This is a genomic window from Halorubrum sp. SD612 (assembly GCF_002135005.1).
Window position 1 is genome coordinate 1 of sequence record NZ_NEWI01000007.1, and the last position, 43,091, is coordinate 43,091.

General features: G+C 67.5%; 41 protein-coding genes and 5 pseudogenes. 22 read left to right on the forward strand and 24 right to left on the reverse strand.

The features are described from left to right. Together B9G38_RS01575 and B9G38_RS01580 are read right to left on the reverse strand one after the other, a co-directional pair. On the reverse strand, positions 1-849 hold an 849-nt coding region (locus B9G38_RS01575; protein ID WP_086219258.1), incomplete at its 3' end, for a prenyltransferase. Positions 850-852: 3 nt separating this feature from the next. Further along, a complete protein-coding gene (locus B9G38_RS01580) occupies positions 853-1,371 on the reverse strand; it encodes a peroxiredoxin (RefSeq protein ID WP_086216463.1) in 519 nt (172 codons plus the stop codon). A gap of 101 nt (positions 1,372-1,472) precedes the next feature. Between B9G38_RS01580 and B9G38_RS01585 the strand changes: the two genes are divergently transcribed. From B9G38_RS01585 to B9G38_RS01595, 3 genes are all read left to right on the forward strand, one after another. Next, entirely contained in the window at positions 1,473-2,222 is a 750-nt protein-coding gene (locus B9G38_RS01585; protein WP_086216462.1) for a DUF547 domain-containing protein, read from the forward strand. Between the two features lie 70 nt (positions 2,223-2,292). Continuing rightward, positions 2,293-2,742, forward strand: a complete 450-nt coding sequence (locus tag B9G38_RS01590; protein WP_049930984.1) for a universal stress protein — start codon at positions 2,293-2,295, stop codon at positions 2,740-2,742. Continuing rightward, the gene (locus B9G38_RS01595) at positions 2,742-3,551 is read left to right on the forward strand and encodes a DUF63 family protein (RefSeq protein WP_049930986.1); all 810 of its coding nucleotides are present in this window, start codon (positions 2,742-2,744) and stop codon (positions 3,549-3,551) included. The genes B9G38_RS01590 and B9G38_RS01595 overlap by 1 nt, the downstream gene beginning before the upstream one ends. 24 nt (positions 3,552-3,575) lie before the next feature. On the opposite strand, the gene B9G38_RS01600 is transcribed toward B9G38_RS01595, so the two are convergent. The 6 genes from B9G38_RS01600 to B9G38_RS01625 form a co-directional block, all read right to left on the reverse strand. Continuing rightward, the gene (locus B9G38_RS01600) at positions 3,576-4,058 is read right to left on the reverse strand and encodes a DUF456 domain-containing protein (protein ID WP_049930989.1); all 483 of its coding nucleotides are present in this window, start codon (positions 4,056-4,058) and stop codon (positions 3,576-3,578) included. Positions 4,059-4,118: 60 nt separating this feature from the next. Continuing rightward, the gene (locus B9G38_RS01605) at positions 4,119-4,829 is read right to left on the reverse strand and encodes a trans-aconitate 2-methyltransferase (RefSeq protein WP_086219259.1); all 711 of its coding nucleotides are present in this window, start codon (positions 4,827-4,829) and stop codon (positions 4,119-4,121) included. Between the two features lie 366 nt (positions 4,830-5,195). Further along, a complete protein-coding gene (locus B9G38_RS01610; protein ID WP_049930992.1) occupies positions 5,196-5,777 on the reverse strand; it encodes a DUF2150 family protein in 582 nt (193 codons plus the stop codon). 85 nt (positions 5,778-5,862) lie between these two features. After that, entirely contained in the window at positions 5,863-6,720 is an 858-nt protein-coding gene (locus B9G38_RS01615; RefSeq protein ID WP_049930995.1) for a TatD family hydrolase, read from the reverse strand. 92 nt (positions 6,721-6,812) lie between these two features. Beyond that, the gene (locus B9G38_RS01620) at positions 6,813-7,841 is read right to left on the reverse strand and encodes a VOC family protein (RefSeq protein WP_086216459.1); all 1,029 of its coding nucleotides are present in this window, start codon (positions 7,839-7,841) and stop codon (positions 6,813-6,815) included. An 88-nt stretch (positions 7,842-7,929) separates the two neighbouring features. Then, positions 7,930-8,790, reverse strand: coding sequence for a hypothetical protein (locus B9G38_RS01625; RefSeq protein WP_086216458.1), 861 nt, complete (start codon positions 8,788-8,790; stop codon positions 7,930-7,932). A 131-nt stretch (positions 8,791-8,921) separates the two neighbouring features. Here B9G38_RS01625 and B9G38_RS01630 point away from each other — a divergent pair, with 131 nt between their 5' ends. Further along, positions 8,922-9,287 (forward strand): cupin domain-containing protein, encoded by a 366-nt coding sequence (locus B9G38_RS01630; RefSeq protein ID WP_049930998.1) that lies wholly within the window; start codon positions 8,922-8,924, stop codon positions 9,285-9,287. 1 nt (position 9,288) lies between these two features. Here B9G38_RS01630 and B9G38_RS01635 read toward each other — a convergent pair whose 3' ends face one another. From B9G38_RS01635 to B9G38_RS01650, 4 genes are all read right to left on the reverse strand, one after another. Then, positions 9,289-9,663 carry a hypothetical protein gene (locus B9G38_RS01635; protein ID WP_394334820.1) on the reverse strand — a complete coding sequence of 125 codons (375 nt, stop codon included), beginning with the start codon at positions 9,661-9,663 and terminating at the stop codon, positions 9,289-9,291. After that, positions 9,660-12,113: a penicillin acylase family protein gene (locus B9G38_RS01640; RefSeq protein WP_086219260.1), complete on the reverse strand. Its 2,454-nt coding sequence runs from the start codon at positions 12,111-12,113 to the stop codon at positions 9,660-9,662. The genes B9G38_RS01635 and B9G38_RS01640 overlap by 4 nt, the downstream gene beginning before the upstream one ends. A gap of 155 nt (positions 12,114-12,268) precedes the next feature. Continuing rightward, positions 12,269-13,294: a cell division protein FtsA gene (locus B9G38_RS01645; RefSeq protein ID WP_049931005.1), complete on the reverse strand. Its 1,026-nt coding sequence runs from the start codon at positions 13,292-13,294 to the stop codon at positions 12,269-12,271. Positions 13,295-13,345: 51 nt separating this feature from the next. After that, a complete protein-coding gene (locus tag B9G38_RS01650; RefSeq protein ID WP_049931007.1) occupies positions 13,346-14,236 on the reverse strand; it encodes a hypothetical protein in 891 nt (296 codons plus the stop codon). 87 nt (positions 14,237-14,323) lie between these two features. Between B9G38_RS01650 and B9G38_RS01655 the strand changes: the two genes are divergently transcribed. From B9G38_RS01655 to B9G38_RS01670, 4 genes are all read left to right on the forward strand, one after another. Further along, positions 14,324-14,500, forward strand: a complete 177-nt coding sequence (locus B9G38_RS01655; RefSeq protein ID WP_080508566.1) for a zf-TFIIB domain-containing protein — start codon at positions 14,324-14,326, stop codon at positions 14,498-14,500. 3 nt (positions 14,501-14,503) lie between these two features. Beyond that, positions 14,504-15,265, forward strand: coding sequence for a Rho termination factor N-terminal domain-containing protein (locus B9G38_RS01660; protein ID WP_086219261.1), 762 nt, complete (start codon positions 14,504-14,506; stop codon positions 15,263-15,265). A gap of 2 nt (positions 15,266-15,267) precedes the next feature. Next, on the forward strand, positions 15,268-15,636 hold the full coding sequence (locus B9G38_RS01665; RefSeq protein WP_086219262.1) for a hypothetical protein: 369 nt from the start codon (positions 15,268-15,270) through the stop codon (positions 15,634-15,636). Between the two features lie 121 nt (positions 15,637-15,757). Beyond that, positions 15,758-16,930 (forward strand): tubulin/FtsZ family protein, encoded by a 1,173-nt coding sequence (locus tag B9G38_RS01670; RefSeq protein WP_080508569.1) that lies wholly within the window; start codon positions 15,758-15,760, stop codon positions 16,928-16,930. Between the two features lie 210 nt (positions 16,931-17,140). On the opposite strand, the gene B9G38_RS01675 is transcribed toward B9G38_RS01670, so the two are convergent. Then, positions 17,141-18,124, reverse strand: coding sequence for a hypothetical protein (locus B9G38_RS01675; protein WP_086219263.1), 984 nt, complete (start codon positions 18,122-18,124; stop codon positions 17,141-17,143). A gap of 115 nt (positions 18,125-18,239) precedes the next feature. On the opposite strand from B9G38_RS01675, the gene B9G38_RS01680 reads away from it, so the two are divergent. Next, positions 18,240-18,980: a molybdopterin-binding protein gene (locus B9G38_RS01680; RefSeq protein WP_086216452.1), complete on the forward strand. Its 741-nt coding sequence runs from the start codon at positions 18,240-18,242 to the stop codon at positions 18,978-18,980. Between the two features lie 82 nt (positions 18,981-19,062). Here the strand turns inward: B9G38_RS01680 and B9G38_RS18475 are convergent. After that, positions 19,063-19,182, reverse strand: a pseudogene (locus tag B9G38_RS18475) (short chain dehydrogenase); the annotation flags it as partial. 173 nt (positions 19,183-19,355) lie between these two features. Next, on the reverse strand, positions 19,356-19,679 hold the full coding sequence (locus tag B9G38_RS01685) for a HalOD1 output domain-containing protein (RefSeq protein ID WP_086219264.1): 324 nt from the start codon (positions 19,677-19,679) through the stop codon (positions 19,356-19,358). Between the two features lie 240 nt (positions 19,680-19,919). On the opposite strand from B9G38_RS01685, the gene B9G38_RS01690 reads away from it, so the two are divergent. The 3 genes from B9G38_RS01690 to B9G38_RS01700 all read left to right on the forward strand — a co-directional run bounded on the left by B9G38_RS01690 (position 19,920) and on the right by B9G38_RS01700 (position 21,780). Continuing rightward, complete coding sequence (locus tag B9G38_RS01690) at positions 19,920-20,372, forward strand: zinc ribbon domain-containing protein (RefSeq protein ID WP_086219265.1); 453 nt, start codon at positions 19,920-19,922, stop codon at positions 20,370-20,372. Positions 20,373-20,374: 2 nt separating this feature from the next. Continuing rightward, positions 20,375-20,983: a TetR/AcrR family transcriptional regulator gene (locus B9G38_RS01695; protein ID WP_086219266.1), complete on the forward strand. Its 609-nt coding sequence runs from the start codon at positions 20,375-20,377 to the stop codon at positions 20,981-20,983. A gap of 62 nt (positions 20,984-21,045) precedes the next feature. After that, complete coding sequence (locus B9G38_RS01700; RefSeq protein WP_086219267.1) at positions 21,046-21,780, forward strand: CBS domain-containing protein; 735 nt, start codon at positions 21,046-21,048, stop codon at positions 21,778-21,780. A gap of 40 nt (positions 21,781-21,820) precedes the next feature. On the opposite strand, the pseudogene B9G38_RS01705 reads toward B9G38_RS01700, so the two are convergent. Continuing rightward, positions 21,821-23,701: pseudogene (locus tag B9G38_RS01705) on the reverse strand (cation:proton antiporter). Positions 23,702-23,887: 186 nt separating this feature from the next. Next, positions 23,888-24,796 (reverse strand): ADP-ribosylglycohydrolase family protein, encoded by a 909-nt coding sequence (locus B9G38_RS01710; RefSeq protein WP_086219268.1) that lies wholly within the window; start codon positions 24,794-24,796, stop codon positions 23,888-23,890. A gap of 203 nt (positions 24,797-24,999) precedes the next feature. Here B9G38_RS01710 and B9G38_RS01715 point away from each other — a divergent pair, with 203 nt between their 5' ends. Both B9G38_RS01715 and B9G38_RS01720 read left to right on the forward strand, forming a co-directional pair. Next, positions 25,000-25,212: a hypothetical protein gene (locus B9G38_RS01715; RefSeq protein WP_049931028.1), complete on the forward strand. Its 213-nt coding sequence runs from the start codon at positions 25,000-25,002 to the stop codon at positions 25,210-25,212. 233 nt (positions 25,213-25,445) lie between these two features. Next, positions 25,446-26,687: a chemotaxis protein CheC gene (locus B9G38_RS01720; protein ID WP_049931030.1), complete on the forward strand. Its 1,242-nt coding sequence runs from the start codon at positions 25,446-25,448 to the stop codon at positions 26,685-26,687. Between the two features lie 827 nt (positions 26,688-27,514). Here the strand turns inward: B9G38_RS01720 and B9G38_RS01725 are convergent. After that, positions 27,515-28,153: pseudogene (locus B9G38_RS01725) on the reverse strand (IS6 family transposase). A gap of 666 nt (positions 28,154-28,819) precedes the next feature. On the opposite strand from B9G38_RS01725, the gene B9G38_RS01730 reads away from it, so the two are divergent. After that, complete coding sequence (locus tag B9G38_RS01730; RefSeq protein ID WP_086219269.1) at positions 28,820-29,410, forward strand: TetR/AcrR family transcriptional regulator; 591 nt, start codon at positions 28,820-28,822, stop codon at positions 29,408-29,410. Beyond that, positions 29,407-30,885, forward strand: coding sequence for an MATE family efflux transporter (locus tag B9G38_RS01735; protein WP_086219270.1), 1,479 nt, complete (start codon positions 29,407-29,409; stop codon positions 30,883-30,885). The genes B9G38_RS01730 and B9G38_RS01735 overlap by 4 nt, the downstream gene beginning before the upstream one ends. Before the next feature lie 188 nt (positions 30,886-31,073). Here B9G38_RS01735 and B9G38_RS01740 read toward each other — a convergent pair whose 3' ends face one another. After that, positions 31,074-31,931 carry a metallophosphoesterase gene (locus tag B9G38_RS01740; RefSeq protein ID WP_086219271.1) on the reverse strand — a complete coding sequence of 286 codons (858 nt, stop codon included), beginning with the start codon at positions 31,929-31,931 and terminating at the stop codon, positions 31,074-31,076. A 141-nt stretch (positions 31,932-32,072) separates the two neighbouring features. Between B9G38_RS01740 and B9G38_RS01745 the strand changes: the two genes are divergently transcribed. The 5 genes from B9G38_RS01745 (at position 32,073) to B9G38_RS01765 (ending at position 37,116) form a co-directional block, all read left to right on the forward strand. Next, positions 32,073-33,389, forward strand: a complete 1,317-nt coding sequence (locus tag B9G38_RS01745) for a hypothetical protein (protein WP_086219272.1) — start codon at positions 32,073-32,075, stop codon at positions 33,387-33,389. A gap of 6 nt (positions 33,390-33,395) precedes the next feature. Beyond that, positions 33,396-34,214, forward strand: a complete 819-nt coding sequence (locus B9G38_RS01750) for a hypothetical protein (protein WP_143415344.1) — start codon at positions 33,396-33,398, stop codon at positions 34,212-34,214. Positions 34,215-34,330: 116 nt separating this feature from the next. Then, entirely contained in the window at positions 34,331-36,007 is a 1,677-nt protein-coding gene (locus tag B9G38_RS01755) for a hypothetical protein (protein ID WP_086219273.1), read from the forward strand. Between the two features lie 143 nt (positions 36,008-36,150). Next, positions 36,151-36,597, forward strand: a complete 447-nt coding sequence (locus B9G38_RS01760; RefSeq protein ID WP_049931060.1) for a peptidylprolyl isomerase — start codon at positions 36,151-36,153, stop codon at positions 36,595-36,597. A gap of 93 nt (positions 36,598-36,690) precedes the next feature. After that, entirely contained in the window at positions 36,691-37,116 is a 426-nt protein-coding gene (locus B9G38_RS01765) for a universal stress protein (protein ID WP_086219274.1), read from the forward strand. A 57-nt stretch (positions 37,117-37,173) separates the two neighbouring features. Here the strand turns inward: B9G38_RS01765 and B9G38_RS01770 are convergent, their stop codons facing one another. The 4 genes and pseudogenes from B9G38_RS01770 to B9G38_RS01785 all read right to left on the reverse strand — a co-directional run. Beyond that, positions 37,174-37,581, reverse strand: coding sequence for a HAMP domain-containing sensor histidine kinase (locus tag B9G38_RS01770; protein ID WP_321166650.1), 408 nt, complete (start codon positions 37,579-37,581; stop codon positions 37,174-37,176). Between the two features lie 39 nt (positions 37,582-37,620). After that, positions 37,621-40,092, reverse strand: a complete 2,472-nt coding sequence (locus B9G38_RS01775; protein ID WP_086219276.1) for a PAS domain S-box protein — start codon at positions 40,090-40,092, stop codon at positions 37,621-37,623. Between the two features lie 185 nt (positions 40,093-40,277). Further along, complete coding sequence (locus B9G38_RS01780; protein ID WP_086219277.1) at positions 40,278-41,327, reverse strand: ABC transporter permease; 1,050 nt, start codon at positions 41,325-41,327, stop codon at positions 40,278-40,280. After that, positions 41,324-41,953: pseudogene (locus B9G38_RS01785) on the reverse strand (ABC transporter permease); the annotation flags it as partial. The pseudogene B9G38_RS01785 and the gene B9G38_RS01780, both read right to left, overlap by 4 nt. A gap of 60 nt (positions 41,954-42,013) precedes the next feature. Between B9G38_RS01785 and B9G38_RS01790 the strand changes: the two are divergent. Beyond that, positions 42,014-42,925 carry an SDR family NAD(P)-dependent oxidoreductase gene (locus B9G38_RS01790; protein WP_086219278.1) on the forward strand — a complete coding sequence of 304 codons (912 nt, stop codon included), beginning with the start codon at positions 42,014-42,016 and terminating at the stop codon, positions 42,923-42,925. A gap of 62 nt (positions 42,926-42,987) precedes the next feature. Here B9G38_RS01790 and B9G38_RS17730 read toward each other — a convergent pair. Next, positions 42,988-43,091, reverse strand: a pseudogene (locus tag B9G38_RS17730) (IS1595 family transposase); the annotation flags it as partial.

The following is a 43,091-nucleotide window of genomic DNA, read 5'->3' on the forward strand; positions in this document are numbered from 1 at the left end:
CAGCGGCTCCTCGCGCCGCGTGAACCGTCGGTAGCCGGGGACAAGCCCGACGAGCGGGAGCAGCGTCGCCGCGGCCACGACCGGCGGGAGCGCTCGCCCGACGAGGGCGACGGTCGCGACGGCCGCCGTCGCGCCCCCGAGCGCGTACGCGGCCCGGAGCCGCCGGGGCGACCAGCGCGTCGCGAGCGTCCGCTTCCCGACCGCGGCGTCCGCCCGGCGGTCGGGCCACGTCGTCTCCAGGAGGTTCACGAACACCGTGGCGCCGAACGGAAGCGTCGCGAGCGCGGCGGCGGCGGTGACCTCGCCGGCGACGACCGCGAACCCGTACAGCGGGAGCGCGACGCCGCCGAGGAGCGCGTTCGCCGGCGCGCCCAGCCCGTTCCACGCGAGCCGGAGCGGACCGACGGAGTACTGCCAGCCGACGACGAGGATTCCCGCGAGGAGGGCGGCCGCTGTCGGCGGCAGGAGCGCCGCCTCAGTGAGCCCGGTCGCCTCGCTCGCGACCCCGAGGCCGGTCAGGGTCACGCCGAGCCCGCCGGCGGCGACCGCACCGCGCAGCGCGATCCTCCGCGGGAGGTCGGTCTCGACCAGCGCGCCGCTCCCGCCCGAGAACGGGGTGCGGTCGGTGAGCGCGTCCGTTTCGACGTCGGCGTATTCGTTAGCGTAGTGGACGCTCGCGGCGACCGGTATCAGCGCCGCGAGCCCGAGTCCGAGCCGCGCTGCGCCCCCCGTCTCGCCGTACCCCCGGCCGTACGCCATCGCGACGCCGAGCGCGTACACTAAGCCGATCAGCGCGACCTGCGACGGCCGCGAGAGCCGCCAGAGGGCGGCCGGGACGCGCCGGTCCATCGGTCAGTCGTCGCCCAGCCCGCGGACCTCGGCCAGCAGGTCGTCGATCTCGGGGCGGTCGGCGGGCATCCGACCCTCGTACGCGTACGCGACGACCGGTTCGCCGCCGCGAGCGTCGAGAATCATCGCCACCGGCATCCGCCCGACGAGGTCGTGGAGCGAGCCGAGGACCCCGAACCGCACGGGCTGGTCGTACGCGTCGCTCACGTCGGTCTCGGGGTCGGCGAGCAGCGGGAACGGGAGGTCGTACGAGTCCTGCCACGACCGCGCTCGGCCCACCGGCTCGGGGAGCACGGAGACGACCGTCGCGTTCAGTGCCTCGAACTCGTCGTACCGGTCGGCGATCGCTCGGACCTGCTTCCGGCAGTTCCCGCAGTGGTAGTCGCGCTGGAACAGGAGGACGATCGCGTCGGTGTCGGGGTCCGCGGCCGCGGCCGACAGTGAAAATCGGTCGGGACCCGCTCCCGCGTTCGGCAACTCGAAGTCGGGGACCGCCTCGGCGGACGTCCGAGTGTCGCTCATGGCGCTCGCTACGCGCTCCCGCCGCATAAACGGGGAGTCGGTGTGGCGCGCCGCGCGCGGAACCGGGACAAATATAGGTCAATGACACTCGTTCACGTAGTATGACCGAACGGAGCGGGACCGCCGGCTCGCCCGTCGAAGCTGCGAGCGGCGCGGCCGCGGAGCCCGCTCCGGTCGACGCCGCGCGGGAGTTCCTCCGGGCCGTCCGAACGGACGGCGACGTCGACGCGGCCCGACGACGGCTCGACGCACTGCCGCCGGCCGCGCTGGACGCCCTCGACGCCGCGGAGCAGCTGGCGTTCTGGATCAACGTCTACAACGCCGCCACCGGGGACGCCCTCCTCGACGACCCGACGCGGCTGTCGAACCGGCGCCGCTTCTTCGCCGCGTCCGTCGTCTCCGTCGCCGGCGCCGACCTGAGCCTCGACGAGATCGAACACGGAATCTTACGCCGCTCGAAGTGGAAGTACGGGCTGGGATACCTGCCGGACCCGTTCCCCTCGGCGTTCGTCCGCCGGCACCGCGTCGCCGATCCCGACCCGCGGATCCACTTCGCGGTCAACTGCGGCGCCACCGCCTGTCCGGCCGTCTTCGCCTACGACCCGGCGACCGTCGACGAGGCGCTCGACCACGCCGCCGAGACGTACCTGCGAGGCGAGACGGTCGTCGCGGACGGCACCGCCCGCGTCCCGCGGCTCATGCTGTGGTACCGCGGCGACTTCGGCGGGAGGAGCGGGATCCGAGAGCGGCTCCGGCGGTACGGGGTGATCGACGCGGACGCGACGCCCGAGATCCGCTACCGCGAGTACGACTGGACGCCGTCACTGGAGCCGTTCCGCGGCGGGGAGTGACTCTCGCTCGCTCGCGGCCGCCGAGGCCGTTGGGGCGGGCTTTTTGACCTCCCCCGCCGACGACCCGGGTATGACCGATCTCGACATCGACCTCGTCCTCGTGCCCGTCGACGGCAGCGAGGAGTCTCACGAGGCAGTCGATTACGCCATCGCACTCGCGGCGGAGTACGACGCGAGCGTCCACGCGCTGTACGTCCTCGACGAGGAGGTCGTCCGCGCCATCGACCACGGCGTGGTCGACGAGAGCGAGGTGGCCGACGACTCCGAGGCGTTCACCGACTCCGTCGCCCGCCGCGCGGAGACGGCCGGGGTCCCCCACAGCAACTCGATCGCCTACGGCTTCTCCACGTCGGTGAAGACCGTCCACCCGGGAAGCGTCGTCCTCGACACCGCGGAGGAGTTGGAGTCGGACTTCATCGTGGTCCCGCGCGAGCCGGTCTCCGGCGACCCCGGCGAGGTGCTGGGGAAGGCGGCAGAATATGTCCTCCTGTACGCGAGCCAGCCCGTGCTGTCCGTCTGATGGTCGGCGGCCTCCTCCCGGCCGGCACGACCCTGCCGCCCCTCCCGCACCTCCTCGCCGTCCTGCTCGCGACTGGCGGGGTCGTCGCCGCGCTTCGCCGCCGCCGCCCCGCCGTCACCGGTCGCCGGGTGCTCGCGCTCGCGCCGTGGATGGCGCTCGGCTCCGCCGCGCACGTCCTCTACGTCGTCGACGCGCTCCCGCCCCTGATCGCGCCGCTTGCGGGCTCGCCGACCGTCTACCTCACCGTCGGGTCGCTGGCGGGCGCGGCGTGGCTCGCCGCCGACGCCGCCCGTCCCGAACGGGTCGGGGGCACGCTCGCGACCACCGGCGTCGCCCTCCTCGTCCCCGTCGTCGCGGCCGCGGTCGGGGCCGGACTCTCCCCCGTCGGCGCGCGCTGGTCGGCCGTCGCGCTCGGGCTCACCGTTCCGATCGCCGGGGGCGCTTGGCTCGGGCTGACCCGCTTCCGGCCGGAGGTCGCGGTCACCGGCGGCGTCGGCGCGCTCGCCGTGTTCGGGCACGCGCTCGACGGCGTCTCGACCGCGGTCGGGACGACGCAGCTCGGCTTCGGCGAGCGCACGCCGGTGTCGCGGATCCTCTTAGAGATCGGCGGACTGCCCTCGCTTCCGGTGATCGGCGACGGGTGGCTGTTCCTCCTCGTGAAGCTCGCGGTCGCGAGCGCCGTGGTCTGGCTGTTCGCCGCATACGTCCGGGAGACTCCGGGAGAGGGCTACCTCCTCCTCGGGTTCGTCGCCGCGATGGGGCTCGGCCCCGCGGCGCACAACCTGCTGTTGTTCTCTGTCGCCGCCTGACCGGGGGCTGCGGGTCGTAACGCCTCACCATACGGCGAGCGCGAACACGACCGCGACGCTCGCCAGCATGACGGCTTGGACGAACGCGCTGGCGAGGACGCCGACGGCCGCGTACGCCGCCTGCCGGGCGGCCGCCTCGGGGTCGTCACCGTTCCCGTAGAGGGCGACGACGAAGACGGTCCCGGCCAGCCCGACGACGAGTCCGATCGGTCCCAGCGGGATCAGCAACGCGATGCCGACCAGCGTCCCAGCGACGACGGTCCGGGTCGACGCGCCGCCGAGCCGCCCGGAGACCATGCCGGACAGCAGGTCGACGGCGGAGGCGAGCAGCGAGACGGCGACGAGCGCGACCAGGACGGCGAGCCCCGGCTCGGCGAAGCCGGTGGTGTACGCGTAAGCGAGGACGGTCAGCGCCGCGAGGACGCCGCTGGGCACGAACGGAGCGAAGGCGCTGGCCGTCCAGACGACGAGCAGCGCGATCGCAAGTCCGGCCGCGGGAGAGACCATACGAGGCAGACGCGTCGCGCGTTCAAAAACGCGTCTACCGTCGCACCGTCTCGGGTCCCGTCACTTCGGGACGTACACGAGGGGTTCGTACCGGTGGGCGGCGTACGGCTCGGCGTCGTCGGCCAACGAGAACACGCTCTGCGGCCACGTCCCCAACACCTCGTGGATGCGTTCGTACGAAAGCAAGTTCTCGCCCGCGAGAACGAGTTCGAACCGATCGGTGAAGCGCTCGGGGTCCCACACGGCGTCCTCGCCGAGGTGTTCGTGCGGCGCTTCCGCGATCCGGTTGTAATGGGCCCGCGCGAGCCGGTTGTGGTAGTTGAAGACGAGACACCCACCGGGTTCCACCGCGCCGTAGAGGCGTTCTATCGCCCGTGCGATGTCCGCCACGTAACACAGCGTGAACAGACAGGAGACCACGTCGAACCGGCGGTCAAGGTCGAACTCCGGAAGGACCGCCCGCTCGAAGGCGACCTCGCGGTCAGCTTCGCGTGCGCGTTCGCGGTTCGCCGCGAGGACCGCCTCGGCGGCGTCGTACCCGACGACGGTCGTGTCCGGGTAGCGCTCCGCGACCTCGAACGCGAGGTCGCCGGGCCCGCATCCGACATCGGCGTACGCGTCCGGGCCGTCGCGGAAATTGGCGTCCAGAAACTCGACGAACGGCTCCGCGACGAGGTCCGCGCTCGGCCCCGTGTCCTCGCGCACCGCCTCATCGGCTCCGTCCCAGTACTCGCCCCAGTCGATAGTCCCCGCGTATTGGGTCTCGGTCATCGTTTCGTGGAAGTGATATTTTTGGCGTTCCCCGACCTTTCGGTCGGTTGTTTCGGCCTCAGTCCGAGAATAGAAAAGGAATCGACGAGCAAAAAACTTACCAAAAATATTTACTTTACTGTTTGCTTACTATTTCGAGACGGAAAGAATTATATTTTGGGGTCCCGTAGCCGCGTTCCGTCGGACTCGTCCGTAGAACCCGTCGAAACCACTGTCCGACCACGCGTCGACGCCCGTTCGAACGAGGGCGACCCTCTCCGAACAGTTACAGCCCGTTCGGGCAGTGTTCTGGCCCGATCCGCGTGGCCCGCAGAAGTGTGCGTAAACCCGTTCTGACGCCGTCGATTCCGGTCCGGTTCGACGCCGTCAGTCCTCTTCCTCGACGACTTCCGGGTCCTCGATGGCCGACTGGAGGGAGTCGAGCCCGTTGACCCACTCGGAGACGAGGCCGTACTCCAAGTCCTCGACGAGTTCGATGTCGAGCGTCTCGCCGTCGATGACGCGCGTCCCGGCCTGAACGACGTAGCCGAGCGCGGCGTCGAGGTCGTCGCCCTCCTCGGCCTCGGCGGCCGCGCGGACGAACTCGCTCACGTCGCCGTCGACGACGCCGCCGACGAGATACTCCTCGGCCGCGTAGAAGACGGGGACGAGCGAGGTCTGGACGCCGTCGATCAGCATCACCTTGTCCTCGTCGTCGAACTCGACGTCGGCGAGGACGATGTCGCGGATGTCGCGGACCTCCTCGACGGCGCGGTCCTCGTCGATGCGGTCCTCGTCGAACGCGGCCAGCACCTTCACCACGGCGATCGCGGCGTCGTCCTGAAGGTTCAGGAGGAGTCGCGCGGAGTCCTCGTTCTCGGGGTCGATCTCCTCTTCGGCCAGCCTGTCGAGCCAGTTCTGCCAGCGTTCGTCGGTATAGAACGTTTCAACGGCGTCGTCGTCGGTCATGTCCCGTACGTCGCCCGGCCAACTCAAATGCCTTTCCTATCGATCGCCGCCCGAGAGACCGTCTCACTCGCGTGAATCCTCGGATTCAGGACTCGCGTTCCAGCGTCGCTTCGGTGTCGATCCCGTACACGGCCCGGGGAGTCTCGACGTGCGCCCGGCGGACCGCCTCGTCGTGTCCCGCCTCCAGCAGCCAGCGCACCCGGCGCGGGACGGTCTTCGGCCCGAGGACCATGCCCGGACGGTCCGGGTCGTCGACGAAGTCGGTCTCCATCAGGAACGGCTCGCCCGCCTCGGCCGCGCGCTCCAGGCGATCCTTGTCGCTCATCACGCTCGGCGTGACGCCGGCGAGTTCGCCCGCGGCGTAGTGTTTGACGACGCGCGACGGGTCCAGCCCCGACTCCTCGGCGACTGCGGCGAGGTCGGTCAGGTCCTCCGTGGCCTCGGTGTGGAGCTGGACCGCGCAGTCGACCTCCGCGCCGAGTTCGAACGCCCGCCGCGTGACCGCGTTCGACGCCTCCCAGACCGCGTCGCTCACGTCGTAGTGTGGGCGGCCGGACTTCAACGCGAGCGCGTCGCCCTCCGCGACGTACTCGCTCGCGACCTCCAGCCCGCCCCGCATGAGGTCGCGGGCCGCCTCGGGGGAGAAGTCGCGCTCGTCGACGAGCCGGCTGATCAGCCCGGGGTGGACGCCGAGGACGGGCCACGCGCGCCCTGGTAAGACCTCCGTCGCGGCCGCGACCGTCTCCAGCGTCTCCTCGAAGACGGCCCGGAAGTCGTCCGGCTCGTCCGGCTCGACGCCCAGCAGCCACGAGGGCTTGTTCACCACGAGCAGGTGGGTGCCGCCGAGCCGGACGAACTCCTCGACGGCCTCGATCCCGCGGCCGTGTCGGGGGTCGAGGTGGAGGTGGTCGTCCAACACCGGCGTGCCGAGGTCCTCGCTCATGGGCGACCGTTCGGCCGCGCGCGATTAGAAGGATCGGTCCGCGGCGATCGGGGGCACGGGGACCGAGAGGGCGACGGACTCGCCGCGCCCGCTCAGTCAGCGCGGTTCGCCGCGAACTTCCCGTCGGGCCGGGGGACGGTCACGGCGGGGAGCTCGGCCTCGATGGCCTCGCGCCGCCCCTCGAACTCCCCGGGCAACACCAGCCGCTCGCCGAGCGCGTCGAGCGGCTCGTCGCTCGCGTAGCCGGGGTCGGCGGTGGCGAGCTCGAAGAGGACGCCCGCGAACTCCCGGAAGTAGACCGAGCGGAACCAGTGGCGGTCGATCTGCTGAGTTGGGCGCAGCCCCATCGACGCGACCGCGTCGCGCATCCCGGACTGGTCGGCGTCGGTCGGTGTCTGGAACGCGACGTGGTGGACCGTGCCGCGGCCGGAGCTCCCCTGTCGGTCCGTCTCGACGACGTCGACGTACTTCCCGACCGGGCCGCCAGCCGCGAAGCGAGTCCGCTCGTTCCCGGCCGCGTCGTCCGCCTCCGTCTCGGCCGCCGTCAGCCCCATCGTCCGGAGGAGCCGTTCGGTCCGCTCGGCGTCGCCGAGCCACAGCGTCACGGAGTGGAACCCGCGGATCGCGGCCGACTCGGGGACGAACGCGGTCCACGCCGTCGTCGGATCGTCGTCGGGAACCTCGACCGCGACCAGCTCGACGGGGAGCCCGTCGGGGTCGCGGAAGGGGAGGACCGCCTCGCCGAACCGCTCCTCGCGGGCGTCGTAGTCGACGCCGCGCTCGTCGAACCGGTCCTCCCAGTAGTCGAGGCTCCCCTCGGGCACCCGGAACGCGGTGCGCGAGACCTGACCGGCGCCGACCTCGCCCTCCGGGAGCTCCGTCCACGGGAAGAAGGTCATGCTAGTGCCGGGCGTCCCCTCCGCGTCGCCGTAGAAGAAGTGGTACGTCCCGGGGTCGTCCTGATTGATCGAGCGCTTCACGAGCCGGAGGCCGAGCGTCTCGGCCCAGAAGTCGAGGTTCCGCTGCGGGTCGCCGGCCACGCAGGTCACGTGGTGGATTCCGGGCGTCGGCGCGGGGCCGTCGCCGGTTTCGCCGTCTGTCGAGTCGGGTCCGTCGGTCATGTTACCCCGTAGGTCCCGGACCGACTTGAATCGGCGCGGACACGGATGTTACCGGGTCCCGGCGGCGGTGAGCCGGCGGGGCGACCGGTCACCGAGCCAGCGCCATCGCCCGCTCGATCCGCTCTCTGAGCGCCTCGAGCCGGTCGCCCACGGCGCCGACCGCCGCCAACACCGGATACGTGACGTCGAGGTCCTGGTAGCAGTACCCCGGGAGGTCGAGGTCGCCGTCGAGCGCGAGCCGGCGCGTGTGTTCGGCGAGCACGCGCTGGCGGCGCGCGGCGATCCGGTCGCAGTCGTCGCGGAGTGCCGCGGTCCGGGTCCGGCAGGCGTCGAGCGCGCCGAACCCGGCCGCCGCGTCGTCCCCCTCGTCGCCGAGTTCATCGTCGATCGCCGCGATCTCGGACCGGATCGGGTCGAGGCGGGACGCCGCGCGATCGATCGACTCCAGCTCCGACTCCACGGCGTCGAGGAACGCCTCGCGCTCCTGGACCGCGGTCTCGGCGGCGCTCAGCACCGACCGCTTGTACTCCTCGCGGAAGCAGTCCGTCCGGGTGAGCGCGTACGCCAGCTCGGGGCCGAACTCCTCGGCGACGCTCCGCTCGTAGGTGTCGTCGTACTCCTCGGCGTAGTGCGGGACCGACATCACCGTGGCGCGATACGCGTCCCTGACCGTAACGAGCCGAGAGCCGGGGGCCGCGGCCGCGTCGCCGCGACCGCCCGCCCCGTCGCCGACCGCACTGCGCATCGCGTCGGCGACGCCGGCGAACCCGCCGGGCGCGGAGGCGTCCGCGGGACCGGTGCCCCCGCTCTCGCCCGGAATCGACGACACGCGGCTCCGGAACGCCCGGAACGCCTCGCGCTCGTCGACGACCCGGCGCCGCTCGACGCGGAGCGCGGCCCGCGCCGCCCGGATCGGATCGCTCCCCTCGTCCGCGTGAATCGCTGCCATGTGTCGCGGCACGGCGACACCTCCCATAAACGCTTATATGAGACGTATCCGCCACATCGGACGGCTCCGGAGGGGTATATAGCTCTCGGGCCGGGGACAGCGACTTTCCCGCTCCGCCGCCGATCGGCGGTATGGAGAAGGTGGCCCTCGCCGAGGCGTTCGGCTCGTTCGAGGAGACGTGGTCCCCGCGGCTCGCGGGCGAACTCAACGGACAGGCGGTCAAGCTCGCGAAGGCGGACGGCGAGTTCGTCTGGCACAGCCACGCGGACGCCGACGAGCTGTTCTTCGTTCACTCCGGGCGGCTCCGGATCGAGTTCCGCGAGGCGGACAATGTCGTGCTGGAGGAAGGCGAGCTCACGGTCGTCCCGCGCGGGACGGACCACCGCCCCGTCGCCGAGCCGGAGGCCGAGATCCTGCTGTTCGAACCCACCGAGACGCGCAACACGGGCGACGTCGAGACCGACGAGACCGTGACCGACGTGGAGCGGCTGGACTGAGTCACGAGACGACGGCGCGCGCGAGCGACCCGAACAGGGGGAGCGCCAGTCCCGCGCCGACCGTGAGGTAGACGACCGGACGCATCCCCGGCACCGCGGCGGCCGCGGAACCGAGACCGACCGCGAACGCCGCGAGCGCGACGATACCCGCACCGAGCGCGTACGCGACGCCCCGCCGGACCGTCGGCGCGACGAGCGACGCGAGCGCGCCGGCGGCGATCAGCCCGAGCCAGTGGACCGTCGCGAGCGCGACGCCGACTCCCAGCGCGGCGACGAGCGCGACCGCGTGAGAGCGCGGCTCCGTCCGGACGCGTCCGAGGAGGGGCAAGGAGTCGTCGGGGGCCGGCGCGTCGTTCGGGGACGGCGCGTCGCTCACTGCGACCCCTCCGTCGGGGGCTCGAACCGAACCGCCGGTTCGCCGCCCGCGCCGAGCGGCATCGGGCGCTGGTCGTTACCCAGCCAGCGCCGGAGCTGGTCGTCGTAGTGTTCCGAGAAGTAGTCCCCGGAGTTCCCGCCCGGGAGGACCGCGGTCGCGTCGGTCCCCGGGCGCACCACCATCCGCCAGCTCGACCCGACCGCGGACTCGACGCGGTAGTTCTTCACCGTCGCGGGCGAGCCGTCAGCGGACAGTTCGTCGTAGTTCAGGAACGCCGCCTCGCCGCCGAGGGGGTGGGTCATCGCCCGCGTGGTGTTGTAGTCGCCGTACGTCTCCCAACCCTCCTCGCCGATCTCGTCGAGCGCGTCGCGGAGGGCCGCGGCCGCGAGGTCGCCGCGCGAGCGCCCCTCGAACAGTGGGTCGTCGTCGGGGAGCCGCGCGAGCGTCCAGTCGCTCGGGTAGTAGGACTCGCCGAGGCCGCCGTCGGAGAAGGCGGGCTCGAAGACGCGCTCGCGGAACTTCGGCAGGTACCGGGCGAACAGCAGCGCGGCCCGGGAGTCCCGTCGCATTCGGTAGTTCCACTCGTCGAGGGCGTCCGCGGCGTCGACGAGCGGCGGATCGGGGTCGTCGCGGTCGCGGACCGCGGCGACCAGTTCGGGGACGAGTTCCGGGCTGCGCCCGTCGCGCACGTCGTTCTGGAGGGCGCGGTGGAAGTCGGGGTCGGTCGACCCCTCCCCCCCGTCGATCGTCCCCTCGAGACGGTCGGCGATCCGGGCGCCGCGGTACGGGGTCGCGTAGTCGACGCCGACGTAGTGGATCGGGTCGTCGATCGGGCGCTGGTTGGCGGTCGACAGCGCGTCGGGGTCGATCGCGTGCGGCTTCTCCGCAAAGGGGACGAACCCCTCCCACGACGACTCACCGAACGGCTCGAACCCCGCCCACTCCCCCTCGCCGGCGGAGCCGTCGAACACCCGGTCGCCGTCGACGACCTCGCCGTCGGTGCGGCGGATCGGGAGTTTCCCGGTCGCGAAGTAGAGCGTGCGGCCGTCGGCGTCGGCGTACACGAGGTTCTGCGTGGGGAGATCGAAGTTGCGCGTCGCGTCGAGCAGGTCGTCGATCCCCTCGCTGCGTCCGTACGCCTCGATGGCGACGGTGGTGCGCGTCGCGGTGTGGCCGGTCCACGCGACGCCGACCGTCTGATCCTCGCGTTCGATCAGGGGGCCGTGGACGGTTCGCCGCACCCGGACCTCCCGGTCCTCGCCCCCGGCGACCGGGATCGTCTCGCGCTCGTCGACTTCGAAGGGGCGCCACTCCCCGTCGTACTCGTAGCGGTCGCCCGCCTCGTCGATATCGTACCGGTAGCAGTCCAGCACGTCGGCGCCGAGGTTGGTGAACGACCACGTGCCGCGGTCGTTCGCGCCCGCGATGACGAACGGGACGCCCGAGAACGTCGCGCCCCGCACCGACCGCTCGGGGGTGTCGACCGACTGCTCGTACCACAGCGGGGGCGCCTGAAGCGAGAGGTGCGGGTCGTACGCGACGATCGGGCTCCCGCTCGCGGCGTGCTCTCCGGAGACGACCCAGCTGTTCGAGCCGACCCCCGTCGGCGACTCGAAGCCGGAGAGCCAGTCGGTCAGTTCGGGGTCGACGGGGTCGGCGCCGCCCTCAACGTTCGAGGTCGCCTCTAGGTTCGGCGCGCGCTCGCCCGCCCCGCGAAGGCTCTCGGCGCCCCTCCCCTCGGAGAGCCGCGTCTCGGTCCCGTCGAGGATCGGGTCGTCGTGGTCGTACCGCGTCGGAAACAGCGTCTCGGCGCGCTCGGATCCGAGGCGGTCGGCGACGAGCGCGCGCCGTAGTTCGGCGAAGCTCCCCGTGAGCGTCCACGAGGTCTGCTTTTCCATCAGCATCGAGTCGACGGGGGTCCACGGCTCGGGCTCGTAGCCGATCAGCTCGAACTCCAGCGGGAGCGGTAGGTCCTCAATCGCGGCGTTGACGCCGTCTGCGAACGCCTCGACGAGGGGCCCGGCGCGCGTCTCGGCGACCGCGTCCCACGTGGCCGCGGCGGCGTCGGCGAACCCCATCGCGACGTTGAACTCGTCGCTGTCGAGCGTCGCCTCCCCGATCACCTCCGAGAGCCGGCCGCGCATCACCCGCCGCTGGAGATCCATCGCGAACAGCCGGTCGAACGCCTGACAGTAGCCGACCGCGAAGTACGCCGCGGGCTCCTCGTCCGCCTCGATCTGCGGGACGCCGAACTCGTCGCGGGCGACCGTCGCCGCCCCGTGCGGGCTCTCGACGGTCTCCGGGAGGGACCGGTCCGCGGCGTCCCACGCCTCGCCCGACAGCGGGGCGAACGAGTCGAGGAGGTCGGCCGCGTCGCTCGCCGCCAGTCCGGCGCTGCCGGCCGCGAGGACGCTCGCGAGGACCGCGCGGCGCGTGGTGTCGCGTGTCACCTCACGACCGACGACCCGATTCCTCATTATAATTTGGATCGGATCGGGGAGGTTCACGTATCCGAGCGTGAGCAGTGCACGACGGCGAAGCCGTCAGTACGCGCGGACTCCAGTCTGCGCGCTCTCGGACACGCGTAAAAAAAGCCGCGGCGGCGCTACTCCTCGGCGGCGGGCTCTTCGACCTCCTGTTCTTCGGCTTCCTCTTCCTCTTCGGAGCGGGCGGCCACGAGGGCCCCGCTGGCGACGCTGTACATCGGCTCGTCCGGCGAGTGGACGCCGCTGATGGAGAACGGGATGTTCGCGTCTTCGAGGTGGTCGGCGAACAGATCTTCGAAGCCGTTGGGGCTCGAGGTCCCGCCCGTGACGACGACCGGAACGTCGAGGCCCTCCTCGATGTCCTCCTCGTCGACCTCGCTGGTGATGTTCTCTATCACGTAGTCGAGCAGGTTCTCGTAGTAGATGGCGAGCGCCCCCTCGACGCCCCCCACGTCTGTCCGGAAGTCCAGCTCGAAGTCGTCCTCTTTAATCGAGGTCACCTTGTCGACCGGCGTCCCGGTCGCCTGCGCGGTCTGCTCGTCGACCCAGTCGCCGCCGCGGGCGATAGAGAACTTCATGACCGGAACCGCGTAGTACGCCAGACAGACGTTGGTCATCCCCGCGCCGAAGCTGATCCCCAGCCCGGTGAAGTTGTTGTCGGCCAGCTCGGAGTAGATGACCGCCATGCCCTCGTTGATCGGCTCCGGGTCGTACCCCATGTCGCCGAGCATCGACTCCAGCGTTTTCTCGTGATACAGCGTCGAGAGGTCCGAGTCGATGGGGTCGGCCGGACTGGAGTAGTAGAGCCGCTCGTTGTGCCGCGACGGCTCGCCGACGACCTGCTCCGTGATGAGCTTGATCATCGGGATCGCCGAGGACTCGTCGCTCGAGAGGATCCCGTGTTGCATCGGGCGACGGGTCTCTTGGTTGAAGATGTTCGCGAAGTTGAGGGCGTCGTCCCCGACGACGTACACCTGATCGTCTTTTCGGATGTGGAGGACCTCGCTCCGGGAGAGCATCTGCTCGGCCATGTCGCTGTACTCGATCTCGACGAACGAGTTCCGCTGTTGCACGAAGACGGTTTCTGCGCCTTCCTGACGCGCAGAGAGAATATTCATCGTGCCAACGTCAAGTCCCTTGGCCATACGCTAACCTCAAAGCGAATCCACATAAGTTTTCGTAGGAAGACAGGATGCTTAGAACAGCCCGCGGATCCGGTCGATGAGCCCCTCGCCGGTCGCATCGGTCTCCTCCTCCTCGCGCTGCTGTTCGCGGAGCTCCCGGAGCGCGGCCGCCTGGTCGTCGGTCCCCTCGCCGCTCGCGGTCTCGACCTCCCCGCCCTGGAGGCCCTGTAGCTGTGAGACCGCGTCGGAGACGTTGCCGTCGCTGGTCCGGGTCTCGATCCCGGAGTCCGGCAGATTCTCGCTGTCGATGTCGTCGATGGCGCTCGTGTCGAGGTTCAGCCGTCGCGTCTCCGTGCGGCTGACGCCGCCCCAGGAGAGCTCCGCGTCGTCGAGCGCGCTGTCGATGTCGGACCGTACCTGCTCGTCGCTGACGGTCTCCGTCTCCTCCGCGTCCGCTTCGGTCGCCTCGGCCTCGCCCGTCTCGTCGACCGCGCGCTCGACCCGGTGGGCGACGAGGGCCGCGCCGGTCGCGGCGACCACGAGCGCGATACCGACGCTGTAGAGGGCGATGACCTGCGCGCTGTAGTCCGGCGGCACGGTCACGTTCCAGTCCTGCGGGTAGGCCCACACGAAGAGGCCGACCGCGACGAGGTCGATCACCGAGCCCGCGGCGGCGACGTACAGCATCCGCTTGTCGACCGGCAGCAGGACAACGATTCCGAGCAGCAGCGCCGGGAATCCGACCGCGCTGGCGACGCCGGCGACCTCGCGGATCGCGTACGAGGACGACGAGGCCGCCGGCAACGTCGCGCTGTAGAGGAACACCACGACGCTGACGGCACCCGCGACCAGTCCGACGAAGAAGAGGCCGAACCCGGCGTACACGTCGACGGTCCGGTCGGGGTCGCCGATGTATCGTCGGTAGTACCGGAGGAGTTGGTTCGAGTCGGTCGCCTCGCTCATACGGGAGCGTTCCGCCCCGACTGTAATCATTGTTCCCCCCGACCCTAGTCCTTAACAACTCCGCGACTGAGGTTCAACTGATCAACAGTGGAGCCGGACTGTCCACGGTGTGGCGACAGCCTGACCGCGTTCACGCTGGCGGGCGTCGAGGCGCTCGCGTGCGAGGCGTGCGGCTACGTCGGCGTCGAGGCCGATCACTCCGGCGATCGAACGGTCGTCGAGAGCTGGGACGACGCGCTCCGGCGGTTCCACGAGGAGTCCTGACCCATGCCATCGATCGACATCACCGACGACCAACGCGACCGCATCGCCGCGCTGCGCGAAGCGCTCACCGACGCGCACGCCGACAGATACACCTCGGTCACACTGCCCGACACCGTGGCCTACCTCCTCGACCTCGCCGACGCCGTCGACGACCCCGACCGCCGGGCGGCGGTCGATACCAACCGATCGGAGGCCGACGACGACGACGGCGGGTTTCCGCGGGAGCGGCTCGAAGCGCGGCTTCGCGAGCGTAATCGCCGCCACAGCGACGCAAACCCGGACGACCCGATGGACCTGTACAGCATCGCTGCGGAGTACGACGTCTCGGGCCGCAGCAGCATGACCAAGGGAGAGCTCGTGACGGCGATCCTCGACGTCGCCGAACGGCGCTACACGGCCCCGTTCGCGCCGGTCGACGTCGAGCTACCCGACGCCGACCACGACGGTGGCTCCGGAGCAGACACCGACTCCGCCGAGGGCGGTTCCGAAGCGGACCACGACGACGACGACGGTAGTCCCGAAGCGGACCACGACAACGCCGAGGACGGCGGCGACGAGAGCGATACCGCCGCCGAGTCCGACGCTGACGACCAAGCCGGAGACGACGGTCAGCTCAACGCGATGTTGAGCCTGCTCGAAACGCACAGCGACAAGTGGGACTCGGCCGACGGCGACGCCCGCTACGAGGTCGAACTGCCGGACGGGAGCGTCGAGACCGCGCGCACCAAAGACGACGTTCGCGCGGCCCTGTTTAAACACTACTAACGATGCGACTGCTTGACACACTCAGATCGTGGCTCGGCCTCGGCGGCGACGGCGACGGCGACGCCGACGCCGACGGAGACGGGGACCCACACGCGAACGCCGAGGTCGATACCCCGGCCGCCGACGAGACCGACGGCTCGGCCGCCGGCGAAACTGACACCGAGGCCGCAGCGGAGCCGAAACTCGATCCGAGCGGCGTGACCGAAACCCGGGTCGAATCGACGGACAGCGCCGTCGACGCACTCAAGCAGGCTCGTAACGAAGGCGGCGACGACGACACCGGGGCGACTCCTGCCGACGGTCCGAGCGCCGGTGCCGATCCGTCGACCGAACGGCGCGACTCCGACGCGTCCGCGGACGACGACTCGTGACGCCACTCCCGCCTGTGAACACCGCGGCTTCCTGTACCGGGGAAGCAGTCGTTCACGCTACGCTGAGGCGGCTTCTAACCTTTATCAGTCCGACCCGCGTAGATACATGCGGTGTGTTCACGTGAAACTCGCATTGATCGGGGTCGGACAGGCAGGTGGGAAGGTAGTCGACGAGTTCCTGGCCTACGACGCACAGACGGGCGCAGACATCGTTCGGGGAGCGATCGCCGTCAACACGGCGAAGGCGGACCTCAACGGGATCGACCGCCTTCCGGAGGACCGCCGGATCCTGATCGGGCAATCGCGGGTCAAGGGCCACGGGGTGGGCGCGGACAACGAACTGGGCGCGGAAGTGGCCGAGGAGGACATCGACGAGATCCAGGGGGCGCTCGACTCGGTGCCGGTCCACGAGATCGACGCGTTCCTCGTCGTTGCGGGGCTGGGCGGCGGGACGGGATCGGGTGGCGCACCCGTGATCGCGAAGAACCTCAAACGGATCTACACCGAACCCGTCTACGGGCTCGGCATCCTCCCCGGCAGCGACGAGGGCGGGATCTACACGCTGAACGCCGCCCGCTCGCTCAAGACGTTCGTCGACGAGGTGGACAACCTCATGCTGTTCGACAACGACGCGTGGCGCAGTTCGGGCGAGTCCGTCGGAGAAGGGTTCGACGCGATCAACAGGGAGTTGGTCCAGCGGTTCGGCGTGCTCTTCAGCGCCGGCGAAATCACCGAGGGGAGCGACGTCGCCGAGAGCGTGGTCGACTCCTCCGAGATCATCAACACGCTCAAGGGCGGCGGCATCTCGTCGCTGGGGTACGCCGACGTCGAGGTCGACGAACCGAAGCGGTCGGGGTTGCTCTCGCGGTTCGGCAACGATTCGAACGAGGGGATCGACAGCACGGAGGCCACCAATCGGATCACGAGCCTCGTCCGGAAGGCGACGCTCGGTCGGCTCACTCTGCCGTGTGAGGTGAGCGGGACGGAGCGGGCGCTGCTCGTCGTCGCCGGGCCGCCGGAGTATCTCAACCGGAAGGGCATCGAGCACGGTCGCAAGTGGCTCGAGGAACAGACCGGGTCGATGGAGGTCCGCGGCGGCGACTACCCGCGACGCGGCGAGGGAACCGTCGCGGGGCTCGTCCTGCTCGGCGGCGTGACGAACGTCCCGCGAGTGAAGGAGCTTCAGCAGGTCGCGGTCGAGGCGCAACAGAATCTGGGCGAGATCACTGACGAGAGCGAGGACCGCTTCACCGAGCTGATGGATAGCGACGGGGAGCTGGAGTCGCTGTTCTGACCGTCATCGCCTACTCGGAGCCGTCCTCCGAGGCGCCTCGGGCGGGGCCCGCCCCGGCACCCGGCCCGAGAGCGTGAGACGCACGCGCGGCGGCGATCACGCGGACGCGGTCGGCGAAGTGCTCGATCCGTTCCACCGACCCGGGGCTCTCGCATGCGAGCGGCCCCGAAGCGGAGTCGCTCGACGCTCGGTGCCGGGAGAGCGACCTCGTCACCGATACTCGGTCGACGGCCGCCCGTCGGCGAGGATGTCGAACGACTCCTCGATGTCGCCGAGCACGAGCAGCGCGTAATACCGGAGGTACGTCACGACGGGGACCTGTGAGAGCGTCCCGACGACGAGCAACGCGACGCCGAACAGCACCGCGAGCGGGACGAGGAGGGCGAGTCCGAGCGGCGACGTCACCGAGACGGTCGCGTGTACGATCGCGACCGCGACGAGGACGGGGACCAGGAGCGCGAACGCGACGAGCGCGACCGCGATCGAGACGACGACCCCGGTGGCGACCGTCAACAGGAACGCGACCGCGACGTACGCCAGGTACTGTTTCCACGCCGCCCTGACCGACGGCCAGAGGCGACGCCACGCCGCGACGACGCCCGAGTCCGACTGAATCATGAGCGGCACGACGAACGCGGTCGTGAACTCCGAGACCAACGCGTACCCGGCGCTGATGAGAGCCAGCACCGGGAGCCCGACGAGGAACACCGTGGCGGAGCGCGCGGGGTCGCGCCCGGTCAGGACGGGAACGGCGAGCAGTGCGACCCAGCCGCCGAACAGCGCGAGCATCGGGAGTCCGATCGCGACTCGGAACCCGAACAGGCGGATCCCCTGCCGCCAGCGTCGGCGCCAGTGGCGTCGGAGCGACACCTCGCCGGTGCGGAGCGACTCGATCAGCACGAACTCCATGACCGCTCCGACCAGGCCGAACAGCCCGAGGAGCAGGAGGCCGACGGCGACGACCGCGGCTGCGAGCGTCAGCAGCTCGACCGGGAGCCCGGAGGGAATTTCGCCGGGAGAAACCTCTCCCGTCGGAGCCGACGTGCTGAACTGTGTCGTCGGGAAGCTCACGCCACCGCCGACGAAGAACACGACGACCGCGAGCTTCAGCCAGCGGCGCACGGTGACGGGCGTCAGAAACGCTCGAGTGACACCGAGCGCTTCCTCGACGTTTTCGACTGCGTGGAGGGCCATGCGTCGAGGTACACGGATCGCGTAGTTAGCCCTTCTGGTGGCTTCCGTCGGGACTTACCGCGGCGCCTTCAGGTGCGGGTAACCTACATCCGTCGCCCGACCGTACGAGATGCTGATGGAGGTCGCGCTGATCACGGTGGGTGACGAACTGCTCTCGGGCGACACGGTGAACACGAACGCCAACTGGCTCGCCGCCGAACTGAGCGAGCGCGGCGTCGCCGTGGCACGGATCCTCTCGATCCCCGACGACAGGGGGGAGATCGCCGACCGAGTCCGGGAGTACGCCGCGGACTTCGACGCCGTAATCGTCACCGGCGGCATCGGCAGCACCCCCGACGACGTGACGGTGGAGGCGGTCGCGGACGCGTTCGACCGCGAAATGGCCGTCACCGACCTCACGCGCGAGTCCGTCGAGCGCCGGCTTGCGGCGATCCGCGAGCGGGTCCCCGACCGCGAGTTCGACGTCGACGTCGAGGCCGAAGCGGCGGTCCCCGAGGGGAGCCGCCCGCTGGTGACCGACGCGGGGCTCGCGCCCGGCTGCGTGGTCGAGAACGTCTACGTCCTGCCCGGCATCCCGGACGAGCTGAAGGCGACCTTCGAGACGGTCGCCGACGAGTTCGCCGGGGACCGCCGCTCCCGGTTCCTGTACACCGTCGAACCGGAGTCGAACATCGTGCCCGCGCTGCGGGAGGCGATGGACCGGTTCGATGTCGCCGTCGGCTGTTACCCCGACCGCGAGGCGGACCACAACCGGCTGAAGGTGACCGCCACCGACGACGACGCGCTCTCGGCGGCCGCGGCGTGGCTGCTGTCGAACGTCGACGCGAGCGAGACGCCGGTGTCTCGCGACTGGTGACGCGGGCGACGCGGGCAACGCGGGCGAGACGACTCAGTCCGCGGGCTGTCCGCCGTCGACGGAGTCGGTCAGGCCTCTCGGTCGCCGCGATGTCCGCCACCATGACGCTCGCCGCCTCCTCGGCGAAGCGCAGCGCCGAGGCGCGGCCGATGCCCGAGCCCGCACCGGTGACCGGCGCCGTCTTTCCGCCGACTCCGCTCACGATTCGATGTCTCGGTCCCGCCGGCGCCTCAAATCCCTTCAGGAACAGGGACCGACAGCGTCGAGCGGTAACGGCCGACCATCGCCTCCGGTCGCCCGTCCGGACCGGTGGGTGACCAGCGAAAAGAGCGTATTGGCGCGAGCGACTCGGTGCCACGGCTGCTCCGCGACGTCTCAGCCGTCCGCGGCGGGCGTCTCGTCGGCGGGGCTGGCCGAGATCCGTCCGCTGCTGTGGACCGAGACGACACACTCCGAGAGAACGAACTTGACCACCCCGGTCGAGGGCGTCGCCTCCCCGTCGCCCTCGCCGAACAGTCGGCTGAGGGCCGCCGCGTGCGCGCGGTCGTACCGGGACGCGACCGTTGAGCGGGCCGTCCCGGTGGCGTTCGAGACGGCCTCGGTGACGGCCTCGTAGAGGGCCGACTCGTCCCAGTGAGCGAGCTGGCGGTCGTGCCACAGTTTCGTCGATTCGTCGGCGGATCGGGGGTTGCGGGTCATTGGTCGAACGCGGGCGTCGGTTCGCCCGTAACTTCTACTGAACGTTCGGTAAGTATCAACCTTTCGTCCGCGTTTGGCGTCGAAGGGGGCGACTCCCCGTCGGTGTTCGGAAGCCGCCTCTAGCGCCGTATGACGGGACTTCTGGCAGGTAGACGACTTCGAGACCGCGGAAAGCGCTCTCGGCACACACCCAGAGACGCGGACGAAGCACCTTTACCTACCGAACGTTCAGTATTTGATATGGCACGCGTTTCGCTCCGAAAGAATCCGCTGCTCGCCGCCCTGTTGGGGACGTTGGCCACCGGGCTCGGCCACCTGTACCTCCGGCGTTGGGTCCGCGCCCTCGGGTGGCTCTCGGCCAGCTTCGCCGCGACGGTCCTGTTCGTCCCCGAATCGACACTGTCCGCCGTGAGTTCGGGGACGCTCGTGGACCCGTTCTCGCTGCTCCCGCTCGTCCTCGTCACCGGTATCAGCGTCCTCGACGCGTACCTCGTCGCGAACGCCGAGCGTCGGTCCGACGACGCTCGGGCGAGCGATGCGGCGAGAGCGACGGAGGCGGACGAATCGCCGGCCTGTCCCGCCTGCGGGAAGCCTGTCGACCCGGACATCGGGTTCTGTCACTGGTGTACGACCGAGTTCGAAGCCGTCGACGACGCCGGCACCGGACGGGTCGACGAGCGGGGAGACGAGTGACGATGGCCGCCGACGCACCCGAGCGGGACTGGAGCGCCGCCGAAGCGGAGATCATGGAGGCGACCTACCGAGCGCTGCTCGAACACGGCTACGCCGGGCTGTCGATCTCGCGGATCGCCGCCGAACTCGGCAAGTCCAAGGCCGCCATCTACTACCACTACGACGCCAAAGACGAGCTCCTGGCAACGTTTCTCGAGTTCGCCGTCGACAGGTTCGAAGCGACCGTCGCGACCGAGACCGGCGACGAGCCGACGGCCGACCTCGAACACGTCATCGAGAAGCTCCTGCCGCTCCAACCGGACGAGGAGCAGCGCCAGCTCCAGGCCGTCTTGGTCGAGCTCCGGTCGCAGGCCGTGACGAACGAGGTGTTCCGCGAGCAGTTCACGCGGATCGACGACCGGTTGGCGGCCGCCATCCGGGACATCGTCGAGCGCGGCATCGACGAGGGGACGTTCCGCGACGTCGACCCGTCGCGGGTCGCGGAGCACGTCTTGGCGACTGTCAACGGCGCGATGTACGCCCGCGCGACGACCGACCGCGAGAGCGCCGCGGCGGCGACCCGGGTCTCGCTCGCCTCGTACATCGACTCCGAACTCCGGCGTCACCGGTGAGCGGAGCGGTGACACGACCGCGCGGAGACGCGTAGCTCTCCCCGCGACGACACGACAGCATCATGTACACTATCGCAGACCTCCCGATCGACAACCGACTCCGGACCGTCCAGTACGACCTCGAGCTCGAAACGGCCCTCCGCCGGATGTTCGAGAACGACTACACGCAGGTCGGCGTCGAACGCGACGGCGAGCTCGTCGGGATTGTCACCTACCGATCCGTCGTCCGGACGCTGCTCGCGTTCCACCAGCTGGACGTGGGCCACAAGACGCTGGACAAGATATCGGTCGGGGCGGCCGTCGAGGACGCGCACACGGTCAGCGAGGACGAGACCGTCCTCGCGGTGTTCGACGCGCTCGCGGAGCACACGTACATCGTCGTCGACGGGGGCGAGGCGTGGCAGATCCTGACCGACTACGACCTCCTGACGCGGCTGAAGCGGATGCTCGAACCGTTCCTGCTGATCGAGTCGATCGAGATGCGGCTTCGCGAGCTCCTCGCGCGGGCGTTCGGCGACGCGCTGTCAGACGAGCTGGCCGCGACGTTCGACGAGGACCACCCGCTGCCGACGCCGGCGTCAGTCGACCACTGTAGCTACGCGCACTACGCCCAGTTCATCTCCATCCACTGGGCGGAGTTCGAGCCGATCTTCGACGACCAGCAGGACGTGATCCGCGAGCTCGTGCTCGAAATCGGCGACATGCGGAACCGACTCTTTCACTTCCGGGTCGACGACCCGGAGGAGTTCGACCGCGACCTCCTCCGGTTCGGCCAGTCGTACTTCTCTTCGGTGTGAGTCTCGCCGAGCGCGGAGGCGCATCGTCTCCCAGCCCGGCTCAGTCGGGCTGAACCAACTCCATTCCCTCTCGGACGGCCTCGCGTCGACCGAGCAGCGTGACGTGGTCGCCGCGGTTTACCACCGTGTCCGCGCTCGGCACCGCGACCGACTCGCTGTCGCCGTCGCTGAGAACGGCGATGAGGCAGCCGTCGGGGAGCATCGGACCCACCTCGCGGACGGCCTTACCGATCAGTTCCTCGTTGGTGACCTCGATCTGTTGGACGTCGCCGGTCTCCCCGATGTCGGTCATCCAGTGGGCGAGGTCCGGTCGCTCGATCTGATTGTCGATGGCCCACGCGGCCGACATCGCGGCCGAGATCGTACTCACGCCTAGGTCTTCGAACGCGTCGACGTTGTCGGAGTTGTTCGCCTTCGCGAGGATCTTCTCGACGCCGAAGTTCGTCTTCGAGAGCTGCGCGACGAGCAGGTTCGTGTCGTCGTCTCCGGTGGCCGCGACGAGGATCTTGGCGTTCTCCGCGCCGGACTTGCGCAACACCTCCGTGTCCGTCCCGTCGCCGATCACGGCGGCGAAGCCGTCGTTGCGGAGCGATTCGACCGTCGCCTCATCTTCCTCGATGATGACGACGTTTTCGCCGCGGTCTTCGAGGCGCTCGGCGAGCGCGCGGCCCACCTGTCCGCCACCGACGATGATGACTCTCATGGGTATCACGTTGAGGTACTGCGCGATGTACCGCGCCAGCCCGCCCTGGACGAGGGCGGTCACGAAGATGACGAGGAACACCGTCCCGATCAGCAGGTCCGCCTGCTGCGCCAGCGCGGGGTCGTTGAGCTCCGTGGCGGCCGCCCGAAGCTCGGTGGCGAACAGCGTCGCGACCGACGCGGGGATGATCCCGCGCGGCCCGATCGCGCTGATGAACAGCCGCTCGGAGAAGGTGAACCGGTCGCCGACGGTCGAGACGAACACGAGCAGCGGCCGGATCACCACCGCGACCACGACGACCACGCCGAGCCCCGCGAGCCCCACGTCGAATATCGCCGCGGGGGGGAGCTGCGCGGCAAGCGCGATGAACACGAACGCCAGCACGAGCAGCGTGATGTCGCCCTTGAAGTCGGTTATCTCCTCCTTGTATGGGATGTCCACGTTCCCGAGCGCCAGTCCGGCGGTGGCGGCGGCGGCGACGCCGGCCTCGCTCGCCAGCTGGTTCGCCCCCGCGTACGCGGCGAGCGCGCCGGCGAGGGCGAGCAGCCGTGCGTTCCGCGGCGCGGCCCCGGGCGACAGGTCGACGTACCGGAGCAGGTAGTAGAGGATGCCCGCGACGATGAGGCCGACGAGCAGCCCCTCTCCGAGGCGGAGCGCGAACCCCTGAATCAGTCCCTCGCCCGCGACAGTCGGGTTCACCGTCTCGAAGAGCACGACCGCCGTGATCGCCGCCGTCACGTCGTTGACGATCCCCTCCGTCTCCAGGACGGCTGCGACCTGATCGCGGACGGGGACCACCTCGAGGATCGGGGAGATGACCGTCGGGCCGGTGGCGACGAGCAGCGCCCCGATCACGAACGAGAGCTCTCACGGGAGCCCTTCGAGGACTCGGACGGCCACCGCGGTCCCGACCAGTGCGATGCCGGCCCCGACCGTGACGAGTCGGACCGCCGCCCGGGGCGCCTGCCGAATGCGCTCGAACTCGAGGTGGAACGCCCCCTCGAAGACGATGATCGCGACCGCGAGCCCGACGATCGCCGGGAGCGAGTCGCCGAAGCTCTCGCTCGTCACGATCCCGAGTCCCGGTCGACCGATCGTCACTCCGACGAGCAGAAAGAAGATGATACTCGGGACGCGGAGCCGAGCGGCGAGGATCTGCGCGAGGACGCCGAGTCCGATGATGCCGGCGACGAGCGGGATCAGAAACTCCTGTGACACACTCGGTCCTCCGTGCCCTGACTCACTTTTTGCTGGATTATAAGTCAGTTGGTGCGTCCCTCGGCCGCCGACTCGGCGCCGATTCGCCGCCCGTTGCGCGACGACCTGCCCCCGGACGTTCCGTTCCGCTGGCGACGTGTGAGCCGCCGGTTCACCGTCCGTCCCTGTCGAACGCCAAGAGAGGGATTACGCCGTCTCCACGAGCCGGTCCGCTATCCGTTCGAGTTCGTCAGCCTCGCCGACGGCGCCGAGCCACCGATCGGGAAGCGTCGATGCGCCGAACCGCGCACCCGCGACCGCACCCGCGATCGCCCCGATCGTATCGGCGTCTCCGCCGCGATTGACCGCGGTCACGATTGCCTCCTCGGCGCTCTCGGCGGACAGCCCGTCGTGGAGTGCCGTCCGTAGCGAATGAACGACGTAGCCCGACGTCTCCGGGTCGTCGAGCGAGTCTCCCCGAGCGAGCGGCCGAAGCGCCGTGACGAGTTCAGCGGGTGCGTCCGTTCCCACGTAGTCGAGCGCATCCCGTAACGGCGCGTCCGCGTCGTCGAGGAGCCCAGCCACCGTGAGGTTCAGGATCCCGCACCCGTACGTACACCGCGGATCGGCGTGCGTGATCCGCGACGAATCCCGGCTCACCTCGACGAGTCGCTCTCGGTCCGCCGCGTACGGAACTGCGAGCGGCGCGCACCGCATCACGCTCCCGTTCCCGGCGTTCTGCCCCTCCGGGCTGTGTTCCCAGACGTGCCGGCCCGCCTCGTCCCACTCGCCGCCGTGCTTGAGTCGGCTCAACGACTTCATCGTCATCCGGCCGATGTCGAACGGGTCGCTGTCGTACCACGCGACGAACCGCTCCGCGATGTCCGCCGGATCGAACTCCCCCCGCTCGACGAGGCTCCGCGCGATACACAGCGCCTGCTCGGTGTCGTCCGTGATCGTCCCGGCGGGCTGGTTCCACGTTCCGTGGCCGACCATCTCGTCGAGTCGCCCGTGACCGGTACGGATCCCGGACGCGGACATGAACTCGACCGGCCGACCGAGCGCGTCTCCACAGGCGATCCCACAGAGGACACCGCGGGCCCGATCAACGTCCATACGTCACACGACACGAGCCCCCACGAAAAGTGTCGGGTGACGCGCACCGGCTCCGGCAGCTCTCGCTCTCGCAGTCGACGGTTCTGGTCGACCCGTCCGCCGTCGGCACCGACCCGGCCGTATTCGTTCGTGGGGACGCCGGTCCCGATCCGAACCCGGATCGAAATTCAAATATCCGAACACCTGTAACAAGATATGTTCAAATGACAGAGGAAAGCAGTTCTACCCGGGTTCCCAGTCAGCCGGTCGTCGTCCAGGAGGACACCCATCAGAACGAGGTCCCGGACAACATCGACTCGGAGCTGTACTCGGCGGACAGCCCGGACAACTCGTTCCACGAGTTCACGATCGAGCGCGGAGACGAACTCGTCGAGGCGCTCCGCGACAACGGCTACACGGTGGAGTTCAGAGAGTGAAAGCCTACGGATTCTCCGACGCACAGTGAATCTCCGCAGCGGACGACGCGTCACTCCGAACGAACTGCCGAGGGTGGCCGCTTCGCGTTCATCGATGCTGCGGTTGCCGATGCTGCCTTCACTCGGCGCCCGTATAACGCGTCACCGTTCGAGGAGCTCTCAGGGTTCGCTTCCGCGGTGCGGAACGCCGGGGTAAGTGTTAAAATGCTGCCTTGTCAATTAACATACCATATATGAAGATTGAGGTTAACGCCCTCGGAGAGTTTAATCGCCTCGCTCATGACGGGTCGAAACAGGCCGCGAACTCACTCGGACAGTTGACCGGTGTCCGGCCGACGGTCGAAGCGACGAGCATCGATCTCCTCCGGCGTCGAGATATCATCGCTGACCTTCACAATCAGGATCTCATCGGCATTTCGAGCGAATTCTCCGGGGGTATCGCTGGGACAGCACTGCTCGTCTTCAACGAGGCGGGCGCGAGGACGCTCGCGAAGAGCCTTCCCGGTGACGGCGCCGAGGCGATCGGTCTCGAATCGCGGCTCACGGAACTCGGAAACATCATGCTTAGCGGGTTCATCGACGGGTGGGCGGACTATCTGAACCAGGCTATCGATCAGCGCCCACCGACGTACCTGACGGGAGGCGGGACGGACATCATCCCGGACGCGACGCCGATCGATCAGGCGTCGAATCAGGTGCTGACGGTGAACACTACGTTCGAAACGTCGAGCGCAGTCGTCGAAACGACGGCGTACGTATTCCTCGAGGAGGCGTCGTTCAGGCATATTCTCGATACCCGGCTCACCAGCGAGTCGACGCCGATACCGCTGGACAAGCTCCAGGTGTTCAGCCGAATGGCCGCGAAGGGCGGCGACACCGCAGGCGACAGCATAACGATGATGACCGGGATCGACACGTCGGTCACGGTCAGCCGCATGAGCTTCCTTCAGGTCGAACAGATCGGACCGCGACTCGGTGACGAGCAGCAGGTGGGCGTCGTTGCGAAGCTAACCGGCCTCCCCACCGGCTACGTCCTTGTCCTGTTCGACGAGCCCTCCGCCGAAACGATCGCAGAGGCGATGGGTACCGGAGCGGTCACCGACGGATTCGACGGAATTCACGAGAGCGCGATCGAAGAGATCAGCAATATCATGATCAGCGGATTCGTCGACGGGTGGGCGAACGTGCTCGGCACGTCGAACCAGCATACCCCTCCGGAGTTCGTCCACGACTTCGCGTCGGCTATCGTCGATCCGATAATGCTGGATCTCGCGACGACGCAGGAGTACGTGTTCGGGTTCGACACCCTCATTAAAACGGCTGGGGACGCCGTGAGTTGCAAAATACTCGCCCTCCCACGGGCCGAGGAGCTCAAGGAGGCGCTCGACGAACTCTCGGTCGGCGAACTGTCCGCTGACGTCGAGGCAGAAATGGAGGCCGACCCCGAGTCCCTGTTCCAAGAGCACGTCGAGTAGCGCTTTGGGTGCGGTGGTGTCGTCCGAAGTCATCGCGTCGCCCAGCGGCTAACGGTCGACCCGGAAGTCACGAATCCGCCGGTGCGCTGGAACGGAGGGCGACTGGAACCACCGGCTTGAACAGGCCCGCTCATCCCGTGCGCCGGCGGCTCTTCTCGTCGTTGGCGAGATTCGTCTCCGTCACGGCGAGGTCCCGCGGCGTCGATCGTCGCACGGTGAGGTCATCTCTGCCGGTCGTCTCGCCGGCGTCGAGACTGTATTGTGCGAATTGTACATAAGCTAACGGGACCAGCGATGAACGACGTGCCGATTTTCATCGTTCACGCACACACGGGCGAGGGGGCCACTCCATTTCTCTGAGACGCGTCTGTGAGGTCGCGATCTGAGACCAAGCCGTCTCCGAGACCGGAACTCCCCGACTACGTCGAGGGAGCGGACCGGCCTACCGTGGTTTCACCACCGCATCGCAGTCCGGACACTCCGCGAAGACACCCGTATTCCCGTCCCCGTGGTCGTACTCAATGATCTTCCACGCCGCAGGGATCTCGCGGTCGCAGCTCGGGCACTGTCCGAGCGGCGCCGAGCTGTCGGTCATTAGGGGGGGGGAAAGGGAGCGTGCGACTCTCTTTCCGTCCACCAGTTCGCGGTTAGCTGGATTAAACATTCGGCAGAAATGTGTCGTAGACACACAAGCACTCGTTCGGTTCTCGCTTCGATCTATTGCCCGACAACTCCGAGGGCCCACGCGACCGTCGGCCGAGACTTCACCGGTGGGCCCCCGCTGAACAGTGAGTCACTTCGCAGTTAGGGGCGTTCGCCGCCTCGCGTTAAGTTTGACGTGAATTGTGGTAGACGGCGACGGCTTCGAGCCAGTTTTGAGCTGTCTCTAACGCAACATTGCTAAAACTATTCGTAAACGATGATGTTCGTCGTTCTATCTCTCAAAAGACACGTTCGATGGCGTTCCGATTTCCATGTTGAATGACTTGAAATCGATAGCCATCTTCAGCGAGTACTGATCCGAGATAGTCTGCGTCATCGACGAGGAATTCGACGTTATCAAGCTGATAGCGCCGGTGGAGCTCGGTGAGAAACCATCGCGTCGTCTGTTTATTTGCGGTTGGATAGAGGCTCACGTGGAGGATCTCGTTCGTCTGTGGATCAACCGCGCCGTACAGCCAGAACTGCTGGCCGTGGAGGCGGATCATCTTTTCGTCAACCGCGAGTTGATCCTCTGAGACGGTCGAGACCGGCTGTAAATCAGCTTTATGAACCCAATTATGGATCGCCACATGACTTCGCTTGATCCCAAATAGTTCAAGATATTTACTTACCTCACGTAGTGACATACCGGCCAAGTGACAGCGGATCCCTATTTCAATCGCCCAGCGTGGAGTTCGATCTCGCTCCACAAACGACAAGTCGATCCACGCGATACGTTCGCTGAGGCGGTCGAATTCTGCCATAGACACTCAGAACTCGTCCGCCTCATCCTCTAAGTTAACGCGACCGTTCGCCGGGTGCGTAGTCCGTCCGCTCTCGACACATACCTCCCGACGACCGGGCGGCCCGTCTCACGCCGGTCCAGAGACGACCGGCGGGACTCACCGATCGGGGCCGAGACTGAGTCGTATCCCGGCGAGGCCGGCAAAGAGGAGCGCCCGTCCCACCGGCCCCAGCGGGGTGGTCGGGGGCCTCGGCCCGGAGAGGCTCAGGTCCCCACCGGCGCGACGCCGACGAGACTCAGTGCGACCCCCACCCCCATCAGCTCCGGATTCATGTCGAGCGAACGATTGCGGCGACACGACGTGAAGTTTGACACGGTTTCTGTCACGCCGCCGGTGAGTGGCCTGGGTGACGCGCGGAACGCGATCGGCGGGAAACGCGTACGACGCGGTCCGGTCTGTCGAGCGCCGTCGGAGTTCAACGGCGACAGCGTACCGGACGCGCTTCTAGCCACTCCGCCGGTCGGCGCCGGGTCCTGGATCACACCGAAGGTCGGCCTCGGCGATGTGATACCGCACACGACACCGATCCACTCGACTCTCGCAGTCGCAGCGACCGACTCCTCGGCTCCGCCGTCGCATCAGAAGGCCCTTAACTAATCAGTTAGTAAGTTGAGACAGAACGAAATGGGATCGGAGACAAAATCCGAGATCATCGACGCGACGAATTCGGTGCTGTGTGAGCACGGGTACGCCGGCCTCACGGTACAGAAAATCGCCGACGAGGCGTCGATGACCACCGCCGCGATCCACTACCACTTCGACACGAAAGCGGAGTTGCTGAACGCGTTCCTCGACGACCTGATCGAGCGGTTCAAGACGAAACTCACGTTCGAGGCGACCGACCCGCGCAACCGGCTCACAGCGTTCCTCGACCACGCCTTCACACCGTCGGATCCCGCCGCCGACGGCTTCCCCGTGGCGATGATGGAGCTGAAAGCCCAAGCACCCTTCCAGGAACTGTACCGGGAACGGTTCCTCGAACTCGACGACATCGTGTGCGAGGTCGTCAGGGAGATCGTCGCCGACGGTGTCGACGGCGGACACTTCGCCGAGACTGACCCGGACGAAGTCGCCAGGCTCGTCACGACGACGATCAACGGCGCACACGCCCGACACGTGGCGCTCGGTGAGCCGCTTGACGACACGCGTCGGATGCTCGAAAACACGCTGGAACTCCACCTCGGCTGGCAGCCCCGATCGGAGGTGGTCGCGTGAGCTTCTTCAAAGGCCAAGAGGAGCTCAACCTGACGGAGGGCGGCATCGTCAAACCGCTGTTTTTCCTCTCGCTTCCCATCGTCATTACGAACCTGATGCAGACCGCCTACAACCTGGCGGACACGTTCTGGCTCGGCCAGTACTCGACGGAGGCGCTGGCGGCCATCTCCTTCGCGTTCCCGATGGTGTTCCTGCTCATCTCGCTCGGGATGGGGCTCTCGGTCGCCGGGAGCGTCCTCGTCGCCCAGCACACTGGCGCCGAGGAGACGGAAAAAGCCGAGTATGCGGCCTCGCAGACGGTCTCGTTCGCGTTCATCGCCTCGGTCATCTTCGGAGCGATCGGGTATCCGTTCGTCGAGGAGTTCCTCGCGTTCCTCGGCGCCTCGCCCGAAGTCCTCCCCGGCGCGACGGCGTACATGCAGGTGGTCGCGCTGGGCTTGCCGTTCATGTTCGGATTCTTCGTGTTCATCTCGCTGATGCGCGGCGCGGGCGACACGATCACGCCGATGCTCGTCATGTTCGGGACGGTCGTCATCAACGTGATCCTCGACCCGTTCCTGATCAACGGTTGGGCGGTTGGCCCGATCGCGTTCCCGGAACTCGGGATTCAGGGCGCCGCTATCGCCACAATCTTCTCGCGGGCGCTGGCGATGCTCGTCGGCCTCTACATCATGCTGTCGGGAACGCGGGGGATTCAGATCAACGTCGCCGATATGAAGCCCGACCTCCAGTATCTCCGGAAGATCCTCCGAATCGGCGTCCCGGCGTCGATCGAGGGGACCGGTCGGGCGCTCTCGATCAACGCCCTGCTGATTGTCGTGGGGCTGTTCTCGACCTCGGTCGTCGCCGCGTTCGGTATCGGAACGCGGGTGTTCTCCGTCATCTTCCTCCCCGCGATCGCCGTCGCGCGCGGCGTCGAGACGATGACCGGGCAGAACGTCGGGGCCGGCAAGTACGACCGCGCACAGGAGGCCAACTACGTGGCCGCGAAGGGACTGTTCGGGATCCTCGGCGTCGTCGGCGTCGCCATCTTCTTCGTCCCGACACCAATCGTCTCGGTGTTCACCGACGACCCGGCCGTGCTCGATGTCGGTGCGCAGTTCCTCCGGTACGTCGCGCTCTCGTTCGGGTTCATCGGGATCCAGCGGGCGTTCACGGGCGGCTTCCGCGGCGCCGGGAAGACCCTGATCGCCGCCGCCATCTCTATCACGGCGCTCGCCGTCATCCGGCTGCCCGTTTCCTACGTGGCCTCGCAGGGCATACTCCCGACCGACCTGTGGTTCCTCGGCCAGCCCGACGTCCGGGGCATCTGGATCGCGTTCTTCGCCTCGAACGTCGCCGGGGCGGTCATCGCGTGGCTGTGGTTCCGACGCGGGACGTGGCGTGCGGGCGACGTTCGCGGGACGCCGGACCCCAGCGGCTCCGAACCGGGACCTGAACCGGACGACGCTGAGGCCACCATCGGGGACGACTGATCACTTCAGCCGTATCCGAAACGCACCGTCGACGCTTTCGGCCCCGTGGACGGTCTCGGGGCCGCGCGTCGCGGCGCTCGCCCCGTACACCGGTAGAACTGGGCAGTCGCCGCAGCGGGCGTTGTCACGCACAGACGCGGAGCGGGTCCACCTGCGCCGATCGCTCGCTACAGCGCGGCGCGCGCCGGTCAGACCGATGAGACGGAGACGGACCCCTCGGGTTTTCGGCGGACGACCTCCAGCGAATCAGCGCTCTCGATCAGGACGCCCTCGCCCCCTGCCGAGCGGTGGTTCATCCGGATGATGTTCCCGCAGACCACGTTGCCGTTCCGAACGGGGTCAACTCGCTTCGTGTGGCCGACGATCTGTGGTGGGGCCGACGGGTCCAGGTGCGTGAAGTCCAGCCAGCAGAGCCCGGCATCGGGGCCGCGGCCGCCGTCGCTGCCGAGGGCGAACACGCGGCCGTGTCGTCGTTCGAGCCGCTTCTGTACCGTTCTGTCGTCGCCGTCGACGGCCAACAGCTCGCTCGCGGCGTTCCGGACTACGTCGTTTACCCTCGTCACGTCGAACGGCTCGTTCTGTCCGGCGTGACTGTAGCGATACTGATATCCCTCGAAGGCGGCCGTGACAGCTCCCTCGCTGGCTCGCCGGAGAAACTCGCGCCGGTCCGCCGCGTCGAGGCCGGTGGAATACGCACCCGGCCACCGGACGAACGACGGGAGCAGAATAGCCAACTCGTGATTCCCTAACTGGTATCGGACCCGCCCGGGCGGGGCTTCCTCTTGGAGCCGCCAGACCATCTCGAGACACTCCTCGTTCGCCGGCCCCCGGTCGATCACGTCGCCGTTGACCACGAGTACGTAATCGTTGTCCGCCCAGTGGAGCCGGTCAGACTCATCGGCCCGTACGAGGTCCGGATACTGCCCGGAGTCACCGACGGCGAGCAGCGCGCTTCGAGCGTCCGTGAGGTAGCCGTGGATATCACTGACGTGTACGATCAACGGGTCGCTGGAGGTTCGTTCGACAGTAGCGGGCGGAACACTCATCTCGGTACACCTTGGTCTTCGACCCCCGAAGTCGTTTGGTGGAGATCGAGCGGACCGTGGGTGATGTAGCGTGATTTATTAGCGTGACTCTCTCAGGTTGAGCAGACCACGTGACGACGTGCTGTTGGGTAGAGTGTCATCATGGACCGAACGGACTTGACGCCGGACCCGAACGAGCTGCTCGAGGCGGCGCTCACAGATCCCGAATCGTTCGACGCCGCGCGGACCGCGCGGGTCGTGGCGCAGCTCGAGCACGACGACGAGGGAGTTCAACGAGCCGCGTCGTGGGCACTTCGATTCGTGTCCGCGGAGACGCCCGAACTCGTCGACGCCTGTGCCGGACGGTTCCGACGAGCGCTTCGCGATCCAGCGGCCCGGTCGGTCGCGCTTCGAACTCTCGCGGTGCTCGATGACCACAACCAGGAGGCGGTCGCCGAGATCATCGACGGGGCGGTCGAAGCCGGGTTGATTGACGAGTCACTTGCCATCCGGACTGTCGCCGGCTATCAACCCCCCGAGTTCGAATCCGGCGGGTCAGTGATCGCGGACGAAGGGGACGAAGCGATCTCACCGACCGAACCCGCCGTCGCGGCGGACCGAGAGGAGTCGACCGGCTCCGCGGACGGCGAGGACGCGTCGCCGACGCCCGGACATCCCCCAAACGAGCCCCCTGCGAAGCCACCCCGACTCGACCGATCGCTGACCGAACACAGGTCAAGAGAGGCTGCTGAAGCAGCCGGCGATTCAGACGCCGAGCGCATCCAATTCGCGACGAGCGGGCGCGAATTCACAGCGACGTGCCGCCGGGGTGTGATCGCCAGCGGTATGCATGACGACGCCTTTCGGGACGCGATCGAGCGGTGGCGTCGGATCGACGATCATGACGCTGTCGCACGCGTCGTCGACGCCGGAACGCGCCCCGTACCGTGGCTCGTTTCTGAGCGGGGCGCACCGGGGCTCCTCACCGAGAGAGAGACGCCGGTCTCACCGGCTGAAGCCAGGTGGATTCTGTTACAGATCGCCGACGCGGTTCAGTACGCACACGCTGCGGGCGTGCTTCACGGTGCGATGTGGCCGGGCGTGATTACTGCGGTCAACGCCGTCGAAGACCCTGACGCGTGGGCCTTTCCGCGGGTCAGCGACTGGGGACTGCGGGAAGTGTTCGGGCCGGAGACTACGTTCTCCGAGATACCCGACTCGTACGCGGCACCGGAACACGTCGCTCCCGACCGATTCGGCGGGGTCGACACTGCGACCGACATCTACGGGCTCGGTATGATCGGGCACGAGCTACTCACGGGCGCCGCGCCGACCCGCGACGACGGGACCGTTCACACGCGAGACGTCGTGACCGGTATCCCCGAAGGACTGTCCACAGTCCTGCTGAAGTCGCTGAGAACAGCGAAGATGGAGCGATACGCCTCTGTGGCAGCGTTCAAACGAGACTTGTTATCGTGACCAGCAATGCGTGACCGCGTCGTCGAACGTGGCGGGAACGAACTGATGACGGCGACTCTCGGGTCGAGCGCGTTAGAGCCGGGACCAGCGGTCGTTAGTACCTCGTCACCGGTACTCGGGGCCGGCGTCACTCGGTTCGTCGCCCTCGTCCTCGTGCTGGCCGCGTGCCTCGGAACGGCGCGGTACGCGCTGGTAACAGCGCGACACGAACCGCATGACACGCTCGTGTGGCGGTACGTCGCGTTGTCGACGGCCGTCGGTGGAGTGTTCTCGGCGCTGTTGCTGGCCGAGACGACTCGCCCGGCAGTTGGAACGGTTCTCGTCGCGTTCAGACTCCTTTCACAGTTGTTCTTTGCCGTCTTCCTCGCCTTGTCACTCCGAGAACTGTACTACGCTCAGCCCGCGACATCGACCGAGGGAACCCGGATCTCGCTGTCGACGGCCCGACGGATCGAGACTGGATTCATGCTGCTCGCCTTAATCCAGTTCCCGCTCGTTGTCTGGCTCGGGCCGACGGTGGTCGCGGAGGTGATCGTCGCGACCGCGGCCGGTGCGTTCACCGTTTACGGGGTCTCGTTCGGACAGGCGATTCGGGCGCGTCGGCTGACGCACGGGACCGTCCTCGATGCCACCGTCACCTACGTGATCGCCGTGCTGATCTGTGTGGGGACGGTGAGCGTTATACAGGGCGCCACCGCCACCTCGCTCCCGGCGCCGGCAATCCGAGGGGCCGTCAACGTGCTCTTGGTGATGATAGGGACCTTCCTGATTAGTCTCATTATCAGGCTCAAGCGGAGCGCCGACGCAGCCAGCGCTAGTGCCTGACGACCGGAAACTGCTCGGCAGCACGGAGCGGGACGCGCGGGGAAAACGACAGCAGGTGACGCCACGCTCGAAGGCGAGCGTTTACGTCGGAAGACGCCAAGGGTAAGTCAACACATATGGTAGCCAGCGACACACGGTCTGTCGACGAGCTAGAGCGACGCGTCGAGGCGATCGCCGCGACGGAACCGGCCGAGAGGAGCCCGGACGATCACGCGCGATTGACCGACGCCCTCGTCGCGCTCGCCGACGCCTACGGCGAACGCGGAGCGTTCGACGCTGAGGCCGAGACGATCGCGCGGCTGGACCGGCTCCGCGGCCACGGCGGAGCCAACGACACGGCGGTCCACCTCGCGAACGCCCTCGCGAACGCGACGAGCGTGCGGGACCGTGACGACCTCTACGAGACCGCGATCGACCCCGGCCGCATCGAGGCGTACCGAGACCGAATCCAAACGCTGTACGACCGCCACCCCGAGCCGGCGATCGCGGCGCCGCTGGCTCGGGCGACCGCCGAGACGATCCACGCGAACGGGAAGGGGGATCGTCGCGATCGGATCGAACCCCTGGTTGACCGTCTCGAAACGCTGTACGACGCGCATCCCGAGCCGGACGTCGCGGCCGCGCTGTTGCGGGCGTACGCTCACGCGGAACTGTACCTCGGCGAGGAACCCGAGAGCGAGGAGACCGCTGACGTGCCGCTGGGCCGCAACGCCGGCGCCGACACGGGCGACGACCATCCCGATTCGGCGGTCGAAGGTGACCGCGTCGCCCGCGCGGAGGAGCTGTTTCGAACCCACCCGGACGGCGACGTCGCCGCCGGCCTGGCCGGCGTCCTCGCCGGCCGAACGAACGCCGACGCCAAGCGGACGGACGTCGAAGCGATCGAGGCCCGGATCGGTCGGATCGAAGCGCTCGCCGACCGGTACCCGGCCCGGGAGGAGTCGATCACCCGCTGGCTCCCGGTCGCGACGGCGAACGCCGCGCGCGCCGGCTTCGAGGCGGCCGACATCAGTCGGGTCGAACACTGGGCGAGCGAGACGGCCGCGCACCACGAGCGACTCTCGACGCCGTCGAGTGCGACGTGGGCGGCGGTGGCGGCGTTCTTCTCCGCGCGGGCGTCGTTCTTCGACGGCGACATCGACGCGGGCGAGACGAAGCTCGAACGCCTCGAAGCGCTCGAAGACCGGTACGAGAACCCGGTGTTCGCACACTGGCTCGGCCGGGCAATGTTCGACGCCGCCCGGAGTTACGTCGAGAACGACCGATCCGAGCGCGCCCGCGAGATGGTCGACGAGCTGTCCGAGTTCGCGGTGGGCCACCAGGACCGCGAAGAGATCGAGGCTGGGCTGGAGGCGCTCCGCTCGCACGCGCCGCACCTGTTCGACGAGCCCGACGACTCGGGTGGCGAGGCCACGGACTCGGTCGAAGTGACCGCCGGGCCGGTCGCCACGGACGACGGCCCGGACGAAACGCCGAGCGAGACGCGGCCGGACGGCGTCTCTCGCGAACCGGACGAGACGAGTGCCACCCCCGACGCAGACGAGGCCACCGCGGCCGACCGGGGCGGATCGACGGCCGACTCGGCGGACGACGACTCGACGGACGCGCCGGGGTGTGGGAACTGCGGCGACGACAGCTGCGGAAACTGCGGCACGGGCGACGACCTGAAGGAGCCGGCGTCCGGTCCGGTGCTCGCTGCCGTCGGTGCGGCGGTAGTCCTCGTCGGGGTCTCCGTTGCGTACACGCTGTACCGCGCACAGCGCGCGCTCCGGCGGTCGGTCGGATCGCAGTGACGAAGCGAGCCACCCGTCGGCGCCCGCCCTGACCGCCGACACGGCGACGCCGCACTGTGCCGCACCGGCTCCTGTCGCGCAATGCCACAGACTTTCCGTGCGGCGCTGTTCGAACGCGTATGACGATCGATACCGGCGATTCCGTGACGATCGAGTATACGGGCCGACTCGACGACGAAACAGTGTTCGACACCACCCGGCAGTCCGTCGCCGAGGAGGCGGGGCTCGCCGAAGCGCAACCCGACAGAGAGTACACGCCGTTGACGGTCGAAATCGGGGCCGAGCAGGTCATCGAGGGGATGGAGGAGGGACTGATCGGCTTAGAGGCGGGAGACACGGAGACGCTGACGATCCCGCCGGAGAAGGCCTACGGCGAACCCAGCGAGGAACACGTCCAGGAGTTCGAGACCGCGGAGCTCAGAGAGATGCTCGGCGGACAGACGCCGGAGGAGGGCTCGTATCTCGAGGCTCAGAACGGGAGTCAGGGAGAGGTCGTTCACGTCGACGAGGAGATCGTTCGGGTGGACTTCAACCCCCGCCTCGCCGGCGAAACGCTGACGTTCGACGTGGAGATCATCGAGGTCAACTGAGTCTGACTGAGGTGTCGGTGGCCGCCGCACACGGAGAGCCGCACCTCGGGAACGTCCCCCACGAGTTATGTTCGTCTGGGAGACAGTTCCGTTGTGAACGACGAGCTCTTCGAACGCATTCTCGTCCCGATAGCGAGTCCCGAAGACGCGGAGGCGACGGCGCGTGCGATCCGGCCGCATCTCGACGCGGGGACCACGCTCATCGTGACACACGTCACGCGGGGGACCGACGCCGAGACGACGATCAAGACCGGTCGAGACCAGTTCGCCGGGGCGACCTACGAAACGTTCTCGGACATCCTCTATCGCCGCGACCTCGAGTTCGAGTGGGTGACGCTCGAAGCGCGCGAGGTCACGGAGGCGCTCGTCGACGCGGTCGAGATGACCACGGCGACGGTGGTCGCGTTCACGCCGCGCGACATGGACACGTGGAAGCAGACGCTGGCGGGCGACCCCGGGAACCGACTCATCCGGGAGGCGGCCGTGCCGGTGATGGTCTTCCCCAACCAGCAGTCCTGAGAGGCCGCGCCGCTCCGCGTCGCGGGGCGACGCCTCGGGAGCTGAACCCGCGACAGGTCACTCCGAACTGAACTCGACGCCCGTGACTTCGAACCGGGCGCCGTCCCGAGCTCCGGTAGTCACCCGGATGTCCCATCCGTGTGCTTTCACCACCTGATTCACGATGTGTAGTCCGAAGCCGGTCCCGTTTCGCGTGGTGGAGTAGCCGGGTTCGAACACGCTGTCACGGTTCTCTTCCGGAATCCCCACACCGGTGTCTTCGACGTAGAACCCGTCGTCCAGTTCCCCGACGGTAACCGTCACGTCCTCGCCGCCGTGCTCGATCGCGTTACTGATGAGATTTTCGAACAACTGGCGAAACCGACTTTCATCGGCACGAACACTCCGGCTGATAGCCGTTTTGAGCGTCGCCTCAGTGGTAGCGACCGTCCGCCAGCAATCGCTGGCTACATCCGCCGGGTTCACTCGCTCTAACTCGCCCACTCGGCTTTGAACGTTGAGTATCTAACACTTAATCGACCGAAAATGGCGTTTGAGACGGTGTGAGCACGGAAAAGAGAGTTCAGCCGTAGACGCTCCGCTCTCCACTGGAGGTTCAAACGCCGTGAACGCTGTCTTCATTATCCTCTGTGAATCACTCTCCTGTTCGATCGATACGGTAAACTCTTCGTAGAACGTTTCTTCCTCCGATTCCGGGCTCAATAGTGTTAGCACGACAACGTTCAAAGCTGAGTCGCCCATCTGTTCTCCGACGCGAGCGAGCGCAAGCAGATCGTCGATCAAGTCCTGCATCCGCTCGTGAGACCGGCGCACCGCGTCGATATGCTCACCGTCGTACTCCTCTCGTACCAACTCCAGTCGGCCCTTCGCGACGTTCAGGGGGTTCCGTAGGTCGTGCGAAACTATCGACGCGAACTGGCTCAACTGCTCGTTCTGATCTCGGAGCTGTTCCGTCGTCCGCTTTCGCTGGAGTTCCACCGTCACCCAGTTGCTCATCAGGTCAACCAGCGTCTCCTCCCAGTCCGTGAACCGATCGGCCCGGGCCGCAGTGTCGTAGAAACAGAACGTCCCGTACACGTCACCGGTGTCGAACACCGGGGCTCCGATGTACGACGAAATCCCCCACTCGGTGAATCCCGCCCGGCCGGTCTCCTCGGGCGCATCCCGTTCGACGTCGCCGATCACGACCGTCTGTCTGGTGCTCGCTACTAGTTCACAGTTCGTCGCCGAGACCGGAACTACGTCGCCGGGCTGGATCGTCTCACGGTCCGTGTCGACGAACTCGAAGACGTATTCGTCGTCGTGAATGCTCGAGAGGGTCCCGTACTCGGTTCCTAACTCCCTCCGACCGAGCCGCAGAAGCGCTTGTACCTTCTCGTCAAACGACAGATCCGGGTCCGAAGTGACGTCGTACAGTTCGTGAAGCGCCCGCTCTCGTTGCTTCCGCTCAGTAATGTCGTGAACGGCCCCTCGGAGCGTCGTGACTTCACCGTTTTCGACGTGAGGGTCGCCGCGGATCTCCATCCACCGATCCTCGCCGTTAGACCGCTGGAGGCGGGCCTCTATCGCGAACGATTCCCCGTGAGTAAGTGCGTTTTCGACCGCGGCTTCAACCCTCGGCCGGTCTTCCTCGACGTAGATGTCGACGACGTCCTCCAGTGAGGGCGCTCGGTCGCCCTCCCAGCCGATGAGCTCGAACAGGTGGTCGGACCAGAACGCGTCTCCCGTCTTCGGGTCGACCTCCCAGCCGCCGACATCGGCGACCCGTTCCGTGTGATCGAGGAGTTCGACGACGCGATCAAACTCACGCTCGCGTTCTCGCCGCTCAGTTATATCCGAGGCGATACCGACGGTCCGATACACTTCTCCGGCCTCGTTTTTCACCGGAACGGCCCGGTCGTACACCCATCGCGTCTCTCCGTTCGGCCGGACGATGCGGTACTCCTCCTCGTAGGAGCCAGTCGACTGCGGATCGAGGATCTCTTCGACTCGGTCTCGGTCCTCCGGATGGATGGCGTCCACAAATGACTGCGGGTCCTCGTACAGCGCGTCGGGCGATCGGCCCCAAATCTCCTCGTACGCGGGGTTGACGTAGAGCACTTCACCCTTCGTCGGGTCGGTCATCCAGACCATTTCCTGGATGTTCTCGGCCATCTGCCGGAACCGCCGTTCTCGCTCTCGGAGTTCGTCTTCCATCCGAACACGCTCCGAGATGTCTCGGAGAACGCCGACGAACTTGCGTTCGCCGCCCTCCTTGAACGTGCTGAACGATATCGAGACCGGCACCTCGTGTCCCTCTCGATGCTGGGCGGAGAATTCGATCGCCGTCCAGTCCAGCGACCGGTCGTTCGTCTCCAGGAACCGCTCCATTCCCTGCCGGTGGCCGTCTCGATACCGCTCCGGTATCAAGGTGAACAGCGAGTCGCCTCTGAGGGTCTCCGGGTCGTACCCGAACAGGTCTTCGGTCGCTTGGTTTACGAACTGGATCGTGTTCGTGGAGTCGACGGTGAGGATGGCGTCGCTTGAGTTTTCGGCGATCGCCTCGAGGCGCCGCTTGGTCCGTTCGGCCTCCCGCTCGGCCCGCCACTTGTCGACGACGTTTCGGATCCGATTGGCCAGAACGGCGTACTGATCGGTGCCGACTCCCTTCTGTAAATAATCCGTAACGCCCGCCGAAATCGCATCGCTCGCGATGTCCTCGCTTCCTTTCGCCGTGAACAGTATAAATGGAAGATCGGCGTCCCGCTCGCGAACGGCTTCGAGAAGTTCGATCCCGTTCCGCTCCGGCATGTCGTAGTCGGAAACAACGCAGTCGATGTCCGTTTCAGCGAGTGTGTCGAGTCCGTCACTCGCGCTCCCCGCGGATACGACCTCGAAATGACTGTCCTCTCTTCGAAGATAGGTACTGACCAATTCCGCAAGGTCGGGATCATCGTCGACATGTAAAATGCGGATTGAGTTCACTTTCTCGCTCATGTGAAGCCTTACTGTTAGATATATAATTACGCAGTAATAAGTCCCCTATAGAAATGTAACTGAACGTGAACCAAGACGCAGCACTCGGGTAGTGTTTATGAGCGAATGTCGGCCTCGCGCCTCCGGTCTCGACCGTGGTAATAACCGTGATCAGACACCGAGAACGGGCACTCGCCCGTCGGTGCTCACTCCTCGCTCTCGTACGTCTCGCCGACGGCGGAGGGGGTCCGCGTGGAGCCCCAGATCGTCAGGACGAGGATCACGCCGGCGTACGGGAACAGATTAACCAGCCTGTTCGGGACGTTGATGCCGACCGTCTGTAGCTGGATCTGTAACATGTCCAAGCCCCCGAACACGAGCGCTGCGGCGGCCGCTCCGAGCGGGTTGTAGTTCCCAAACAGGTAGGCGGCGATGCCGATCCAGCCGCGGCCGCTGACCATCGTGTCACCGGTGCCGGTGAACGACCCCGCCTGTGCGAGCAGTACCGCGCCGCCGAGGCCGGCCATGACGCCGGAGAAGATCACTGCCGCGTATCGAACACGCGTCAGGTCGACGCCGGCCGTGTCGAGCGCTTCCGGGTTCTCCCCGGCCGCTTGGATCCAGTATCCGTACCTCGTGTCATTGAGGAACTTCCACGCGGCCACGGCCACGACGGCCGTGATCATCACGAGCGGTGACGCGTCGAAGAGGATCCGACCGAGCACGGGGACGTCTGCGAGCACGGGGATAGCCAGGTTGTCGATGCTCTCGAGGCTCGGGCTGTTTCGGCTGTCCCAGACGAGCACCGCCATGAACGGCCCGAAGCCGAGCCCGACGAACCAGAGCGCCAACCCGGCGACGATCTGGTCCGCCTCGTATCTGATCAACAGGATCGCGAACAGCACTGCGAACGCGAGACTGACCAGCACCGAGGCGAGGATCGCGAGCCAGATATCGCTCTGCCCCGGATCGCCCCCGCTGATGATCCACATCGTCGTCGCCGCGGTCGCCGCCCCGAAGATCATGAACCCCTCGACGCCGATGTTGAAGACGCCGCTCTTCTCGGCGTAGAGACCGCCGATGGCCGTCAGCGCGATCGGTGTCGCGGCTTGAAGCGAGCGCTCCACGAACCCGATCGTGACGATCTCGACGATCGGTAGATCCAGCGCGACGGCCACCGCGACGGCCGCGGCGACGAGGGCGGCACCGCCCCCGATCCGGAGTCGGTTGCCGTCTGCGTAGCCCGCGAGACTCATCGGCGGTCACCCCCTACCCCGGTCCGCACGGCGGCCGTCCGGAACAGTTCCGGCACGGCGACGAAGAGGATGACGAGCCCGATGACCCCGTCGATGAGCTGTACCGGAAGGTCGGTGTAGATCCCGATGTGGGACCCGGCGGACTCGAGGCCGCCGAAAAGTAGTCCCGCCGGGACGATGCCGATCGGGTTGTTCGCGGCGAGCAGGCTCACGGCGATCGCGTCGAACCCGTACGTCCCGATGCCGCTCAGGTCGGTGTAGCAGCCTTGGATCATAATTGCGAACACCGCGCCGGCGATTCCCGCCACCACCTCCGAGAGGGTCATCGTCGAGACGACGGTCCGTTCGGCGTCGACGCCCGAGTACGTCGCCGCCGACTCCTGGTGGCCGCTCGTCACCATGTCGTATCCGAATCGGCTGCGCTCCACCACGACGGAGATCACGACGACGGTCGCGAGCGCGATTCCGGGCCCGACGATCGAGAAGCCAGAAGTGTCGAACACGACGCCGGGTAGGGAGACGTACTCCGGAATTCGCTCCGTGTTCGGGGCCGCGTTGCCTTCGCCGCGGAACGGGTTCTGGACCAGCCACCCCACCACCCCGACCGCGATGAAGTTCAACATGATTGGACGTGTCGCCAGCCCCCGGGCAGACGGCCTCAAGTGCCTATAGGACGAATGGTTCGTATGACTACGCAGCCCGAAGCTATCGCGGGCGTTGCGGACGTGGACTGTTCCGAAACGCGAGCGCTCGTGACCGGTTCGACGAGCGGCATCGGCCGCGCTGCGGCGCTCGCGTTGGGGCGTCTCGGTGCCGATGTCATCGTCCACGGTCGCGATCAGGAGGCCGGGGCGGCGGTCGTGAACGAACTCGACGCGCTCGGGTCAGACGGTCAGTTCGTTCGGGCCGATTTCGCTGACCCCGACGCCGTCCGAGAACTGGCCGCGACCGTCCGCCGGACGACTGACGGCCTTGACCTCCTCATCAACAACGCGGGCGGCTTCTTCCGAAGCGGGCGGCTCACCGACCTCGGCGTCGAGTACACGTTCCACGTCAACCACCTCAGCCCGTATCTGTTGACCGCGGAGCTGCTCGACCATCTCACCGCCGGCAGTCGAATCGTCACGACGGCCTCGGCCGCGCACCAGGGGACGTCACTGGACCTCTCGCGGGTTCAGACGCTCGACGAGTACTCCGGCATGTGGGCGTACAGCCACTCGAAGCTCGCGAATATTCTCTTCTCGAGTGAACTCGCTAGACGGCTCGACGCCGCCGACCGAGACGTTGTCTCGAATAGCATCCATCCCGGTGCGATCCCGGGAAGCGGGTTCAGTCGGTTCCTCCCTGGACCGATCCCCCGCGTCCTCGAAGCGCTCGACGGTCTGCCGATCGTCACGAGCGTTGCCGAGGGGGCGGCCGAGATTCTGGTGCCCGCCCTCTCGCCGCGGACAGCGACGATCTCTGGACGATACTTCAGCGATCAACGGCCGACACAGCCGTCCGCTCCGGCACAGGGCACCTATGCGGCGCAGCGTCTCTGGAATGCGAGCGCGGATCTGCTCGGGATAGCTACGCCCCTCGCAGAGGGTGCTGAATGAACTGGGCGTTTGTGACAGTACGATATCCACTTTGTCTTTCGCTCTTCGGTAGACTGGCGGAACTAGCGGAATACATTGACAGCGATACAGTCCACGAGACTGTGGATCGGTGCCCCAGTAAGGTTCAGTGACCGGAGGAAGCCGTAGGTCCGAGCGGCCTGTTCCA

Coding starts and splice junctions, on each gene's coding strand:
- B9G38_RS01650 (WP_049931007.1), bottom strand. CDS start 14,236: ATGAGCGAGGCGACCGACTCGAACCAACTCCTCCGGTACTACCGACGA.
- B9G38_RS01740 (WP_086219271.1), bottom strand. CDS start 31,931: ATGAGTGTTCCGCCCGCTACTGTCGAACGAACCTCCAGCGACCCGTTG.
- B9G38_RS01745 (WP_086219272.1), top strand. CDS start 32,073: ATGGACCGAACGGACTTGACGCCGGACCCGAACGAGCTGCTCGAGGCG.
- B9G38_RS01775 (WP_086219276.1), bottom strand. CDS start 40,092: ATGAGCGAGAAAGTGAACTCAATCCGCATTTTACATGTCGACGATGAT.
- B9G38_RS01605 (WP_086219259.1), bottom strand. CDS start 4,829: ATGACCGAGACCCAATACGCGGGGACTATCGACTGGGGCGAGTACTGG.
- B9G38_RS01610 (WP_049930992.1), bottom strand. CDS start 5,777: ATGACCGACGACGACGCCGTTGAAACGTTCTATACCGACGAACGCTGG.
- B9G38_RS01715 (WP_049931028.1), top strand. CDS start 25,000: ATGACAGAGGAAAGCAGTTCTACCCGGGTTCCCAGTCAGCCGGTCGTC.
- B9G38_RS01750 (WP_143415344.1), top strand. CDS start 33,396: ATGCGTGACCGCGTCGTCGAACGTGGCGGGAACGAACTGATGACGGCG.
- B9G38_RS01710 (WP_086219268.1), bottom strand. CDS start 24,796: ATGGACGTTGATCGGGCCCGCGGTGTCCTCTGTGGGATCGCCTGTGGA.
- B9G38_RS01730 (WP_086219269.1), top strand. CDS start 28,820: ATGGGATCGGAGACAAAATCCGAGATCATCGACGCGACGAATTCGGTG.
- B9G38_RS01680 (WP_086216452.1), top strand. CDS start 18,240: ATGGAGGTCGCGCTGATCACGGTGGGTGACGAACTGCTCTCGGGCGAC.
- B9G38_RS01595 (WP_049930986.1), top strand. CDS start 2,742: ATGGTCGGCGGCCTCCTCCCGGCCGGCACGACCCTGCCGCCCCTCCCG.
- B9G38_RS01685 (WP_086219264.1), bottom strand. CDS start 19,679: ATGACCCGCAACCCCCGATCCGCCGACGAATCGACGAAACTGTGGCAC.
- B9G38_RS01790 (WP_086219278.1), top strand. CDS start 42,014: ATGACTACGCAGCCCGAAGCTATCGCGGGCGTTGCGGACGTGGACTGT.
- B9G38_RS01630 (WP_049930998.1), top strand. CDS start 8,922: ATGGAGAAGGTGGCCCTCGCCGAGGCGTTCGGCTCGTTCGAGGAGACG.
- B9G38_RS01660 (WP_086219261.1), top strand. CDS start 14,504: ATGCCATCGATCGACATCACCGACGACCAACGCGACCGCATCGCCGCG.
- B9G38_RS01700 (WP_086219267.1), top strand. CDS start 21,046: ATGTACACTATCGCAGACCTCCCGATCGACAACCGACTCCGGACCGTC.
- B9G38_RS01720 (WP_049931030.1), top strand. CDS start 25,446: ATGAAGATTGAGGTTAACGCCCTCGGAGAGTTTAATCGCCTCGCTCAT.
- B9G38_RS01590 (WP_049930984.1), top strand. CDS start 2,293: ATGACCGATCTCGACATCGACCTCGTCCTCGTGCCCGTCGACGGCAGC.
- B9G38_RS01695 (WP_086219266.1), top strand. CDS start 20,375: ATGGCCGCCGACGCACCCGAGCGGGACTGGAGCGCCGCCGAAGCGGAG.
- B9G38_RS01625 (WP_086216458.1), bottom strand. CDS start 8,790: ATGGCAGCGATTCACGCGGACGAGGGGAGCGATCCGATCCGGGCGGCG.
- B9G38_RS01645 (WP_049931005.1), bottom strand. CDS start 13,294: ATGGCCAAGGGACTTGACGTTGGCACGATGAATATTCTCTCTGCGCGT.
- B9G38_RS01585 (WP_086216462.1), top strand. CDS start 1,473: ATGACCGAACGGAGCGGGACCGCCGGCTCGCCCGTCGAAGCTGCGAGC.
- B9G38_RS01780 (WP_086219277.1), bottom strand. CDS start 41,327: ATGAGTCTCGCGGGCTACGCAGACGGCAACCGACTCCGGATCGGGGGC.
- B9G38_RS01600 (WP_049930989.1), bottom strand. CDS start 4,058: ATGGTCTCTCCCGCGGCCGGACTTGCGATCGCGCTGCTCGTCGTCTGG.
- B9G38_RS01675 (WP_086219263.1), bottom strand. CDS start 18,124: ATGGCCCTCCACGCAGTCGAAAACGTCGAGGAAGCGCTCGGTGTCACT.
- B9G38_RS01755 (WP_086219273.1), top strand. CDS start 34,331: ATGGTAGCCAGCGACACACGGTCTGTCGACGAGCTAGAGCGACGCGTC.
- B9G38_RS01665 (WP_086219262.1), top strand. CDS start 15,268: ATGCGACTGCTTGACACACTCAGATCGTGGCTCGGCCTCGGCGGCGAC.
- B9G38_RS01615 (WP_049930995.1), bottom strand. CDS start 6,720: ATGAGCGAGGACCTCGGCACGCCGGTGTTGGACGACCACCTCCACCTC.
- B9G38_RS01580 (WP_086216463.1), bottom strand. CDS start 1,371: ATGAGCGACACTCGGACGTCCGCCGAGGCGGTCCCCGACTTCGAGTTG.
- B9G38_RS01620 (WP_086216459.1), bottom strand. CDS start 7,841: ATGACCGACGGACCCGACTCGACAGACGGCGAAACCGGCGACGGCCCC.
- B9G38_RS01690 (WP_086219265.1), top strand. CDS start 19,920: ATGGCACGCGTTTCGCTCCGAAAGAATCCGCTGCTCGCCGCCCTGTTG.